Origin of the sequence: Arthrobacter sp. CAN_A214, from assembly GCF_015751955.1 — a bacterium.
GTDB lineage: Bacteria > Actinomycetota > Actinomycetes > Actinomycetales > Micrococcaceae > Arthrobacter_D.
In genome coordinates, this window is the sequence record NZ_JADOUU010000015.1 from 1 (window position 1) to 57671 (window position 57671).

The 57671-nt window shown below is 67.1% G+C and carries 48 protein-coding genes, 2 pseudogenes and 1 riboswitch (1 of these 51 running past the window's edge); of the genes and pseudogenes, 18 read left to right on the forward strand and 32 right to left on the reverse strand.

Annotated features, from left to right (window positions below; translation table 11 throughout):
- Positions 1–89: 89 nt before the first annotated feature.
- Positions 90–1229, reverse strand: coding sequence for a homoserine O-acetyltransferase MetX (metX, locus tag IWX65_RS12635; RefSeq protein WP_196883338.1), 1140 nt, complete (start codon positions 1227–1229; stop codon positions 90–92).
- 8 nt (positions 1230–1237) lie between these two features.
- Positions 1238–2554 carry a bifunctional o-acetylhomoserine/o-acetylserine sulfhydrylase gene (locus IWX65_RS12640; RefSeq protein ID WP_196883339.1) on the reverse strand — a complete coding sequence of 439 codons (1317 nt, stop codon included), beginning with the start codon at positions 2552–2554 and terminating at the stop codon, positions 1238–1240.
- Positions 2555–2615: 61 nt separating this feature from the next.
- A riboswitch (SAM riboswitch) is annotated at positions 2616–2731 on the reverse strand.
- Between the two features lie 119 nt (positions 2732–2850).
- Between IWX65_RS12640 and IWX65_RS12645 the strand changes: the two genes are divergently transcribed.
- Positions 2851–3492, forward strand: a complete 642-nt coding sequence (locus tag IWX65_RS12645; RefSeq protein WP_196883340.1) for a VOC family protein — start codon at positions 2851–2853, stop codon at positions 3490–3492.
- A gap of 88 nt (positions 3493–3580) precedes the next feature.
- Here IWX65_RS12645 and IWX65_RS12650 read toward each other — a convergent pair whose 3' ends face one another.
- From IWX65_RS12650 to IWX65_RS12680, 7 genes are all read right to left on the reverse strand, one after another.
- Positions 3581–3868, reverse strand: coding sequence for a DUF1540 domain-containing protein (locus IWX65_RS12650; protein ID WP_196883341.1), 288 nt, complete (start codon positions 3866–3868; stop codon positions 3581–3583).
- A gap of 115 nt (positions 3869–3983) precedes the next feature.
- Entirely contained in the window at positions 3984–4814 is an 831-nt protein-coding gene (locus IWX65_RS12655) for a CPBP family intramembrane glutamic endopeptidase (protein ID WP_196883342.1), read from the reverse strand.
- A gap of 4 nt (positions 4815–4818) precedes the next feature.
- Entirely contained in the window at positions 4819–6081 is a 1263-nt protein-coding gene (locus IWX65_RS12660; RefSeq protein WP_196883343.1) for an amidohydrolase family protein, read from the reverse strand.
- The gene (locus IWX65_RS12665; protein WP_196883344.1) at positions 6081–7550 is read right to left on the reverse strand and encodes a formimidoylglutamate deiminase; all 1470 of its coding nucleotides are present in this window, start codon (positions 7548–7550) and stop codon (positions 6081–6083) included. The genes IWX65_RS12660 and IWX65_RS12665 overlap by 1 nt, the downstream gene beginning before the upstream one ends.
- Positions 7547–8755, reverse strand: coding sequence for an allantoate amidohydrolase (locus IWX65_RS12670; protein ID WP_196883346.1), 1209 nt, complete (start codon positions 8753–8755; stop codon positions 7547–7549). Before IWX65_RS12670 ends, IWX65_RS12665 begins: the two co-directional genes overlap by 4 nt.
- A gap of 42 nt (positions 8756–8797) precedes the next feature.
- Positions 8798–10474 carry a urocanate hydratase gene (gene hutU, locus IWX65_RS12675; protein WP_196883347.1) on the reverse strand — a complete coding sequence of 559 codons (1677 nt, stop codon included), beginning with the start codon at positions 10472–10474 and terminating at the stop codon, positions 8798–8800.
- Complete coding sequence (locus IWX65_RS12680) at positions 10471–11217, reverse strand: IclR family transcriptional regulator (protein WP_196883348.1); 747 nt, start codon at positions 11215–11217, stop codon at positions 10471–10473. The genes hutU and IWX65_RS12680 overlap by 4 nt, the downstream gene beginning before the upstream one ends.
- A gap of 93 nt (positions 11218–11310) precedes the next feature.
- On the opposite strand from IWX65_RS12680, the gene hutH reads away from it, so the two are divergent.
- Positions 11311–12885: a histidine ammonia-lyase gene (hutH, locus tag IWX65_RS12685; protein ID WP_196883349.1), complete on the forward strand. Its 1575-nt coding sequence runs from the start codon at positions 11311–11313 to the stop codon at positions 12883–12885.
- Positions 12886–12961: 76 nt separating this feature from the next.
- Complete coding sequence (locus IWX65_RS12690; RefSeq protein WP_196883350.1) at positions 12962–13795, forward strand: siderophore-interacting protein; 834 nt, start codon at positions 12962–12964, stop codon at positions 13793–13795.
- 33 nt (positions 13796–13828) lie between these two features.
- Here IWX65_RS12690 and IWX65_RS12695 read toward each other — a convergent pair whose 3' ends face one another.
- From IWX65_RS12695 to ligA, 12 genes are all read right to left on the reverse strand, one after another.
- Positions 13829–15022: a cation:proton antiporter gene (locus IWX65_RS12695; protein WP_196883351.1), complete on the reverse strand. Its 1194-nt coding sequence runs from the start codon at positions 15020–15022 to the stop codon at positions 13829–13831.
- Positions 15023–15028: 6 nt separating this feature from the next.
- Positions 15029–15511: a cation:proton antiporter regulatory subunit gene (locus tag IWX65_RS12700; RefSeq protein WP_196883353.1), complete on the reverse strand. Its 483-nt coding sequence runs from the start codon at positions 15509–15511 to the stop codon at positions 15029–15031.
- A 138-nt stretch (positions 15512–15649) separates the two neighbouring features.
- Positions 15650–16762, reverse strand: a complete 1113-nt coding sequence (locus IWX65_RS12705) for an NAD(P)/FAD-dependent oxidoreductase (protein WP_196883355.1) — start codon at positions 16760–16762, stop codon at positions 15650–15652.
- Positions 16763–16797: 35 nt separating this feature from the next.
- Positions 16798–18006: a glycine C-acetyltransferase gene (locus tag IWX65_RS12710; protein ID WP_196883357.1), complete on the reverse strand. Its 1209-nt coding sequence runs from the start codon at positions 18004–18006 to the stop codon at positions 16798–16800.
- A gap of 49 nt (positions 18007–18055) precedes the next feature.
- Positions 18056–19099 carry an L-threonine 3-dehydrogenase gene (gene tdh / locus IWX65_RS12715; protein ID WP_196883437.1) on the reverse strand — a complete coding sequence of 348 codons (1044 nt, stop codon included), beginning with the start codon at positions 19097–19099 and terminating at the stop codon, positions 18056–18058.
- Positions 19100–19278: 179 nt separating this feature from the next.
- Complete coding sequence (locus IWX65_RS12720; RefSeq protein ID WP_196883359.1) at positions 19279–20178, reverse strand: aminoglycoside phosphotransferase family protein; 900 nt, start codon at positions 20176–20178, stop codon at positions 19279–19281.
- Positions 20179–20243: 65 nt separating this feature from the next.
- Positions 20244–21758, reverse strand: a complete 1515-nt coding sequence (gene gatB / locus IWX65_RS12725) for an Asp-tRNA(Asn)/Glu-tRNA(Gln) amidotransferase subunit GatB (RefSeq protein WP_196883361.1) — start codon at positions 21756–21758, stop codon at positions 20244–20246.
- Positions 21759–23264, reverse strand: a complete 1506-nt coding sequence (gatA, locus tag IWX65_RS12730) for an Asp-tRNA(Asn)/Glu-tRNA(Gln) amidotransferase subunit GatA (protein ID WP_196883363.1) — start codon at positions 23262–23264, stop codon at positions 21759–21761. It abuts the gene before it with no gap.
- Between the two features lie 3 nt (positions 23265–23267).
- Positions 23268–23564, reverse strand: coding sequence for an Asp-tRNA(Asn)/Glu-tRNA(Gln) amidotransferase subunit GatC (gene gatC / locus IWX65_RS12735; protein WP_196883365.1), 297 nt, complete (start codon positions 23562–23564; stop codon positions 23268–23270).
- A gap of 120 nt (positions 23565–23684) precedes the next feature.
- Positions 23685–24218, reverse strand: coding sequence for a GNAT family N-acetyltransferase (locus IWX65_RS12740; RefSeq protein WP_196883367.1), 534 nt, complete (start codon positions 24216–24218; stop codon positions 23685–23687).
- A gap of 78 nt (positions 24219–24296) precedes the next feature.
- Complete coding sequence (locus IWX65_RS12745; RefSeq protein ID WP_196883369.1) at positions 24297–24719, reverse strand: hypothetical protein; 423 nt, start codon at positions 24717–24719, stop codon at positions 24297–24299.
- 102 nt (positions 24720–24821) lie between these two features.
- Positions 24822–27038, reverse strand: a complete 2217-nt coding sequence (gene ligA, locus IWX65_RS12750) for an NAD-dependent DNA ligase LigA (protein ID WP_334683846.1) — start codon at positions 27036–27038, stop codon at positions 24822–24824.
- A gap of 695 nt (positions 27039–27733) precedes the next feature.
- On the opposite strand from ligA, the gene IWX65_RS12755 reads away from it, so the two are divergent.
- From IWX65_RS12755 to IWX65_RS12780, 6 genes are all read left to right on the forward strand, one after another.
- Entirely contained in the window at positions 27734–28030 is a 297-nt protein-coding gene (locus tag IWX65_RS12755) for a hypothetical protein (protein ID WP_196883371.1), read from the forward strand.
- The gene (locus tag IWX65_RS12760; RefSeq protein WP_196883373.1) at positions 28027–29364 is read left to right on the forward strand and encodes a glycosyltransferase family 2 protein; all 1338 of its coding nucleotides are present in this window, start codon (positions 28027–28029) and stop codon (positions 29362–29364) included. The genes IWX65_RS12755 and IWX65_RS12760 overlap by 4 nt, the downstream gene beginning before the upstream one ends.
- Positions 29361–30023 carry a calcium-binding protein gene (locus tag IWX65_RS12765; RefSeq protein ID WP_196883375.1) on the forward strand — a complete coding sequence of 221 codons (663 nt, stop codon included), beginning with the start codon at positions 29361–29363 and terminating at the stop codon, positions 30021–30023. The genes IWX65_RS12760 and IWX65_RS12765 overlap by 4 nt, the downstream gene beginning before the upstream one ends.
- A gap of 51 nt (positions 30024–30074) precedes the next feature.
- Positions 30075–31265 (forward strand): non-hydrolyzing UDP-N-acetylglucosamine 2-epimerase, encoded by a 1191-nt coding sequence (wecB, locus tag IWX65_RS12770; RefSeq protein ID WP_196883377.1) that lies wholly within the window; start codon positions 30075–30077, stop codon positions 31263–31265.
- A 65-nt stretch (positions 31266–31330) separates the two neighbouring features.
- Positions 31331–33115 carry a DUF2334 domain-containing protein gene (locus IWX65_RS12775; RefSeq protein WP_196883379.1) on the forward strand — a complete coding sequence of 595 codons (1785 nt, stop codon included), beginning with the start codon at positions 31331–31333 and terminating at the stop codon, positions 33113–33115.
- A 309-nt stretch (positions 33116–33424) separates the two neighbouring features.
- Positions 33425–33712 carry a hypothetical protein gene (locus IWX65_RS12780; protein WP_196883380.1) on the forward strand — a complete coding sequence of 96 codons (288 nt, stop codon included), beginning with the start codon at positions 33425–33427 and terminating at the stop codon, positions 33710–33712.
- Here the strand turns inward: IWX65_RS12780 and IWX65_RS12785 are convergent.
- Positions 33696–33900, reverse strand: a pseudogene (locus IWX65_RS12785) (DUF1365 family protein); the annotation flags it as partial. The gene IWX65_RS12780 and the pseudogene IWX65_RS12785 sit on opposite strands and share 17 nt — an antisense overlap.
- 934 nt (positions 33901–34834) lie before the next feature.
- Here IWX65_RS12785 and IWX65_RS17840 point away from each other — a divergent pair.
- A pseudogene (locus IWX65_RS17840) lies at positions 34835–35251 on the forward strand (polysaccharide deacetylase family protein).
- A gap of 27 nt (positions 35252–35278) precedes the next feature.
- The gene (locus IWX65_RS12800) at positions 35279–36751 is read left to right on the forward strand and encodes a bifunctional polysaccharide deacetylase/glycosyltransferase family 2 protein (RefSeq protein ID WP_196883383.1); all 1473 of its coding nucleotides are present in this window, start codon (positions 35279–35281) and stop codon (positions 36749–36751) included.
- A gap of 14 nt (positions 36752–36765) precedes the next feature.
- On the opposite strand, the gene IWX65_RS12805 is transcribed toward IWX65_RS12800, so the two are convergent.
- The 6 genes from IWX65_RS12805 to IWX65_RS12830 form a co-directional block, all read right to left on the reverse strand.
- Positions 36766–37842: a chitinase gene (locus tag IWX65_RS12805; protein ID WP_334683847.1), complete on the reverse strand. Its 1077-nt coding sequence runs from the start codon at positions 37840–37842 to the stop codon at positions 36766–36768.
- Between the two features lie 69 nt (positions 37843–37911).
- Complete coding sequence (locus tag IWX65_RS12810) at positions 37912–38796, reverse strand: PP2C family protein-serine/threonine phosphatase (protein ID WP_196883384.1); 885 nt, start codon at positions 38794–38796, stop codon at positions 37912–37914.
- Between the two features lie 113 nt (positions 38797–38909).
- Complete coding sequence (locus IWX65_RS12815) at positions 38910–40172, reverse strand: adenylate/guanylate cyclase domain-containing protein (RefSeq protein WP_334683848.1); 1263 nt, start codon at positions 40170–40172, stop codon at positions 38910–38912.
- Complete coding sequence (locus tag IWX65_RS12820; RefSeq protein WP_196883385.1) at positions 40169–40732, reverse strand: PH domain-containing protein; 564 nt, start codon at positions 40730–40732, stop codon at positions 40169–40171. Before IWX65_RS12820 ends, IWX65_RS12815 begins: the two co-directional genes overlap by 4 nt.
- 39 nt (positions 40733–40771) lie before the next feature.
- Positions 40772–41653: a biotin--[acetyl-CoA-carboxylase] ligase gene (locus IWX65_RS12825; RefSeq protein WP_196883387.1), complete on the reverse strand. Its 882-nt coding sequence runs from the start codon at positions 41651–41653 to the stop codon at positions 40772–40774.
- 37 nt (positions 41654–41690) lie between these two features.
- Positions 41691–42584 (reverse strand): SDR family oxidoreductase, encoded by an 894-nt coding sequence (locus IWX65_RS12830; RefSeq protein WP_196883389.1) that lies wholly within the window; start codon positions 42582–42584, stop codon positions 41691–41693.
- 142 nt (positions 42585–42726) lie between these two features.
- Between IWX65_RS12830 and IWX65_RS12835 the strand changes: the two genes are divergently transcribed.
- Both IWX65_RS12835 and IWX65_RS12840 read left to right on the forward strand, forming a co-directional pair.
- On the forward strand, positions 42727–44340 hold the full coding sequence (locus tag IWX65_RS12835) for an acyl-CoA carboxylase subunit beta (RefSeq protein WP_196883391.1): 1614 nt from the start codon (positions 42727–42729) through the stop codon (positions 44338–44340).
- The gene (locus IWX65_RS12840) at positions 44337–44594 is read left to right on the forward strand and encodes an acyl-CoA carboxylase subunit epsilon (RefSeq protein WP_334683849.1); all 258 of its coding nucleotides are present in this window, start codon (positions 44337–44339) and stop codon (positions 44592–44594) included. The genes IWX65_RS12835 and IWX65_RS12840 overlap by 4 nt, the downstream gene beginning before the upstream one ends.
- Before the next feature lie 36 nt (positions 44595–44630).
- Here IWX65_RS12840 and IWX65_RS12845 read toward each other — a convergent pair whose 3' ends face one another.
- Positions 44631–45902, reverse strand: a complete 1272-nt coding sequence (locus IWX65_RS12845) for a serpin family protein (RefSeq protein ID WP_196883393.1) — start codon at positions 45900–45902, stop codon at positions 44631–44633.
- Between the two features lie 140 nt (positions 45903–46042).
- On the opposite strand from IWX65_RS12845, the gene IWX65_RS12850 reads away from it, so the two are divergent.
- From IWX65_RS12850 to IWX65_RS12860, 3 genes are all read left to right on the forward strand, one after another.
- Positions 46043–47770 (forward strand): DUF885 domain-containing protein, encoded by a 1728-nt coding sequence (locus IWX65_RS12850; RefSeq protein WP_442859196.1) that lies wholly within the window; start codon positions 46043–46045, stop codon positions 47768–47770.
- A gap of 9 nt (positions 47771–47779) precedes the next feature.
- Positions 47780–48403: a Maf family protein gene (locus IWX65_RS12855; protein WP_196883395.1), complete on the forward strand. Its 624-nt coding sequence runs from the start codon at positions 47780–47782 to the stop codon at positions 48401–48403.
- Between the two features lie 119 nt (positions 48404–48522).
- Positions 48523–50358, forward strand: coding sequence for an acetyl/propionyl/methylcrotonyl-CoA carboxylase subunit alpha (locus IWX65_RS12860; RefSeq protein WP_196883397.1), 1836 nt, complete (start codon positions 48523–48525; stop codon positions 50356–50358).
- A 92-nt stretch (positions 50359–50450) separates the two neighbouring features.
- On the opposite strand, the gene IWX65_RS12865 is transcribed toward IWX65_RS12860, so the two are convergent.
- From IWX65_RS12865 to IWX65_RS12875, 3 genes are all read right to left on the reverse strand, one after another.
- Positions 50451–51188 (reverse strand): hypothetical protein, encoded by a 738-nt coding sequence (locus IWX65_RS12865; RefSeq protein ID WP_196883399.1) that lies wholly within the window; start codon positions 51186–51188, stop codon positions 50451–50453.
- The gene (locus IWX65_RS12870) at positions 51185–52492 is read right to left on the reverse strand and encodes a serine/threonine-protein kinase (RefSeq protein WP_196883401.1); all 1308 of its coding nucleotides are present in this window, start codon (positions 52490–52492) and stop codon (positions 51185–51187) included. The genes IWX65_RS12865 and IWX65_RS12870 overlap by 4 nt, the downstream gene beginning before the upstream one ends.
- Positions 52493–52710: 218 nt before the next feature.
- Positions 52711–54123, reverse strand: coding sequence for an MFS transporter (locus IWX65_RS12875; protein ID WP_196883404.1), 1413 nt, complete (start codon positions 54121–54123; stop codon positions 52711–52713).
- Positions 54124–54407: 284 nt separating this feature from the next.
- Here IWX65_RS12875 and IWX65_RS12880 point away from each other — a divergent pair, with 284 nt between their 5' ends.
- Entirely contained in the window at positions 54408–55850 is a 1443-nt protein-coding gene (locus IWX65_RS12880; protein ID WP_196883406.1) for an MFS transporter, read from the forward strand.
- A 2-nt stretch (positions 55851–55852) separates the two neighbouring features.
- Positions 55853–57671, forward strand: the 5' portion of a protein-coding gene (locus IWX65_RS12885; RefSeq protein ID WP_196883408.1) for a molybdopterin oxidoreductase family protein. It continues 485 nt past the right edge of the window; the window shows 1819 of its 2304 coding nt (coding positions 1–1819); the start codon lies at positions 55853–55855; its stop codon lies off the right edge, out of view.

Here is a 57671-nt window from a genome sequence, read left to right on the forward strand (position 1 = left end):
CTACGACAAATACGCCACCACATTCCTTGGCGGAGTGCTACTCACCGCAGTAGTCACATTCCACCGAGTACACAATTAACAGACACGACCTAGTCGGTGAAGAACGCCTCCGTCAGCTCCCGGTCCAGCTGATGGATCTGTGTCAGGAATGCGTCGTGCCCGATCGGGGACCGGATCATGTGCACCGGCACGTGTCCCGGAAGTGCTTCCGCCAGGACTGCCGACTGCCCGGGGAAATACAGGCGGTCGGTGTCCACCGCTGCGATGAAGAACCGTGCCGTGGCTCCGCTCAGCGCCTGTGCAAGGCTTCCACGGTCCCGCGCGGCATCGTGGCTCATGAGCGCCTCGGTGAGGATCACGTAGCTGTTGGCGTCGAAGCGGTGGACCAGCTTCTCCGCCTGGTGGTCGAGGTAGCTTTCCACCTGGTAGCGCCCGCGCTCCGCGGGGAGCACGCCGCCGAACGGCTGCTCCACGTCCTGGGCGGCCCTCCCGAAACGGTCACCGAGCTCCGCCTCGGACCGATAGGTGATATGGGCGATCCGCCGTGCGAGGCCCAGTCCGGCAACGGGAAGGTCCGCCCCGTAGTAGTCGCCTCCCGCGTACGCCGGATCGAGGCGGATCGCCTGGAGCTGCGCCTGGGCGAACGCGATCTGCTCGGCTGAGCTTGCTGCGGTGCAGGCGATGACTGCGCACCGTTCCACCCGGTCCGGGTACATCAGTGCCCATTCCAGGGCGCGCGCCCCGCCCATCGATCCTCCCAGGACCGAATGCCAGCGCGGGATCCCCAACCGGTCCATCAGCAGCGCCTCGGTGCGGACCGAATCCCGGATGGTGATGAAGGGGAACCGCGATCCCCACGGCGATCCCTGGGAGTCGAGGCTCGCTGGTCCCGTGGAGCCGTAGCAACCGCCGAGCATGTTGATGGACACGACGAAGTACCTGTCCGTGTCCACGGTGCGACCGGGGCCCACCAGTGAATCCCACCACCCGTCCTCCTCGGACGCCCCACGGGCGACATGGGAACTGCCGGTCAGCGCATGATGCACCAGCACCGCATTCGTTGCATCCTCGTTGAGGGTGCCCCATGTCTCGAAGGCCAACTGCACGTCGGGGAGTTCACCGCCGGCGTCGAGCACTACCGGACCCAGGAACGCAGTTCGAAGCAGGCCGTCGCTCCCCGGACCTGTTCGGGGCAGGCGGGACGACGGCGCAGGGAAATAGGTGGTCACCGGTTTGCCTACGCCCCCTTCGCCGCTCGAAAGCCTGCATCCAGGTCGGCGAGGATGTCCTGGAGGTTCTCGAGTCCCACCGACAGCCGCACGAGGCCGGGACGCACCCCGGCCGTCAGTTGCGCCTCCGCCCCCAGCTGGCTGTGGGTGGTCGACGCCGGGTGGATCACGAGCGAACGGACATCACCGACGTTCGCCACATGGGAGTGGAGCTCGAGACCATCGACGAACCGTTTGCCGGCCTCGATCCCCCCTTCGATGTCGAACGACACGATGGCACCGGTGCCGCGCGGTCCGTAGGTGCGGCCACGTTCGTACCAGGGGCTCGAGGGCAGCCCCGCGTAGGCGACCGATTCGACGTCGTCGTGCTGTTCAAGCCATTCAGCCACGGCCCGGGCGTTCTCGACGTGCCGCTCCATCCGCAGGCTGAGGGTCTCGATGCCCTGGGCGATCAGGAAGGCATTGAAGGGTGACACCGAGGAACCGAGGTCCCGCAACAGCTGGACGCGTGCCTTGAGGATGTAGGCGAGGTTGGCGCCGAGAGCGCTGCCGACCCCGAGGTCCCTGGCGTAGACCAGTCCGTGGTAGCTCTCGTCGGGCGTGTTGAAGCCGGGAAACTTCTCCGGATTCCTTGCGAAGTCGAACCTTCCGGAATCGACGATCACCCCCGCGATGGCGTTCCCGTGGCCGCCGAGGTACTTGGTGGCGGAGTGGACCACGATGTCGGCGCCCCACTCGATGGGGCGGATGAGGTAGGGCGTGGACAGCGTGTTGTCGACGATCAGGGGGATGCCGTGCTCGTGCGCAACGGCGCTGATGCCCTCGATGTCGAGGACGTCCTGGCGGGGATTCGAGACGACTTCACCGAAGAACAGTTTGGTGTTGGGGCGCACCGCCGCACGCCATTGCTCGAGGTTGTCCGGGTCCTCCACGAAGGTGCAGTCGATGCCGAACTTCTTCAGCGTGTGCCGGAAGAGGTTGAACGTGCCGCCGTAAAGGCTGGGACTCGCGACGATATGGTCTCCCACCTCCGCGACGTTCAGCACCGCGAACGTCTCAGCTGCCTGTCCCGACGCCAGCAGCAGGGCGCCGGCACCGCCCTCGAGGCTCGCGATGCGAATCTCGACGGCTTCCTGCGTCGGATTGCCGATCCGCGTATAGATCGGGGCAAGTTCAGTCAGCGCGAAACGGTCGGCAGCGCTCTGCGCGCTGGGGAAGACGAACGAGGATGTCTGGTAGATCGGCAGCGCACGCGCCCCCGTGGCGGAGTCGGGTGTCTGCCCGGCGTGGATCTGCCGTGTTTCGAATGACCAATCGTTGGACATGGTGTCCCCTCTCGATGGGGGCCCATCCGCCGTCGCCGGGGATGACCGGCCAGGGCTTGTCGGCCCGCGCTTGCGCAGCACCCGTGTGGGCTCCGCCTGGTCTTCACCCGGGGCACCCCACCGCGGTTGGAGGGTTGCCGGCCAGCGAGCCGGGGCTTTCCGCTGGCACTCATGACCTGCAGTCAATGAAAGCCCAAACCGGCGTTGCAGGCAACTCTGGGAGGCCCGAAATGACGCCCCGTGAAGTAAGGGCGGCCTAAGTCGAGACGCCCATCACAAAGTGCCAAAATGTAGCCATGCGCCTGGATCACGTCTCTTACGCCTGCGAACCCGATGGACTGGCTGCCACTGCCGAGCGGATTGCAACCGCCCTCGGCATGGAACCCGTGAAGGGCGGTGTGCACCCCCGCTTCGGCACACGGAACATGATTTTTCCCCTGGTCAACGGGCAGTACCTGGAAGTTGTCGAGGTACTTTCGCACCCCGCATCCGACAAGGCACCCTTCGGGCAAGCCGTGCGTGCGCGCTCCGAAGCCGGTGGAGGCTGGATGGGCTGGTGCGTCGCGGTCGAGAACCTCGAACCCTTCGAGGAGCGCCTCGGCCGCAGCGCGGTTCCCGGCAACCGGAAATTCCCGGATGGTCAGGAACTCTCGTGGCAGCAGATCGGCATCAAGGGACTGATCGCCGATCCGCAGGTCCCCTACCTCCTGCGGTGGGATGACGGGCTCGAAGCCCTGCATCCGTCACAGGCCCGCCCCGCCACGGTGAAACTCGACTGCCTCACGATCGCCGGATCCTCCGAGCGCGTCACCGAATGGCTCGGCACGCAGGTCGAGGAAACGCTCGACGGCGTCGACGTCCGCTGGGTGGCGCCCAACGGAACCCCCGGAATCATGTCGGTGACGTTCGAGACCGCGAACGGCCGCGTGGAGATCTAGCGCTACCGCCGCTCAAGATTTTCGCGCAGGGAGCAGGAGCCGGACTGGCACCAGTCGGGCTCCTGCTCTCTCTGGCCGACATGCCGCCCTAGGCGTGTGTATAGGTGAGGCAGTCGGCGTCCTCAGCACCGGGGCCGACCTTGACGGCGGATGCCGTACACATGAGGTCGTGGTTGTAGTTGCACTCCGCCCGCTGGCAGGCTCCCACCTGTGCGAGCATCTTCGGCAGACCACCACTGATCGAGGTGTCGATGAACGTGGCGCACGACGCGTGGTCGGTGCTCCCGGAGACGGTGATGGCGATGGCCGTACAGCCGTCGTGGTTGAACGAACAATTACCGACGCTGCATTCTGAGACGTTCGTGATGACTGTCATTGTTCCTCCTCGGCGGCCTGTGGATGAGCCGCGACTCCTTCAAATTAGCACCGAACTCGGCGGTAATTTAGTCACATTTTCGTGGCCCAAAGGAGTCGGGAGAACCCGGCCGCTCTCAGCCGCCGATGCCGATCGCCGGACCGATCAGCGCAAACCCGACGAACCCGGTGATGTCGATTGCTGCGTGGGCAATGACGAGTGGCATCACCCTGCGCCGTTTCGCGTAGAGGTAACCGAACAACAGCCCCATCAGAACGTTACCGATGAACGGCCCGAAGCCCTGGTACAGGTGATAGCTTCCCCGGATCAGTGCGCTGGTGACGATGATGACCGGCACCGACCACCGGAGCTCGCCGAACCGCTCGAACAGGTACCCCACCACGATGACCTCCTCGAGCACCGCGTGGCGGAGGGCCGAAAGAACCAGGACGGGCACGGTCCACCAGTACGCGTCGAGGGCAGCCGGGATGATCGCCGTCGTCAGTCCCAGTGCACGGCCGCCGGCGTAGACGCCCAGCGTGCCGACCCCGATGACGGCGGCGAGCCCCAGGCCCAGCCCGAAGTCGGTGCCGGGTTTCGCGAAGGTGAAACCAAGACGGCGGAACGCGGAGACGCCGGGTCCGCTCAGCAGGAACAGCACGAGCGCCACCGGTACGAGTGCGAAGAAGATGCTGAGCAGCTGATACGTGAGGTCGAAGTACTGACGGTCGTTGAGGACTGGGTTGAGGGTGGTGGTCTGACCGGACAGCGGGCCCCGGGTCAGTTTCTCCAGCAGGTTCACCGCCGCGTACACCCCGGACTGGCCGAGGGACAGGCCGAGCACGACGAGGATCTCGGCCTTGATGCGCCGCGCCGGCTGCGGAGATCCGCCGTCCTCCGCGGTGCTGGGAATGTCGCTGGGAATGTCGCTGGGGACGTCTCGGGGGGCGGGGAGCGGCGCGGGCATGCGGCTATCCTTCCAGTGGTTCCTGCGGATTCCCAACGGCCAGCCGGCGCACCGCCTGCCGGTCGACCCGGCGGCCGGCCATCCAGACTGCGCCGGAGAGCGGCATCCCCGGCCGGTAGGCAAGATGCGTGGCCGACGGCGAGTCGAGGAGCTGGACATCCGCGCGGTGCCCGACGGCGACCGAACCGACCGCGCGGGCGCCGTCGAGGTCCTGTCCGGACTCACGGCGGAGGGCTAACGCTCCCCCGTAGGTGGCTGCCCGCACCGCCTCATCGACGCTGAGCCCCATCTGGAGGACGGCGGTGGTGACGCAGAACGCCATGGAACTGGTGTAGGACGTGCCCGGATTACAGTTGCTGGCGAGCGCCACCGGCACCCCGGCGTCGAGCAGTGCCCGTGCCGGGGCGAGCGGCTGGCGGGTCGAGAGGTCGCATGCCGGCAGGCAGGTGGCGACGGTTCCCCGGCGGGTCCCGGATGCCGGTTCCCAGGCAGCCCAGGACCCGGCGAGCGCGTCGATGTCCGTGGGGACCAGGTGGTTCACGTGGTCCACGCTTGCCGCTCCGAACTCCACAGCGAGCGCTACGCCTTGCCCGGGGCCGAGCTGGTTGCCGTGGACCCTCAAACCCAGACCGGCATCCCGGCAGGCGGCGAGCACCGCACGGCTCTGCTCGGGAGTGAAGGCGCCCCGCTCGCAGAACACGTCGGCCCACCCGACGAAGGGTCGGACGGCGTCGAGCATGGGCCCGCAGACGAGCGCGGTGTAGTCGTCCGGGTCGACGCCGTGCGGAACGAGGTGCGCTCCGAGGAAAGTCACCTCGTCCACGACGGATGCGGCGATCCGTGCGCTGCGGGCCTCGTGCTCCACATCGAGGCCGTACCCGGTCTTCGTCTCCAGGTACGTTGTTCCGCCTGCGTGCGCCTCGGCAACCCGTCCGAGCAGCAACCGGGTGAGCTCGTAGTCGGTGGCCTCCCGGGTGGCGCCGGCGGTGACCGCGATCCCACCCGCCGTGTAGTCGGCTCCCGCCATCCGCGCTTCGAACTCAGCGGTGCGGTCGCCCGCGAAGACCAGGTGGGTATGGCTGTCCACCCATCCCGGCAGGGCGGCCCGGCCACCGGCGTCGTGCAGGAGATCCGCGGCCGGCGCCTTCGCCGCCTGCCCCACCCAACTGATGCGCTCGCCCTCGAGAACGACGGCGGCGGAGCGCAGGACGCGGTGTTCGGCGTCCTGGGTCATCAGTTCGCCGATGTTGGTGATGAGCAGTGACATCAGGAACGCTCCGCGGGGGGATACCGCCGGCCCGGCCCATTGCCGGGATCCGGGGTTCCGGCTGCGGTGGCGGTGGCATCGAAGGTGGCGGCGGCGGCATCGAGGCCGGCGGCTGCGGCGTCGAGGCCGGCGATGGCTGCACGGAGGGAATCGGCCGGGTTCCCGAGGGTCTCGTGGACCCCGTTCCGGGCCAACAGCTTCCCTCCGACGACGACGGCGGTCACGTCCTGGGCGGTGGCGGAAAAGGCGAGCTGCTCCCGGCGTGAGCCGGCCGTTCGGGTACTCAGCGGATCGACGGCCATGAGGTCGCAGACGGAGCCCTTCTCGATAGCGACGGCAGGCCTGCCCTGGGAGGAGGCCCCGCCCTCCGCTGCGATCGAGTGCAACGCCCCGGGGGAGAAGAAACCCCGGTGGCCGCTTCCCAGCCGTTCGCCGTATTCGAGCGCCCGCATCTCGAGCCAGGGGTCGATCACCGCATGCTGGTCCGTCCCGAGCGCGAGTACACAACCAGCGGCAACCAGCTCGCGCGCCGGTCCGATCCCGTCGGCGAGGTCCGCCTCCGTGGTGGGGCAGAGGACAGCCACCACCCGTGCGTTGCCGAGCAGGCGGATGTCCTCCGGCGTCAGGTGCGTCGCATGGACCACCGAGAGCCGTTCGGTCAGGAGGCCGTGGCGGGCCAGGAGCCCGGTGGGAGTGAGACCCGTCGCTTTCCTGCAGTCCTCGTTCTCGGCGGGTTGCTCGGAGAGGTGGATGTGCAGTGGAAGGTCGGCGGGCAGTTCGCGGGCGATGACGGCCAGTGCCTCGTCCGGCACCGCCCGCACTGAATGAATTGCAGCGCCGACGCTGACCTGGTCCGGATCGAACGTGGAGGCGACGGTGCGCCGCAGATCGGCGAGGCGCGCCAGCCAGGCCGAGGCGTCGTCGTCGGTGAAGCGGTGCTGGCCGGGGCCGGGCGGCTGTCCGAAACCCCCTGTGAGATAGCAGGTGTCCAGCAGGGTGAGCCGTATTCCCGCAAGGACGGCGGCCCTGCCCAGCGCGAGTTCCATGGCATGGCGATCCCCCTCATAGGGCGTGCCGTCCGGCTGGTGGTGGACGTCATGGAACTCGGCGACACTCGACCAGCCTGTCGTCACCATCTCGGCGTAGACGGCGGTGGCAAGCTCCTCGTAGCCGGCCGGCGTCAGTGCGCCCGCCGCGCGGTACATCTCCTCGCGCCACGACCAGAAGCTGCCGAGGCCGCCGTCGTGCGTGCGCCCCCGCAGAGCCCGGTGGAAGGCATGCGAGTGGGCGTTGGCAGCTGCAGGGAAGACGACGCCGCCGAGCAGTAGGTCACCGGGTTCCGCCGCGCTTCCCTGCTGTACAGAGGCGATCCTGCCGGAGCCGTCCACCCCGATGCGGACCGAATCCCGAACGCCTTCGGTGCCGAGCCAGGCGTACTCGCACCAGACGGTGACACCTGCAGGCGTCACAGGAGATCCTCCAGGACGTCGGCCAGGGCGGTTGCTCCCGCATCCGCGTCGTCGCGTTCCACGAACTCCTCCGGCGAGTGGCTGATGCCGGTGGGGTTCCGGATGAAGAGCATCGCCGTGGGCAGTACACCCGCCAGCACACCGGCGTCGTGCCCGGCACCGGTGGGCAGGATCGGCGCACCCTTCAGGGAATTACGGAGCGTGCGCTGAAGGGCAGGATCGAAGGAGATGGTGCCGCTCTGCGACTCCATCGTGAGGCTCACCGAACAGCCCTCGAAAGCCGCAGCCTTCTGGGCCTGACCGTGGATCCTCTCGACAAGGGCGGCGGTGACGGCGTCGTCCGCGTGACGAACATCGAGCCACAGGTCCACCCGCGAGGCGATCACGTTCGTGCCTCCCGGCACGGGCTGGAGCCTGCCCACCGTGGCGCGCGCGCCGTCCTCGGCCCGTGCGGCATTCCGGATGGCGAGCACGATCTGCGCGGCGGCGATCATCGGGTCCGCCCGGTCCGCCATGAGGGTGGTGCCGGCATGGTTGCCCTGCCCCGACACCGACAGCCGCCAGCGGCCGTGGCCGAGGATCGTCGATCCGACGGCGACGGCGGAATCGGAGTGGATCAGTCCGCGGCCCTGCTCCACGTGGAGCTCGACGAAATCGCCGATGGTCCGCAGGGTGTCGTCATCCCGGCCGAGGTGCGCCGGATCGATGCCCGCTGCACGGGAGGCCTCGGCGAAGGTGAGGCCGTCGGCGTCCGTCAGGTTGCGGGCGGCGTCGGCATCGATGGCACCGGTGAGGAGGCGCGAGCCGAGGCAGGGCACACCGAACCGTGAGCCCTCCTCCTCGGGAAAGACGGCGACGGCGAGGGCACGATCCGGCCGGATGCCACGCGCACGGAGGATGTCGACGGCGGCGAAGGCGGACGCGACGCCGAGCGGCCCGTCGTATGCTCCTCCCCCGAAAACGGAGTCGACGTGGCTCCCCGTGACCAGGGATCCCCTGCGTCCACCCTTGCCTGCGTCCCACCAGCCCCACAGGATTCCGTTGCGGTCCGTCTCGAAGGCCAGCCCCCGGCGTCCTGCCTCCTCCTCGAACCAGGTCCGCAGGGTCAGCTCGGCGCTGGTATACACCCCGCGGGAGTATCCGCCGCGGGTGGTATCACGCCCGACGTCGGCGATGGAGTCAAGCAGTGCTGAGACGGAATCCATGGATGCCTTTCGATGGTTGGACGGGAACACCGGGCGGGATCGTCACTGCTGCATCGGAATCCGGACACCGCGCTCCGCTGCGACATCGACAGCGCGCGGGTAGCCCGCGTCGACATGGCGGATGACGCCCATGCCGGGATCATTGGTCAGCAGCCTCTCGAGCTTCTGCGCCGCCAGGTCGGTGCCGTCAGCCACGGATACCTGACCCGCATGGATGGACCGGCCGATTCCGACGCCCCCACCGTGGTGGATGGAAACCCAGGTGGCACCCGAGGACGTATTCAACAGCGCATTGAGCAACGGCCAGTCCGCGACGGCGTCAGAGCCGTCCGCCATGGCCTCGGTTTCGCGGTAGGGCGAGGCCACCGATCCGGAGTCCAGGTGGTCGCGGCCGATGACGATCGGCGCCGACACTCTGCCCTCCGCGACGAGCCGGTTGAACAGAAGCCCCGCCTTCGCCCGGTCACCGTAGCCGAGCCAGCAGATCCGTGCGGGAAGCCCCTCGAATTCCACGTGCTCGGCAGCGGCGTCGAGCCAGCGGTGCAGATGTGCGTTGTCGGGGAACAGGTCCTTCAGGGCGGCGTCGGTGACGGCGATATCGGCAGGATCCCCGGACAGTGCCACCCACCGGAACGGGCCCAGCCCCTCACAGAACAGCGGGCGGATGTAGGCGGGGACGAAGCCCGGGAAGTCGAACGCCCGCGCGTAGCCGCCCTGGCGGGCCTCATCCCGGATGGAGTTCCCGTAGTCGAACACCTCGGCTCCCGCGTCCCGGAAGCCCACCATCGCCTCGACGTGCAGGGCCATCGAGGCCTGCGCCTTGCGGGTGAAGTCCTCCGGATCGGCTCTGGCCGCGCGGTCCCACTCGTCCAGGCCGATGTCGGCGGGCAGGTAGCTCAGCGGATCGTGCGCCGACGTCTGGTCGGTCACGATGTCGGCGTCGAGTCCCCGGCGGAGCAGTTCGGGGAGGACGACAGCCGCGTTACCCACGACTCCCACGGACAGTGCACGCTTTTCGTCCCGTGCCGCCAGCACCTGCGCCACGGCGTCGTCGAGGGATCCGGCGACGACGTCGAGGTACCGCTTGGCCACGCGGCGGCGCAGGCGGGCTCCGTCGACGTCGATGATCAGCACCGCACCCCCGTTGAGGGTCACGGCCAGGGGCTGCGCGCCGCCCATGCCGCCGCAACCCGCGGTGACGGTGAGGGTTCCGGCGAGGGTTCCACCGAACCGCTTCTCGGCGATCGCGGCGAAGGTCTCGAACGTGCCCTGGAGGATGCCCTGCGTCCCGATGTAGATCCATGATCCGGCCGTCATCTGGCCGTACATCATCAGGCCTTCGGCTTCGAGACGGCGGAACTCGGGCCAGGTGGCCCAGTCCCCCACGAGGTTGGAATTCGCGATCAGGACCCGCGGCGCCCAGGGGTTCGTGCGGAAGATCCCCACGGGTTTCCCCGACTGGATGAGGAGCGTCTCGTCGTCGTCGAGGGATTCCAGCGAACGCACGATGGCGTCGTAGGCCTCCCAGCTCCGGGCCGCGCGCCCCGTCCCGCCGTACACGACGAGGTCCTCGGGCCGCTCTGCGACCTCCGGGTCCAGGTTGTTCATGAGCATCCGCAGGGGCGCCTCCGTCTGCCAGCTCCTGGCGCGGAGTGTGGTGCCCCGCGCCGCCCGGATGGAACGCGACGGATCGGAGGTGGTGGGGATGGGAGCGCTCATACTGGTCTTCCTATGCTTCGTTGGAGGGGAACGGCAATCTCGGGTGGAGCGGCGGGGTCGGGGCCGGTCAGGTCCACGGGACCGGTGGCGGCGGTGGGAATGGTCGACGCACGGAGCAGGCCGGCGGCTTCGCGGGCCACGAGCGCGCCGACTTCCCGTGCCTCGGCCTCGCTGATGCGATAGCTCGGGACCACGACGCTGAGTGCGGCGACAATGCGTCCGCCGGGTGACACCGGGGCCGCGATCGCGGTGACGTCCGCTTCGACGCCGTTACGAACCACCACGAAGTTCTCCGGAGGTGCAGCCTGCGTCAGGACAGCTCCCACGGCCGTTCCCGTGAGCGGAATGCTGCGGCCCACCCAGCTGGCGTGGCGCACCGAGTGCGTCCCCTCGCGCATGGCGAGGTAGACGCTTGCGCCGTCGGAGGAGGGAACGCTGAGGTAGGCCGACTCCCCCGTGAGGCCCACGAGCCGCTCGAGGGATTCCTCCGCCAGCGAGACGAGGGATTCCGAGCTGAGGGCCAGCGCGCCGAGCTGGACCACGCGCAGCCCGGGGCGGAAGCTTCCGGCGGGGTCCCGGCGCACGAAGCCCGTCGCTTCCAGCGTGCGCAGCAGCCGCAGGGCGGTCGAGGCGGAAAGCCCGGCCTTCCGGGAGGCATCCGCCAGGGTGAGCGAACCGCCGTCGCACACAGCACCCAGCAGCACCAGTGCGCGTTCGACCGTACGGGTTGATGATTCGGCCACGCTACCCCTCCCCTTGCGTTGGAACACCTTTTGTATTTCACTTATTGAAACCGTATTTTCAGCCAATGGCAAGAGCAGACATTGAGGCACTCCATGACCTTTCCCCCGATTCCCCTGGGCACCGGACCCGTCAGCCCCGAGCAGGTGGTGGCCATCGCGCGCCACGGACACCGGGTCGAGCTCACTACCGATGCCCTCGAGGCGATGGCATCGTCCCGCCGAATCATCGACGCCCTGGTCGACGACCCCACCCCGCACTACGGCGTCTCCACCGGATTCGGCGCGTTGGCGACGAAATCCATCCCGCTCGACCAGCGCACCCAGCTGCAGCGGAGCCTGATCCGCAGCCACGCGGCATCCTCCGGCGCCGACGTCGACCGCGAAGTGGTGCGCGGCCTCATGCTCGGCCGGCTCTCCACGCTGGCCACCGGTCGCACCGGGGTCCGGCCCGTGGTCGCCGAGACGTATGCCGCAATGCTGAACGCGGGCATCACGCCGGTCATCGGCGAGTACGGCTCACTCGGCTGTTCCGGCGACCTCGCACCACTCTCCCACGTAGCGCTGGCACTGATGGGCGAGGGCTCCGTCCGAACCAGCGACGGTGAGCTCGTACCCGCCGCCGAGGCGCTGGAGCGGGCAGGTATCTCCCCCGTCGAACTGCGTGAGAAGGAGGGGCTTGCGCTCATCAACGGCACGGACGGAATGCTCGGCATGCTGGTCCTCGCCTCGGCCGACCTGCACCTGCTCCTGAAAACGGCGGACCTTGCAGCGGCCATGAGCGTGGAGGGGCTGCTCGGCACCGACGCCGTCTTCGCCGCCGACCTGCACGCGCTGCGCCCACACCCCGGACAGCAGGACTCGGCGGCGAATATTCGATTCCTCCTGCAGGACTCGCCGCTCATCGCTCAGGAACTGACGTCGGAGACCGGCCGCCACCGCTTCACGCGCGTCCAGGATGCGTATTCCCTCCGCTGTGCGCCGCAGGTGCACGGAGCCGCACGGGCCACCCTCGCACATGCGCGCAGCGTTGCAGACATCGAGCTCGGTTCGGCGATCGACAACCCGGTGGTCACCGTGGACGGCCGCATCGAATCCAACGGCAATTTCCATGGCGCCCCCGTGGGGTACGTCCTCGACTTCCTCGCCATCGCCGTGGCGGACGTCGCCTCGATGAGCGAACGGCGCACCGACCGCTTCCTCGACAAGGCACGGAACCACGGCCTCAACGCCTTTCTCGCCTCCGATCCGGGTGTGGACTCCGGCCACATGATCGCGCAGTACACGCAGGCCGGTATCGTCTCGGAACTCAAGCGCCTCGCCAATCCCGCCTCGGTTGACTCCATTCCCTCCTCGGCGATGCAGGAGGACCACGTCTCCATGGGCTGGGCGGCGGGGCTGAAGCTGCGGCGTGCCCTCGACGGCCTCACACGTGTCCTCGCCATCGAGATCCTCACGGCGGCGCGGGCCCTGGACATGCGTGACGGTGGGCTGGCCGCGTCCCGCAGTTCGGCCGCCATCCATGCGGCGCGGACCGGAGTGCGGGAAGTCGTCGAGGGGCCCGGCACCGACCGCTATCTGGCACCGGAGATCGAGGCGGCACGTGTCCTGGTGCACGACGGCACCCTGATCTCAGCCGTCGAGAAAGCGCTGGGAGTGCCACTCTGCTGAGTCTTGCTAGGGTGGCTGGGGCGTTGACCGGCCGATAGGACACCGTATTTCCTCGTGAAATGAGCTACGTATCCCCATGACCACCCCCTCTCCCCCGAAGCCCCGGCCGCAGGCCGTCCTGACCGTCCAGGAGACCTCCTGGCTCTCACCGCACCTGGTGCGGGTGGTGGCGGGCGGGCCGGGGTTCTCCGAGTTGAAGGACAACGACGCCGCCGACAAGTACGCCAAGCTGCTCTTCGCCCGCCCGGAACTCGGGCTCATCCCGCCCTATGACCTTGAGGCGCTGGCCGCGGAACGCGTCCCCGACGAGGTGCCGGTCAAGCGCACGTACACCATCCGCTGGATGGACCGTGACGCGCAGCGCCTGGCCATCGACTTCGTGGTGCACGGCGACGAGGGCGTCGCCGGTCCCTGGGCGGCGCAGGCACGCCCGGGCGACCCCCTGGTCCTGATGGGGCCCTCGGGCAAGTGGTCCCCCGACCCGACGGCCGACTGGCACCTCTTCGCAGGCGACGATTCAGCGCTTCCGGCCATCGGCGCGGGACTCGAGGCGCTCGACGCCACGGCCCGGGGTCTGGCCTTCATCGAGGTGGACACCGACGCCGACGTCCTGGACTTTGCCAAGCCGGAGGGCGTCCAGGTCATCTGGCTGCTGCGGGACGGGGCCGTCCCCGGGACCACGCGGCTCCTACCGGACGCCGTCGCGGCAGCGACGTGGCCGGCCGGTCGCGTGGACGCCTTCGTCCACGGCGAAAGGGGTGCGATGAAGGCACTGCGCGAGGTCCTGTTCACGCAACGCGGACTGGAACGCGGACAGGTCTCGCTGTCCGGCTACTGGGCCTACGGCCGGGCGGAGGACCGGTTCCAGGCCGAGAAGCGCGAGCCGATCGGGAAGATCCTCGAGGACTGAGTGCCGCTTCCGATGGAGTGATTCACGAGAAGGTTACGGTACGGGCACTGCGCGGGGATCCTCCCGCGGCCTGCGGGCAAGCAGCTCCATCGCCGGCTCGGCGAGCCGGGCCATCACCGGCCCCAACACGGCCATGAGCAGCACGTACGTGGTGGCGAGGGCTGCGAGCTCCCCGTCGACCGCCCCTGAGGCGACCGCCAGCCCTGCAATGACGATGGAGAACTCGCCCCGCGCCACCAGAGCAGTTCCTGCACGTGCCCGGCCCAGCCGCCCGATGCCCTGGCGGGACGCCGCCCACCACCCGGTGCCGATCTTCGTCGCGGAGGTGACGAGCGCGAGGACCAGCGCGACGCCCAGCACTGGTGGGATAGACGCCGGATCCGTGTTCAGCCCGAACACCACGAAGAAGATGGCCGCGAAAAGATCCCGCAGCGGTTCCAGCACTCGCGCGGCATTCTCCGCCGTCGCCCCCGAGATAGCGATGCCGAGCAGGAACGCGCCGACCGCGGCCGAGACCTGCAGCGCCGAGGCGAGCCCCGCAACCAGGAGCGCAGCGCCGATCAGCGTGAGCAGGAAGACCTCGCGGTCCTTGCTGTCGACGACGGCGGACACCACATTGCCCCACCGCAGGGCAACCACGAGGACGAGCGTGACGACAAGGAGCGAGACGCCGACGGTACCGAGGCCGCCAGCAAAACTCAGGCCCGCGAGCACAGCGGTGAGGATGGGCAGGTAGACCGCCATGGCGAGGTCCTCGAAGACGAGGATCGCCAGCACGGTGGGCGTCTCGCGGTTACCAAGGCGCCCGAGGTCACTCATGACCTTCGCCGCGATGCCCGACGACGAGATGTAGGTGACGCCGCCCATGGCGAGAGCCCCTACCGGCCCCCACCCGAGGATGAAGCCAACCAGGACGCCGGGCGAGAAGTTGAGTACGAAGTCGACGATGCCGGCCATCCAGGACTGCCGGAGACCGGTGACGAGCTCCTTCGCCGAGTACTCGAGGCCGAGCATCAGAAGCAGGAGCACCACGCCGATCTCACTTGCCACCTCGCTGAAGTTCACCACGCCCTCGAGCTCGAGCAAGCCGCCGGAACCGAAGAAGAGACCGCCGATCAGGTACAGGGGAATGGGCGAGAGCCCGATAAGGCCTGCGAGCCGACCGAGGATTCCGAGGAACAGGAGGACGCCGCCGAGCTCGATGAGGGTCAGAGCGGTGGTGTGCACGCCCGGCTAGCCGTGCTGCAGAATGTCTGCCGCGGCGTCGAGGCCCTCCGAGGTACCCACCACCACCAGCAGGTCACCGGCGGCGAGCTGGAAATCAGGCCCCGGGGACGCCTGCACCTGCCCTGAACGCAGCACGGCCACGAGGGAAGCACCCGACCGCGAGCGCATGCGGGTCGCGCCCAGGGAACGCCCGTCGAAGGGTGACCCGGGAGTGATCAGGAACTGCCGGGTACTGACACCCGGCAGGTCCCGGTGTTCGTCCCTCAGTTGTCCGACGAGTTGCGGCGAACCGAAGAGGTTGCCGATCGCAGCTGCTTCGTCCGTGGTGAGGCGGATGGAGGCGACGCACGCGTCGGGGTCGCTCGCCTTGGAGATGATGAGGTCGAGATCGCCGTCGCGCTGGGCGACGATACCCACCCTGCGGCCGGAATTGGTGATGATCTCGCGCCGCACCCCGATGCCCGGCAGGCGTGTTTCAATGACGTTCATGCCTCAATCCTAGGCCTGCCGTGGGGTCCCTCCTGCGGATCCGTCCGCACGGCCGCTGCTGTTCGCTGTGGGCGTCGCCGGGACGCCCACGGATGCCGTCGGTCTTTACGACCGCGATCCGAAATCTCCGGCCCTACTTCACAAAGCCTCCCGCGCCGCGTCCCCGGAACCTTCCGGGGCGGAGCGTGGTTTGAGCAGGCAGGCCGGCCCCGCGGGCTCCGCCCTCGCGTCCGTGAGCAACGCCGTGGCGAGTTCGGCGATGCCCGACGACGTCTGGAACCCGTAGCCGCCCTGTCCCGCCAGCCAGAAGAAACCGGGAAGCACCGGGTCGAACCCGACGACCGGCAGGCCGGCAGCAGTCTCGGTCCTCAGTCCGGTCCAGGACCTCGACGTCGAGGTGATACCGAACGTCGTGACCGTATTGAGCCGCTCGATGAGCGCCTCGATATCGCCGGGAATCGGCTGCGCGTCCTCGGCGGTGCCGGGAACACTCTCGCACGGCGAGATCAGGAGTCCCGAGCCGTCGGCGCGGAAGTAGAAGGAATCGTCCGCCGCTGCCACCATCGGCATGCCGGGATCGGGTGCCCGATCAACTGGAACGATCGCCGCGGTGCGCCGGAACGGGACGAGCCCCTGAGGGGCTACTCCGCACAGGCCGGCGAGGGTGTCCGCCCAGGCACCGGCCGCATTCACCACGACGTCGGCCCGGATGGTCCTGCCGCCCGCGCGGACGCACCAGGCGCCGTCGTCGTACCGGGCGTCCGTCACCCGGGACCGCGGTATCACCATCGCCCCGGCGTCCTCGGCGGTGCGCCGGTGGTATTCGAGCAGCAGGTCGGTGTTCATCCCCACGCAGGTGGTGTCGATCCCGGCCGCCTCGAAGGAATCCGGCTGCAACTGCGGGCACAGCTCGAGCGCCTCCGCGTGGCTGATCGGGTGCATCGAGCCGCTGGCCTTTCCGGCGACGTCGTGCTCCGTGCCGACGAGCAGAAAGGAGCGCGGGGTGGTCAGGGCCAGCCCGGTGTCAGCCTGCAGGTTCGCCAAGATTCCGAGCGTCCGGCGCGTGAGCTCCTGCACCGCGGGCGGTCCGTAGCTCGGAATGAGCTGCCGGGCCGAGCGCGATGACGTGTGGTAGCCGAGGGTCGGCTCGGCCTCGACCAGCACGATGCTCCGGTGCGGCGCGAGTTCCGAGGCAAGGGACAGCCCTGCTATCCCACCACCCACTATCAGTACGTCGCACTCGATGCTCATGCCGTCATCCTAGGCGCCGGGACACTGATCCCCTGCTATGGCAACTGCGTTCGGGCGACTTCTGCCCGGGCTGCGACAAACGCTCTCACGCAGGCCTCGATGTCTTCTCCCGTGTGGGCCGCGGAGAGCTGGACCCGGATGCGTGCAGCGCCCCGGGGAACCACCGGGAAGCTGAAAGCCGTCACGAAGACGCCGTGTTCCAGCAGGGCGTCGGCGGTCCTGCCCGCGAGGACGGCGTCGCCGAACATCACGGGGATGATGGCGTGCTCGCCCTCCAGCAGTTCGAAGCCCTCCTCGGTCATGCGGCGGCGGAAGGAGGCGGCATTGGCGGTCAGGGCGGCCCGGAGGTCCGCACTGTCCTGCACCAGGTCGAGGGCCTTCAGCGTCGCTGCGACGATCGACGGCGCCAGCGAGTTCGAGAAGAGGTAGGGACGGGCGCGCTGGCGCAGCATCGCGACGATCTCGCGGCGTGCGGCCACATAACCGCCGGAGGCTCCGCCCAGGGCCTTCCCGAACGTTCCGGTGAAGATGTCGACACGGCGCCCCACCCCCGCGTGCTCGGGGGTGCCTGCCCCGGTGGCACCCATGAACCCGACGGCGTGGCTGTCGTCGACCATCACCATTGCGTCGTACTTCTCGGCGAGGTCACAGATGGCCTCCAGTGGCGCGAGGTAACCGTCCATGGAGAAGACACCGTCGGTGACCACCAGGCGCCTCCGTGCCGAGGATGCCTCCTGCAGTCGGGCCTCGAGTTCGGCCATGTCCCGGTTGGCGTAGCGGAACCGCTGTGCCTTGCTGAGCCGGATGCCGTCGATGATGGAGGCGTGATTCAGGGCATCCGAGATGACAGCGTCCTCGGCGCCGAGCAGCGATTCGAAGACCCCTCCGTTGGCGTCGAAGCAGGAGGAGAACAGGATGGTGTCCTCCGTTCCGAGGAACTGCGAGACACGGCGCTCCAGTTCGACGTGCAGGTCCTGGGTACCGCAGATGAACCGCACGGAGGCCATGCCGAAACCGCGTTCGTCGAGGGCGTCCTTCGCCGCCGCGATGATGTCGGGATGGTCAGCCAGGCCGAGGTAGTTGTTGGCGCAGAAGTTGAGCACACTCGCGGATCCGCCGTCGGGCGTTCCGGCCAGGATCCGGCTTGACTGCGGGGAGGAAATGCGGCGCTCGTACTTGAACAGGCCCGCTTCGCGGATCTCTTCGAGTTCGCCTGCGAGCTGGTTCTGAACGGACGAGTACATGGTGCTCCTTCGATGTGCCGGAAATCCAGGAAAGATAGAAACAGGAAACTTAGAAAGCAGTCCAGTCGAGGACTACTTTGCCGCTCTTGCCGTCGCGCGCGGTGGTGAAGCCGCGCTGCCATTCGGCGGCGGGTAGACAGTCCGTGACCACGCTGGCCACGGCGCTTCGCAGCCCCGCATTCGATTGCAGCATGGCACTCATGGCGTACCAGGTCTCGAACATCTCGCGACCGTAGATGCCCTTGAGGGTGAGCATGTGCGTGACCACCTTGCCCCAGTCGATCGAGATGGGACCCGACGGCAGGCCGAGCATGGCGATCCGCCCGCCGTGGTTCATGTTGTCGATCATCTCGGGCAGGGCAGTCGCATGGCCGGACATCTCGAGGCCGATGTCGAAGCCCTCCTTCATGCCGAGTTCGTGCTGTGCATCCCGGATACGGGTCCGGCTGACGTCGACGGCGATGTCGGCACCCACGGCGCGTGCCAGTTCGAGGCGTGGAGCGGACACATCGGTGATCGCGATCTTCCGCGCGCCTGCATGGCGGGCGACGGCGATGGCCATCAGGCCGATCGGCCCGGCCCCCGTGATCAGGACGTCCTCGCCGACGAGAGGGAAGCTGAGGGCCGTGTGGACGGCGTTGCCGAACGGATCGAAGATGGCGCCGAGTTCGGGAGTGATCCCGGCCTGGTGTACCCAGGCGTTGGTCTCCGGGATCACGACGTATTCCGCGAAGGCACCGTCCCGCTGCACGCCGACGCTCGAGGTCCTGATGCACATCTGCCGGCGGCCCGCCCGGCAGTTGCGGCAGATCCCACAGACGATGTGCCCTTCACCCGACACGCGGTCGCCCACCCGCACGTCGCGGACGCCCTCCCCCAGCTCCACCACCTCGCCGTAGAACTCGTGGCCCGGGATCAGGGGGGCGTTGATCATGCCCTGGGCCCAGGGGTCCCAGGATTCGATATGGAGGTCTGTGCCGCAGATCCCGGTGGTCATCACGCGGATCTTGACTTCGCCGAGGCCGGCGGTCGGCTCGGGCCGGTCAACCAGTTCGAAGCCGGGGTGGGCCCCGGATTTGTACAGCGCCTTCACTGACAGTCCTTTCACCGGTGCGCGCAGCGGGAGTGTGCTGCTCATGATCGGCGTTCGTCTTGGGGGCAGGATGTGCCCCCTGCCACGATATCAGCGGCGTCCTTGCGGAACGCGAAGAGCCGGCCGCGGGAAACGTCCTGTGCGGCCGGCCGTTCCGCAGCGCAATGCCGAAGAAGCCCTCAGCCCTCGAGGACACCCCAAAGGCTTGCAATGCCCAGGGCACGGAATTCGGGATTGTCATCGGAGCCGGCCGCCATGGCACTGCCCATGCTCAAGGCCCAGCCGCGGGCACGCTGCCAGGTGGCCGCATCGGTGGGCCGGGCGCCCTCCAGGAGGTCCCGAAAGACGCGGCGCCCCGCGGCGTCGAACACCAGCCACGCCGCCGCGAGATCCGTCGCCGGATCACCGGAGCACAGGTCGCCGAAGTCGACGACGCCGCGCAGGTCACCGGCGGGACCCAGCACCAGGTTCCCCGCATGGAGGTCACCGTGCAGCCAGAGGGAGCGGCCCGACCACACAGGAACGCCGGCGAGCTCGCCCCACAGAGCGAGCATCTCGCCGGCGGGCGGCGCTGCCGCAGGGAGTCCGGCATCGAGCCGCGCCCGCACCACTGCATCGCGCGCGGCCAGTGGCCCACCACGTCCCCCCGGGGAGACCGGGGCATCCCCCGGCGCCGGCTGCTGGAAAGCCAGGAGGAATTCGGCCACCTGCCGCGCGGCCCCGTTCCTCCCCGCCGGCGTAACAGTGCACCCGACCCGCCCCTCGATCCACCGGGCGATGCTCCAGGGGCACGGGTACAACGACGACGGCACGCCCACCCGCACCGGGGACGAGGTTGCCACCGGCAGGTGTCCGCCCAGTTCCGGGAGCCAGCGCTGCTCGCTGCGGATGAGGTCGGCCCCCATACTGCGGCGCGGCAACCGGACCACCAGCTCGTCCCCGAGCCGGAACAGCACATTGTCCCACCCGCTGCCCGCGAACCGGAGGCCGAGCGAGGCGAGGTCCGGATGCTGCTCCTCGAGCAGCCCGCGCACCAGGGCGGCGGTCACGGTGTAGTCAGCCGCAGGCGTGGCCGGCATGCGCATCCCCTCGTTCGAGCCGCCGGGCCCGCCGGCAGCTACCCCGCCAGGCCCGGTCAGCGAACCTAACCCTCGACGCCCAAGCGCTGCAGGATGAGTTCGCGCACCCGGCCGGCGTCGGCCTGTCCGCGGGTAGCCTTCATGACCCCGCCCACGATCGCACCGACCGCCTGCACCTTGCCTCCGCGGATCTTCTCCGCGATGTCGGGCTGCGCCGCGAGGGCGCCGTCGATCGCTTCCAGCAGGGGTCCGTCGTCGGACACGACCGCGAGGCCGCGCTTTTCCACCACCTCGGTCGGCGTGCCCTCACCGGCGAGGACGCCGTCGAGCACGTCGCGTGAGAGTTTGTCGTTGATCTTGCCGGACTCGATGAGCGAGTTCAGCTCCACGATCAGCTCGGGGGTCACCCCCAGCTCGGCGGGTTCGACGTCGGCGATCTTGGCGCGGCGCGAGATCTCGCCCATCCACCATTTGCGCGCGACGGCGGCGCTCACCCCGGCGGCGATCGTGTCCTCGACCGAGGACATCACACCGGCGTTGACGACGTCACGGAATTCGGCATCGGAGTAGCCCCAGTCGGCCTGCAGTCGCTTACGGCGCTCCGCGGGAGGTTCGGGCAGTTCGGAGCGCAGCTTCTCGATCCATGCGTCGTTCGTGACCACGGGGACGAGGTCGGGCTCAGGGAAGTAACGGTAGTCGTCGGCGTCGGACTTGGGACGGCCCGACGTCGTCGACCGCGTGTCCTCGTGCCAGTGGCGCGTCTCCTGGACGATCGGCGTGCCCGAGTCGAGGACGGCGGCGTGCCGCTGGATCTCGTACCGGACTGCGTGCTCGACGGCACGCAGCGAGTTGACGTTCTTGGTCTCGGTGCGCGTCCCGAACTTCTCCTGGCCGTACGGGCGCAGTGACACGTTGGCGTCGCAGCGCACGTTGCCGCGCTCCATCCGCGCGTCCGAGACTCCGAGGTTCTTCACGATCTCCCGGATCGCCGCGACATAGGCCTTGGCGAGCTCGGGGGCGCGGGATCCGACACCCTCGATGGGCTTCGTGACGATCTCGATGAGGGGAACACCCGCCCGGTTGTAGTCCACCAGCGAGAATTCCGCGCCCTGGATGCGGCCCGTCGAGCCGCCCATGTGGGTCAGCTTTCCCGCGTCCTCCTCCATGTGGGCGCGCTCGATCGCCACGGTGAACACCGTGCCGTCCTCGAGTTCGATGTCGATGGACCCGTCGTAGGCGATGGGATCCTCGTACTGGGAGGTCTGGAAATTCTTCGGGGTGTCCGGGTAGAAGTAGTTCTTCCGCGCGAAGTAGCACTTCTCGGCGATCTTGCAGCCGAGTGCGAGCCCGATCTTGATGGCGGACTCCACAGCTACCCGGTTCACGACCGGGAGGACACCGGGAAGGCCGAGGTCCACCGGCGTGACGTTGGTGTTCGGCACGTCACCGAACGCGTTGGGCGCCGACGAGAACATCTTCGTCCGGGTGTTCAGCTCGACGTGCACTTCGAAACCGAGCACCGGGTCGTACCTCGCCATGGCGTCCTCGAAGGAGAGGATCTCTTCTGTTCCAGCAGTCATTTACTTTCCTCCGGCAAGCGCGGGAGCCTGAGCCAGGAGGGGCCCGCCCCACATCGTTTCGAGCAGTGATTCGAGCACCGCGCCCACCCGGTACAGCCGTGCGTCCTGGCGCGCAGGCGCGAGGAGCTGGATGCCCACGGGCAGTCCGTCCTCGTCGGCAAGGCCGCCGGGAAGCGTCAGCCCGGGAATTCCGGCCAGGTTCGCGGGAATGGTGGCGACGTCGTTGAGGTACATGGCCAGCGGGTCGTCGAGTTTCTCACCCAACCGGAACGCGGTGGTGGGCGAGGTGGGCGAGATCAGGACGTCGGCCTGCTCGAACGCCGCGGTGAAGTCGCGCTGGATGAGCGTGCGCACCTTCTGCGCCGAACCGTAGTAGGCGTCGTAGTAGCCGGCACTCAGCGCATAGGTGCCGAGGATGATGCGGCGCTTGACCTCATCACCGAATCCGGCCTCCCGGGTGGCTCCCATGACGCGTTCGATGGTCGGGGTTCCCTCGGGCACCACGCGCAGGCCGAACCGCACGCCGTCGTACTTGGCGAGGTTGCTCGAAGCCTCCGACGGCATGATCAGGTAGTAGGCGCCGAGCGCGTACCGGAAGTTGGGGCAGGAAACCTCGACGATCTCGGCGCCCGCACCGCGCAGGAGCTCGAGCGATTCGGAGAAGCGCGTCAGGACGCCGGCCTGGTAGCCCTCCCCCGACAGTTCCCGGATGACGCCGATCCGCATGCCCTCGACCTGACCCAGGCGGGCGGCCTCGACGAGCGCGCCCACGGGGTCGGTGAGCGACGTCGAATCGCGCGGATCGTGTCCGCCGATCACCTCGTGCAGCAGCGCCGAGTCCAGGACTGTGCGTGAGACGGGCCCGATCTGGTCGAGCGATGACGCCATGGCGATCGCGCCGTAGCGCGAGACGCCGCCGTAGGTGGGCTTCATGCCGACGGTGCCCGTGACGGCTCCGGGCTGGCGGATCGAGCCGCCCGTGTCGGTGCCGAGGGCCAGCGGGGCCTCGAAGGCGGCGACTGCTGCCGCCGAACCGCCACCGGAACCGCCGGGGATGCGGTCGAGGTCCCAGGGATTGCGCGTGGGGCCGTAGGCGGAGTGCTCGGTCGACGAGCCCATCGCGAACTCGTCCAGGTTGGTCTTCCCGAGGATCGGCATGCGCGCCGCACGGAGCTTCTGGACCACGGTGGCGTCGTACGGGCTCTGCCAGCCCTCGAGGATCTTCGAGCCCGCGGTGGTGGGCTGGCCCTTGGTCACGATGAGGTCCTTGACCGCGATGGGGACACCCGCGAGCGGGTGCAGGACGTCGCCGTCGGCCCGGGCCTTGTCCACCTCCGCGGCAACGAGCAGCGCCTCCTCGGTATTGACGTGCAGGAAGGCATTGATGCTGCCGTCGACGGCGGCGATGCGGTCCAGGTGCGCCTGTGTCACTTCGACGGCGGATACCTCGCTGGAGCGCAGCTTGCGGGACAGCGCGTCGGCGCTGAGATGGATGAGATCCGTCATGGGTTATTCTCCGTCCAGGATTGCCGGGACCTTGAAACGGCCGTCGGCGTTGTCGGGCGCACCCAGCAGGGCTTCCTCGTTGGTCAGGGTGTCCCCTACGACATCGTCGCGGAACACGTTGCTCAGCGGGATGGGGTGGCTCGTCGCCGGAACGTCGCTGCCGGCGACCTCGCTGACGGACTTGATGGAATCGACAATCACGGCCAGCTCACCGGCCATGCGGTCGAGTTCGTCGTCGGTCATGTCGATGTGGGCAAGACGTGCGAGGTGCGCGACGTCGTCCCGGTTGATCTCGGCCATGGATCTCCCCTGGAAGTGGTGGTGGGTAGCTGTCCCCAGTCTACGGGCGTGGGCTCACGGGCGCGCACTGCAGGGCCGCATCGGCAGCCTCCGGGCAATGCCCGAACCCCTTTCCACGAACTACAGCTGCAGGCGGAAAACCCAGAGGAGGATGTCCTCGTTCGGGACCCACCAGTCCCGCTCGGGGACCCGGGCGAAACCCATCGACTCGTAGAGACGATGCGCCCGGACCATGTCCGAGCCGCTCGTAAGGCTCACCGCCTCGATGCCGGGCAGGGTGCGGGCATGCTCGATGATCCGCTCCACCATCCGGCGCCCGATTCCCGCACGCTGCACGACGGGATCCACGGCAAGCATCCGGAACTCGAGCTCACCCGCGACGGCGATGTCGGTGTAGCGCTGGCCCTCGAAGGTGAGCGCGACCGACCCCACCACCTCGCGGTTGCGCTCGGCGACCCACACCTCGGCGTGCGCCACGCGGTGCTCGACGTCGGAAAGGATCGCCATGTAGGGGTGGGCCTCGTCGTCGAAGTATCCCGCCTCGAGGTAGGCCCCGCGGGTGATGCGCCGGACGTCGTCGTAGTCCTCGGGCCGGACAGGACGGATGGTCAGCTCGCCGGGGTCAGCCGGATCGAGCGGGGTGGGGTTGTTCACTGCTGCCGTTTCTCCTGGGTTCCGCAGAATGTGCCGGTATCATTTTACGGCGTGGCGGGGGACGATCGGACGGACCCGTCAGCGTCCGAGGTCCCTGCGTGCGGCAGTCAGCACCTGCTCGGGATTCGCCATCCTGTCCACCGGCCGCGCCCCGCCGAGGTGCACGTTCGCCAGGCAGAACCAGTGGAGCAGTGCGCGATCCCTCCAGCCGCCCTTGAGCCCTATCGACGCGACCTGGCTTATCAGTGGGAGAACCTGCCCCGTGTCCCCGTGGAACTGGAAGCCTGGATACAGCACCCTGCCTGCCCTGGTCACCACGCCGAGGATCTGGCGCTTCGCTGCGAGGCAGCCTGCGGGAGGACTTCTCACCCCCACACGCCGGTCCACTTCGTCGCTGGTCAACATCCCGAACTCCGCGGCGATGCCGGCCCAGTGGGCGCGGGCGATTCTCCGAGCAGTGAGGGTAGCCGGAGAATCGATGCGGGCCGGGCCGCTTTCCATGCGCCCAAACTACGCCCGATCATCCCTGGAATGACAGCGATGTAAGCATCGAAATCGAACCGAGACATTCGGGGGAAACATTGCCGCATATTGGCTGTTCCGTCACGTATCCGGGATAGTGTCTTCGCCCTGTGGTCCCTGCTCGAGCAGGCGGATGAAACCGTCCTCGTCGAGTACTGGTATGCCCAAGGTCTCGGCCTTCTCCCGCTTGGTGCCGGCGTTCTCCCCGGCCACCACGAAGCTGGTTTTCTTTGACACGGATCCTGCAGCCTTGCCCCCGCGTGAAATGATCGCTTCCTTCGCCTCGTCGCGGTTGTAGGCCTGGAGGGAACCGGTCACCACCACCGTGAGCCCTTCGAGCGTGCGCGGCACCGACTCGTCGACGTCGTCCTCCATGCGCACCCCGGCCGCGGACCACGCGTCGATGATGTCACGGTGCCAGTCCTCGGCGAACCATTCCCGGAGTGCCGCCGCAATGGTCTGACCCACGCCGTCCACGCCGGCGAGCTCCTCCTCGCTCGCTCCTCGGATGCGTTCCATGGACCCGAAGGCCGTGGCGAGCGCCCGTGACGCCGTCGGGCCGACATGGCGGATGGACAGAGCCACCAGCACGCGCCACAGGGGCTGCGCTTTGGCCTTCTCGAGCTCCGTGAACAGTTTCCGGGTATTGGCATTCGGCTCGGAGGGTTTCTTCGCCGTCCCTTTCGAGTAGAAGTACGGCACGAGTTCGCGCCCGGTCACCACGCCCTTGACCTTCTTGTCGCGTTCGATCCGGACGTCGGCCAACATCTCCGGCGTCAGGTCGAAGATCTGCGCCTCGGTGGTAATCTGCGGCACCTCGGGCTCCACGGGCTGGGTCAGCGCGATCGCGGCCTCCCAGCCGAGGGCCTCGATGTCGAAGGCTCCCCTGCCGGCGAGGTGGAAGATCCGCTCCCGGAGCTGCGAGGGACACGACTTCGCGTTGGGGCAGCGGATGTCGACGTCGCCCTCCTTCGCGGGCTGCAGCGGGGTACCGCAGGACGGGCATTCCGTGGGCATCACGAACTCGCGAACCTTTCCGGGGTCCCGCAGGGCCACGACGGGCCCGACGATCTCGGGGATGACGTCCCCGGCCTTGCGCAGCACCACGACGTCACCGATCAGAACTCCCTTCGCCTTGACCACCGCCTGGTTGTGGAGGGTGGCCATGCTGACCGTCGAACCCGATACCTTGACGGGTTCCATCAGGCCGAAGGGTGTGACGCGGCCGGTGCGTCCCACGTTGACCAGGATGTCGAGGAGCCTGGTGTTGACTTCCTCGGGCGGGTACTTGTAGGCCACTGACCAGCGGGGCACCCGCGAGGTGTGGCCGAGCGCCCGCTGCAGTGCGAAGCTGTCCACCTTCACCACGATGCCGTCGATCTCGTGCAGCAGGTCGTGGCGGTGGTCCCCGTGATGCGCGATGAAGTCGACCACCTCGTCCTGGCTGTGGAGCACCCGGTAGTACGGCGACATCGGCAGGCCCCACCCCTTCAGCAGCTCATAGGTCTCCGACTGCGTCTGGGCCGACAGCCCCGTCCGGGCGCCGATGCCGTGCACGTACATGTCCAGCGGTCGCTCCGCGGTCATGGCCGGGTCCTTCTGGCGGAGGGATCCCGCCGCGGCGTTGCGCGGGTTGGCGAAGGGCGCCTTGCCGGCGGCCACCATGCGCTCGTTGAGCTGACCGAACTCCTTCGTGGGGAAGAACACCTCGCCGCGGATCTCCACCTCCTCCGGGTGGTCGGAGCCCGCGAGGTGCCGCGGGATCGAGGCGATCGTGAGGACGTTGTGGGTGATGTCCTCTCCCGTCACGCCGTCACCCCGGGTAGCCGCCCGCACCAGTTCCCCGTTGCGGTAGAGCAGGTTGACCGCGAGTCCGTCGATCTTCAGTTCCGTCAGCCAGGCAATGGGCGCGCCGGGGCTGCGCTGCTCCACGCCTGCCCGCGCGCGGTCCAGCCAGACCGCCAGTTCGTCCAGCGAAAAGACATCCTCGAGGCTGTACATGCGGGCCAGGTGGTCGACGGGGGCGAATGCGGCGGACACCTCGCCGCCCACTTCCTGCGTCGGCGAATCGTTCGCGACGAGCTCCGGGTGGAGCGCCTCGAGCTCCTCGAGGCGACGGAACAGGGCGTCGAACTCGGCGTCGGAGATCGTAGGGGCCGCGTCCTGGTAGTACGCAACGCGGTGCGCCCGGATGCTGTCGGCGAGCTGCGCGTACTCCTCGCGCAACTCCTGGCTGGGGGGTCCGCCCTGCTCGGCCGGGCCGGCGTCTACCGATGCACTCTCAGGTCCTGGGGTCACTTTCCTTATCTTGCCCTATGGCCCTGACACCGGGCATGCACGCGGGCCCGACGAGCGCCACAGGCAGTCAAGCCGACCGATGCCCATCGGGTAGGAACCAGCCGTGAAACGAGTAGCGCTTCCCGATAAACGGGTGACAACGCGTAAAGCGAAATGCGGATTACCTATTCACCAATGCGATTTTGGAGTGCTGCTTACTCGGGCCACGAACGAGCCCGCTTCCTATCATTTACAGGGTGAGTTCCTGCGCTTGAAAAGGCGGGTTCGCCCGGATTCACAGTAATCCCGTCCACCATCCGGAGGGCAATGAAGCATTTCAAAGTTGATGAATTTACGGGGTCTCATGTATAAGTTACGGCGCAAAGGCTCGACATCCTGGCGGAAAGGCCCATCCGTCACACCACCGGGTCGCCCTCTGTTCCCGTTTTCTTCGACCCAACCGGAAAGCGCTGTGCCGCGGCTCCGGAGCTGAGCTGTATAAACCTCAAGCCGTTTGTGATTCGGAGGCAGACCGTGTTCCTTTTTCTTTTTTGCCGAGGGCCATCCGTGGCAGTCATGCTCGCCGTCCCCGCTCGAGAAGCAGTGGCGGAGGTGTGAACCGCATGCTGACTGGAAATCCGTTGGTCCGTTCGGCGGGACGGGCCCACCGATCCGTGGGGGGGACGGATCGACTTCGGGTCCGAGGAGCACTTCACATGCCGTACCTTGTCATGCCCATGGGCATTCTCACGTCGACGGAGGCCGCACAGTCGGCGCTCCATCTATCGGGACGAGTCCTGCTCATGGTCTCCATGACGTTGTTCCTCTCCTACCTGCTCTTCATGCTCGGTGCCGTCGTGGTGTCAGGCCTTCTGAGCACGGCTCGCTCCGTCAGCAAGCGTCTCGCGCACGACGTACCAGCCGCATCGGGCGGTCCGCAGTCCGCGGCACTGTTGTGGCACGTCGACTCCGCGGCCGCCATGGAGCACGGGCTTAAGGAACCAAGACCATGATGATTCTGTATGGTCAGCGCATCGACTTCGTCCTGATCTTGGCCGTGAGCCTGGTGCTCCTGTCGGTTCTGTACAGCGTGCTGATGCTCGTGCTGTCCCGGTTCGAACCGGCGTACGCGCGACGTCGAGCGATGACTTTCCCCGCGACCGCGGCCGAAAAAGCCGTCATCTTCGTGGTGCCCTGTCTCAACGAGGAGCGGGTCCTCGCCGCAAGTCTCGATCGGCTCGTGGAGATGGACCACCCGCGGATGCAGGTCCTGGTGATCGATGACGGTTCGGACGATGGCACAGCGGCCATCGTGCGAGCCCACCCCGATCCCCGGGTGAGCCTGCTGCAACGCGCCCTGCCGACCGCTCGGCAGGGCAAGGGCGAAGCGCTGAACGCGGCGATCCGGCACATCCGTTCCGGGGCGCTCGGCGCCTACACCGACGCCTCGGACGTCGTCGTCTGCGTCGTGGACGCCGACGGGAGGATGGAGCCGCAGGCCCTGGACGAGGTGATGCCGCTCTTCGCCGATCCCCGGCTGGGCGCCGTCCAGATCGGTGTCCGGATCAACAACCGCCACCAGAACCTGCTGGCCCGGATGCAGGACATCGAGTTCGTGCTCTACACCGAGGTCTTCCAACGCGGTCGCCGACACCTGGGGAGCGTGGGGCTGGGTGGCAACGGGCAGTTCGTGCGGCTCTCGGCCCTCATCAGCCTCGGCCCCGCACCTTGGTCCAGGAGCCTCTCCGAGGACCTCGACCTCGGCGTGCGACTGCTGATCAGGGGGTGGAACATGGAATTCTGCTCCACCTCGGCCGTGCACCAGCAAGGCCTCGTGGACGCCCGGCGCTGGGTCAAACAACGGACCAGGTGGTTCCAGGGGCACCTGCAGTCCTGGACGCTGGTCCCCTGGGTGCTGCGGGACCTGACCGGCGCGCGCCGCGTGGACCTGCTCTACCACCTGACCAGCCCTTACCTCCTCCTGCTCGCCTCCTTCCTCAGCGCCGCCTTCCTGCTGTGGATCGTCAGCATCAGCATCGGTGTCTTCACGGGGTCCTTGGATTTCTCGTGGTGGTGGGTCTCGGCCTACGCCGTGGCGTTCGGGCCCGCGCTGATGTTTGGAGCCGTCTACTGGCGCCACGAACGCGAACACGGCTTCGGGCCGCTGACCGCCCTCGTGGTCCTGCACGTCTACGTCGGCTACGCCGTCCTCTGGTACGTCGCCGGCTGGACAGCTGCTTTCCGCTCCCTCGCGGGCCGGAACTCCTGGACAAAGACGGACCGGACCACGGACGACCAGGACTCGGCCGCACAGGAGCTGGATCATCCGCTGGCGGCAGCGGCATGAGGGCAGCACCATTCCTGGGCGCCGCCATCCTGCTCGTAGGTTCCATCCTCGTAGGTTGTTCCATCGCAGTCGGCTTGAGCCAGCGCCACACCGGCCCCTGGTCGGACGGGGAGGTCCACGGACGATGGACCGTGATGTACGCCGGCTACGGCGAGGCCTCGGGACACGACGAGGAAGTGGTGCTCGAGCCCAAGTCGGCCGTCTCCGGGGACATCACCCACGGCGGTCTCGTGCACACCACCCGCTCCTACACGGATCCTGACTTCGAGGTGACGGTGCACACCGAGGCCCAGGTGCGGGACGGTCCGCCGAACGACTGGGAAGTGGGCTGGGTGCTGTGGAATCTCCGCGACGACGAGCACTTCTACGCGGTGGCACTCAAACCCAGCGGGTGGGAAATCTCCAAGCAGGACCCCGCCTATCCTGGCAATCAGCGCTTCATCACCACTGGTGTGGAACCGCAGTTCCCCATCGGCCAGGACTACCGCGTGCGAGTGGAGCACGACTGGCCCCGTATGACGGTGAGCGTCGACGGGCGTGAGCTCGCGACCATCACCGACGACGAAAGACCGTACCGCGGCGGAACCATCGGCCTGTACACCGAGGACGCGAGAGTCCGCTTCACCGCCCTGGACATCCTCGACGCCGCCTCCGACTGACCAGGGCCTTCGGGCCCTCAACCGAACACCCATCGCACCAGGAGCAATCCTATGTCTCACTCATTCCCCAGGACTCCCATCTCCGTCATGGCGATCTACGGCACACGGCCCGAGGCCATCAAGATGGCACCTCTCGTGATCGCACTGCGCGACGATCCGCGCTTCGAGGTCCGCGTGGTCGTCACTGGCCAGCACCGCGAGATGCTGGACCAGGTCAATCAGTCCTTTGGCATCGTCCCGGACCGGGACCTGAACATCCATGCCGCCGGTCAGACGCTGACCGAGATCACGACGCGGACGCTGCAGGGATTGGCTCAGGTCTTCGACGACGACCGACCGGATGCGGTTCTGGTGCAGGGCGACACGACGACCACCTTCGCCGCGTCCCTGGCGGCCTTCTACGCCGGCGTCACGGTGGTGCACACCGAGGCGGGACTGCGAACGGGCAACAAATACTCGCCCTACCCAGAGGAAATAAACCGTCGCCTCACCGGCCAGATGGCGTCCCTCCATTTGGCTCCAACGTGGGCCGCGCGGGACAACCTGCTGCACGAGAACGTCCCTTCCGACTCGATCGTGGTGACGGGCAACTCGGTCATCGACGCCCTGTTCATCACTGTCGCCTCCCGGCCGAGGATCGAGGACCCCGCACTGGGCGCGCGGTTGGCGACGGGGCGTCCGGTGGTGCTCGTGACGGCACACCGCCGTGAATCGTGGGGAGAACCGCTGCGTCAGGTCGGCCGGGCAATCGCCCGGCTCGCTGCAGCGCACCCGGACCACGACTTCGTCTTTCCGGCGCACCGTAATCCCCTGGTGCGCGAGGCGATCCTGCCTGCTGTACAGCATTGCCCCAACGTCCTGGTTACGGAACCCCTGCCCTACGCACAGTTCTGTGCACTGATGGAGCGCTCCTCCATCATCCTCACCGACAGCGGCGGAGTGCAGGAGGAGGGGCCCTCGCTGGGCAAGCCGGTGCTGGTCATGCGGGATACGACCGAACGGCCGGAGGCCGTGGCCGTGGGCGCCGTGGAACTGGTCGGCACGGACGAGGAGACGATCGTGGACGCGGTGTCCAGCCTCATCAAGGACGAACGGGCCTACCGGCGCATGGCGAGGGCACTCAATCCCTACGGCGACGGTCACGCCGCCGAGCGGACCGTCCGGGCCCTGGCCCGCCACTACGGACACGACGACACCGTGCAGGAGTTCCAGGACTGGGCGGCAGCCGTACCCGTCTCCTGAAAGTCGCCGCACGCGGAATCCACGTCGGCCAGCGGAGCCGTCACCCACACCCTCGAGGGGGATCCATGGAGAAGCAGTACCAGTTGTCCAGAAGAGGGCGTATGGGGTGGGTATTCGCCCTGGTGCCCCTGCCCCTGGTCGCCGCGGGCGTGGTCTTCGGCCTCACCGACGACAGCCTGGTCGAAGGAGAAAACTCCCTACTCGCTCAGCATTACACCACGGTGACGAACTCCGATGCCGACGCATCGGCGGTGAAGACGGCCACGTTCTCGCCACGCTTCGGCCGACCGGACGGGGCGCGCACCCTCGTGCTCTACGACGGCACCGGTACCGCCTCGGTGGACGCCGAACTCTACGGCATTGCCGCTGCGAATCTGGCCACGCACTTCGGGGAGGCCGAGGTCGCAGTCGTGGGCGACTACACCGCGGACACGATGGAGGACTTCGACGCCGTCGTCTACCTCGGGAAGGACTTCGAGGCCACACCGCCAAAGGCCTTCCTCACCGACGTCCGTGAGGGTACCGTGCCCGTGCTCTGGGTGGAGCAGAACATCGATGACCTCGTCGGATACGAGCCGGACTCGATCGCGGAGTTCGTGTCCCGGTACGGCTGGAATCCCACCGCCCCTCTGGAGGTGAGCAACGACCAAGTGAAATCCGTGTCGTACAAGGACCGTTCCGTGCGCCGCAACACGCTTAACTCCGACACCGTCTACAGTCCGCGCATTGTGGAGCCCGGAAAGGCCCGGACCCTTGCGACCATCGTGTGCGGTGACCCGGAGAGCCCCCATGCTTGTGACGTCGTCGGTGAACCACCGATGACCGGACTGGCCTGGGCCGTAAGCTCAGGCCACCTCATCTACTTGACCGAGGTGCCTCTCAATGACATCGATCAGAATGACCTCTACCTGATCTTCTCGGATCTGTACTACGACCTGCTCGCGCCAGGGACGGAACCGGTGCGGCAAGCTGCTCTACGCCTGGAGGACGTGGGCCCCGAATCCGATTCCGGCGACCTCCGGAAGGTCGCCGATTACCTGCACGATGCCGGAGTACCTTTCCAAGTGGCTGTCATGCCCGTCCACGTGGCCCGCACCCCCGACGAGGACGGCTGGTACGGACTGAGCCTGCTCGACGCACCGAAGGTGGTCGAGGCGCTGAAGTACATGCAAGCGCGTGGTGGAACACTCATCCAGCACGGAACCAGCCACCAGTACGGCACGCTCGACAACCCGTACAGCGGCAGAACGGGTGAGGACTACGAGTTCTACCAGTACGGCTGCACGGTCACAGAACGGCCACCCTACGAATTCGGGGAGTGCGAGGCCGACTCCTACATCACCAAGATCGGCCCGGTCGCGGAGGACAGTGTCGAGCAGCACGTCGCCCGGATCGAACACGGCCGGCAGGTGATGATCGACGCCGGCCTGGGCGAACCCACGATCTTTGAGACTCCTCACTACACCGCATCCGTCAATGCCCATGCCGCGATCGCCGCGGTGTACGAGGCACGGTACGAACACTCCGACTACTACGCCGGGATGGTGTCGGGCAAGAAGATCACCCCCACGTCCTACTACAGTCAATACTTCCCGTACACCGTTCACGACATCTACGGCACCACGGTGTATCCCGAAAACCTCGGCAATATCACCGAGACGGAGCAGAACAACCACGCCATCCGGGATCCGGAGTACATCATCGACCGGGCCGAAGCGAACCTGGTCGTCCGGGAATCCACGGCCAGCTTCTTCTTCCATCCCTACCTGGGCCTCGACTTGCTTGAGCAGACGGTCACCGGCATCAAGAAGCTCGGCTACACGTTCGTCCCGGTCGGTGACCTAAGATGAGGAAAGGGCGGCCTCGTGACTCGTTGAGCCGTCCATGACGGGTATCTCTCGCACCTCTCAGCACATCCGGTTCGAGCACGCGGCCGTCGCACTGCTCCGGACTTCCCTCAACCGAACCATCGCGGGACTGTCCCTCCTTCGGGGAAGGGCGCAAGGAAGAGCCTCAGATCGAAAAGTGACACGTATCATGCCGGAACGCCTACACGAGCGCAAGGGCATCAAGTGACGGCGGCCGCCGGCGTTTGCTGCACCCACACTTGAAGGGACAGGCGCAGGAGAGCTCCGTCCCCCATCGTGCGGGCATTCGCGATGATTGAGAACCGGGCCAACGAGCTGATGCTGGACCACCTGTCGGGTGTCACCGGGCTGCTGGAGCTGGTCCTGGTGGACCGCGGGGTCACTGCGGCTGCTGCCCGTACCTTGGGCCGGGACCACGGGCTCGAGTGCGGCCGTGTCGGGTGGGACGACAAGCAGCCGGTGTTCCGTCCCATCCGGCACGCCTGGCGCGTCGCGGTCGCCCAGGCGAAGTCGTTCGAGAACCCCACGACCTCAGCTACCGGCTGGCTCCAGGTCGCGTGCAGACGTAGAACGCCTTGAGGACGCTGGCCCGGCCGGCGTCGTCCGCTTCGGAGGAGATCGCGGTGCCGTTCGCCGTAAGTGTTGTGGACCTCGGCGAGGACGCAGTGCAGCTCCCCAGCAGCGTCGTGGCACCCGAACAGGCTCAGCGAATTGAACGCGTGCCCGAACACCCGGGCGCCGGCGAGCATGGTGATTCGGCCGCCGTCGTGTCGGAGCGACCCGCCCGGACTACTGGCACGTCAAATGCAACAGAGACCCAGCTCACCAGCCGCAGCTCCTGCGCAGTACATATTGCGCGTACTCCTGGCTGGGGGGTCCGCCCTGCTCGGCCGGGCCGGCGTCTACCGATGCACTCTCAGGTCCTGGGGTCACTTTCCTTATCTTGCCCTATGGCCCTGACACCGGGCATGCACGCGGGCCCGACGAGCGCCACAGGCAGTCAAGCCGACCGATGCCCATCGGGTAGGAACCAGCCGTGAAACGAGTAGCGCTTCCCGATAAACGGGTGACAACGCGTAAAGCGAAATGCGGATTACCTATTCACCAATGCGATTTTGGAGTGCTGCTTACTCGGGCCACGAACGAGCCCGCTTCCTATCATTTACAGGGTGAGTTCCTGCGCTTGAAAAGGCGGGTTCGCCCGGATTCACAGTAATCCCGTCCACCATCCGGAGGGCAATGAAGCATTTCAAAGTTGATGAATTTACGGGGTCTCATGTATAAGTTACGGCGCAAAGGCTCGACATCCTGGCGGAAAGGCCCATCCGTCACACCACCGGGTCGCCCTCTGTTCCCGTTTTCTTCGACCCAACCGGAAAGCGCTGGACGAAGCTGGTCACCGGACTCATCCTGTTCGTCGTCATGTTCACCGGCGTAATCGCGGGGGTAGCACCCCAGGCCCTGTCATCGACCTGGCTCGCCTCCACCAATTAGGACCCCGATTACCCCGAAGAACTCCTTGCAACAGGGGACGCAGAAAAAATTCCCCTCCTCGGCATCGAGGAAGGATTCGGCCTGGTACGGATCGCACTCGTGGAGCGCGAGAACGGCAAGGTCTACCTCGCCGATCCCTTCAGCGACGAACGGTTCCGTGACGCCACCCCCGAGGAGATCGAACTGATCAGGGACAGCCCCTACGTCATGGAACGATTCAGCGCACCGCAGGACAAGCAACTGATGCTCACTTTCGATGACAGGCCGACTGCGGAATACACCACGGAGATTCTCGATATCCTTTCCCGGGAGAATGTCCCGGCGACATTCTTCAGCGTCGGGCAGAATGTGGTGCGCAACCCCGATACCTTCTGAAGGATCATTCGGGAGGGCCACGTAGCAGCAAATCACACTATGACGCACGCGGACTTCTACCAACACGACGCGATTCGGAACAGTGAGGAACTGATTGCCACGGATCGGATCATGAGGTCGACCGCCGGCTATGCAACCCGCCTGTTCCGGATTCCGGAGGGTGACCCGGACAACAAGCCACTGACACTGCTCCAGGCCCAGCAGTTAGGGTATCTGCAGATCGACATGAACGTGGATACCCTCGACTGAAGCTACGAACCCGGCGAGGAGATCTCGGTGCCGGAACTCGATGGCAGCGGGGCCATTATCCTGATGCATGACGGCGGTGGCGACCGCACAGCGACCATCGAGATGCTGGAAGGCCTTATCGCCCAGGCGAAGGAGAAGGGATACACCTTCTCCACCGTCGCGCCGCTGCTTCCGGACGACATGCAGGAGATGCAGTCGCTCAAGACCGTCGAGGCCGGCCTGGCCGACCATGCCACGCTGACGACGTCGATGATGTTCCTGGTGGTCCCGATCACGATCATGACCTGGTTGTTCTGGTTCGGCATCATCGCCCTCAGCGTCATGTCGATCCTGTATGTGGTCCTGGCCATCATCGGGAACCGTCACCAGCAGAAGACGCAGTGGGCGGCCATTGACGCTGAAACGTGCCCGCTCGTCAGCATCGTCCTGCCGGTGTTCAACGAACAACCCGTCATCCTCCGGACGCTCGAGGCGCTGAAGGCCAGCGATTATCCTGCGCTTGACGTGATCGCCGTCGACGACGGCTCCACGGATGCCACCCTGGAGATCCTGAGGAGCTTCGCCCGCGGCTGGCCGCAGCTCCGGGTACTCACCCAACCCAATGGCGGCAAGTCAGTGGCAAGCAACCTCGGTATCAAGGCTGCCCGGGGCGACATCATTGTGACCCTTGATGGGGACACCATCTTCGAGCCGCAGACCGTACGGATGCTTGCACGGCACTTCACCGGCACGCCAAGCGGCCGGAAAGTGGGCGCCGTCGCCGGCCATGTGAAAGTGGGAAACCGGCGGAACATCCTGACCGCCTGGCAGAGTCTCGAATACATTTCCGGCATCTGCGTCACGCGGATGGCGGAGGGGCTCGTCGGTGCCATCTCCATCGTGCCCGGGGCGTGCGCAGCATGGCGGACCGAGGTGATACGCGAGGCCGGTGGCTACTCCCACGACACCCTGGCGGAAGACGCTGATCTCACCTTGACCATCCAGCGCCTAGGGTACGACATCGTGCAGGAGAACCGCGCCGTGGCGTGGACCGAGGCACCGATGACAGTCAAGGGGCTGGCAAAGCAGCGTCTCCGGTGGACTTTCGGTAATATTCAGGCCCTGTATAAGCACCGGTCGATGATTCTCCGGCCGAAGTATGGGGTACTGGAAATGATCGCCCTTCCCCACGCACTGCTGGCCACGCTTATTCCGCTGCTCTTCATGCCCATCACCGTTGTTGCTGCCGGCCTCAGCATGGCCTCCGGCAACTGGGAAAGCATCGCGGCTTTTGCTGCCTTTGTCGCCCTCACACACTTCGTCATCTCACTGGTGGCACTGACCATGGTCGAGGAAAGCTACTGGCACCTTGCAATGGTCCCGATCTACCGGCTGATTTACGAGCCCCTCCGGGCGTATCTCCTGTACGCATCACTCCTCCAGGCACTGCGTGGCCGCGCGGTCGGCTGGTACAAACCGGAGCGGACGAACAGCGTGAGGACCCAGCCTGTTCCCGGATGACACAGGCTGGGTCCTCAGTTGATACTGCCCGAGAACCCGGCGCCCAGCGTGCCGGAAAAGTCCCCGGGGGCCTGGTTCATTCCGCTGCAGGTATTCGAGGGCCGCGCGGCGTCCGATTCAGCCGGCCCGCACGCGCGGTCCCGGTTGAGGGACCACAGGGAGATTCTTCCTATTCCCCGGCTTGCGGCGAACTCGTTCAGTGCCTGTGCGGCCGCGAGGTCGAATACTTCACCGGGAACGTCATTGACGCCGATCATGGGAGTGAGGCCCACCCTGTTCCACACCTGCTCAGCATCCAGGGCGTCGCCATGCCTGCCGTAGATGTCGGAGAGCTGCCGGTGCGTTCCCTCGGCTGCCTGCACCGAGGCCTCGAACATCGTCTGGCCCGCCTTGCGGCTCGAGCTGTAGTTCATCGTCATGATGTTGACCCCGGCGAGCTCCACGTCCGCATCGAGCATTTGCGTGACAGCCACCCTGCCCCGTTCGGTCAGTCCATCGGGTGTTGCCGGCAACGTCACCCAGACCTGGAGGGGGTCTCCGCTGTCGCGTTCCCGCTGCAGCCGCGCGATCACTTCAGCCCGCCGCTCTCCGGCGGACGAGTCATCCAGGTCGTCTCCCTCGATATCGAGGTCGATCGTCCCCACCCTGTAGCGCTCCAGAACGCTTCGATACGCTCCGGCCAGCTCCTCCGGGTCCGTGCAGGTGGTCGCGAGTTCGTCTCCCCGTTGTCCGCCGAAGGAGACGACCGCCTCTCCCCCGCGATTCCTCAGCCGGGCCAGGCGGTCGTCCAGCTGAAAAGCGGTTCCAGCCCTGTCGAAGCTGTACGTGCCGCCCCACGAGGGCTCGCAGGCATCTTCCTCACTGGCAACGATGAAGGAGAGGACGGCTTTCGCTGCTTCCGGCGTGGGTGGTCTGTCCACCTCGTAGGTGGAGGGCACGGTGACGTCGACGTAACCGGCGAACCACGGAGCGTCCGCCACCTCCTGCGCGCTGCTGTGCCCGGCACAGCCGACAAGTGCGAGCGAAACCGCAAGCATCCCTCCGCCCGCGCCCAGCACAGGGGAGCCGGGGTGGGCCGCTCGGCGGTGCATTGCCATGCCTCAATATAAGCCGCACGTCGGGATTACACGGCGAACACCGGAATTCCGGTGCCTCCCCTGTCAGGCGGGCGGCCTGTCGGCCTCGATCATGATGCGGCGAGGTGTTCCGGGTAACGGGAGGAAGCTCGGATCGACAACCGTAGCACCGCCCCGACCAGCGCTGACATCGCCGGCAGGGTCAGCGGGCTCGTCGATGACAGCATCAAGGACGATGACCGTGACGTTGTCCCGCGCACCCGATCGGAGGGTTGCCTCGATGAGCGCCTCGGTTGCCACCTGCGGATCAGGGACGGTGCTGAGCACGTCGTAGATGCCGTCGTCGCTCACTTCCCCGGTCAAGCCGTCGGAGCAGATGAGGATGCGGTCGCCCGTCCGGACCGGCATGAGCCAGTAATCGGCCTCGGCGTCGTCGCCCGTTCCCAGGGCGCGCGTCACCACATGCCGGCGTGGGTGGGTCTGGGCCTCGGCCGCCGTGATCTCGCCGAGCTCCACGAGTTCCTGCACCTCGGAGTGGTCAACCGAGATCTGCCCGAACCGGTTGCCGTTCAGGCGGTACGTCCGGGAGTCTCCAACGTTGAAGAACAACCAGGAGGGCCCACCGGCATCCTGCACGACCACGACACCGGAGAGCGTGGTGCCGGCTTTGCCACCGGTTTCGGAGCGTATCTGCGCGTCCGCTTCCTGGATCAACTGTTCGAGGTCCTCCGCCGAGAATTCGGACGTCCGGGTGCCGCGCATGCTGCGTTCGAGCGTCCGGATGCAGACCCCGCTGGCGATCTCGCCCGCTTCATGACCGCCCATCCCGTCGGCGACGGCGAAGATGGGCTCGGAGGCGAGAAGTGAATCCTCGTTGAGTTCACGGCGCAGGCCGCGGTCGGTAGCACAGCCATAGCTCAGTCTCAGCGTTCCCGACACTGCACGGCCGGAATCGGGGGTGTCGGTCACGGCGCCACCACCGCGGAGAGGATCAGCTGGTCAGTCATGCCCCTATTCTGCCCTGACTGTGCAGGTCCGACGCACGTCGGGCGCACCGGGCACGTCAGTCGCAGCCGCCGCACTCAGTCGAGGACGAGACCTGTCCCTGTTCCCCGTGCGAGCGTGACCGGGTGGACCTCGCCGAACCCACGCACCGTCCGTGCCTGGTGCGGCATCAGCACGAACTTCTCGTTGTTGCTCAGGGTTGCGGCGGTGGAGGCGTCGATGAGCACGGTGCCCGGTTCCGCGAGCGAGGTCAGGCGAGAGGCCAGGTTCACTGTAGGCCCGTAGATGTCCCCGAGCCGTGAGAGGACACGTCCCCACACCATGGAGCACCGGGCGGACGGCAGGAGTTCGTCCTCGGTGAAGGCCTTGGCGAGTGCGAGGGAGATTTCGGCGCCCGCTTCCGGGGACTCGGCGATGTACAGCACCTCATCGCCGATGGTCTTGACGAGCCTCCCGCCGCCCACCGAGATGATTTCCGCGCACTTGTTCTCGAAGCGCTGCACCAGCTGCGCGAGCGTCCGTTCGTTCATCTGTCGGGAGAGGCTGGTGTAGGACACGAGGTCGGCGAACCCGACTGCGCGCGCCAGGGGCAGCGGTGCGTCCTGTTCATCGCCGTCGCGCCCTGTCTCACTTGCCCGCAGGCCGGACTCCGCCCTCAGTGCGAGTCGCTGAACCGCGGCGTTCATCTGGCGTCGCCACGCATACACGAGGGTCTTCTCGAGCGGTTCGATCAGCTCCGGCAGTTCGGCCACCAGAGTTTTCCGGGCGGTGGCGTCGGAGATGCCGCGCTGCACCACCATCTCCTCGACCAGTGCCTCGATCTGCCAGACCACCATGCGGTCCGTCATCTGGCCCACGGCACGCGTGATGGAGATCGCGGCGTCCTCGGTCAGCTGTTCCTGGCGGACCAGCTCGATGATCGTGGTCAGCGCATTCTGGTCCTTCTCCGTGAAGGCGATGTCGTCGTCGCCGATGTTCGGAAAGCCCATCGCGCGCCACAGCTTCCGAGCCGAGAGAAGCGAGACACCGGCCCCTGCGGCGACGTCGCGGCGCCGCAGGGTGCGCTCGGCACCCAGCAGTTCGATCTCGAGGTTACGGATGGTCTCCCGGTTCAGGTGGACGACGGGTTCCGGCCCGGCGTCGGGATTCCGCTCGACTGCAGCTGCCGGGTCCCCGGGGCGGACGGCGGGTATGGGGCGGGTGGCCGGCCGGCTCTCGGCGTCGCTCTGCAGGCGCCACACGGCCCGTGCAGCGGGATGCGATCCTGAGGCGCGGGGCGCATCCGGGTATGCGCGTGGATCGGGCAGCGCATCGTGTCCCGCACCGGACTCCGCCGTCATCTCCCGCCGCCCCTCCGCTCCTGGTTGGCCCCCGGATCTTCCCGCTGGGCATAAGTCGAATCAATCTCCATGTCTACACCATCGAACATGAGGGTCAGTGGGAGCTCGCTTACCGCATCGACCACATAATCCTTGAAGACGTGGATCCGGGGGACGTTGCGGTAGGTCACCACGCGATCGCGCCCCAGATCCACCAGCAGTGTTCCGCTGCCCACGAACCGCTGGAAAAGGCTTTGGGAGATGTCCAGCTGATAGACCGCCGAGAGCGGGATCTGGTGCTCACTTCTTCGTGCCGCGCCCCGCCGGTGGATGAGGCGCATGCTGGTGAGTACATAGCGGTTGTTGAGCCACCGCACGAAAGGGCGCACGAAGAACCGCGCCAGCAGCACCAGGATCAGGACTGCGGCGAGAAGGACCAGCACGGGACGCCAGGTTTGGAGCTCACCCGGAAGGAGCGCTGTACTCAGCCTGCCAAGGGCGAAACCTCCGAGTCCGAGCAGGACCACCGATGCCGCGACCGGCCACGCCAACCGCGCCGGGTCTGCCCGGGTGCGAACCACGACGCGTTCCCCCGGTGAGAGCCGGATGCGCATTCCGCCCTAACCCAGCGGGCGCAGATGCACCACGTCGCCCGCTGTCACAGTGTGCCGCTCGCCGTCGTCGTCGCGTACCACAAGGGCCCCGTGGGCATCGAGTGCCAGCGCACGTCCGGTCAGCGCTCCGTTCCCCGGCAGTTCCACCCGCACGTCCTGCCCGAGAGTCGCCATTCTCTCCGAGACCCGGTTGACGAGGGACAACCCCTCGGACCAGGGGGCCATCGCGTTCCCGTCCACCACGCAGAATGCACGGTAGTGCGCCGCGAACGTGCGGAGGAATGACTTCAGCAGGATATTGCGGTCCGTGGTTCCGGCGTACTCGAGCAGCAGGCTCGTGGCCGTGGGCACCGGAAGCTCATCCCCCGTGAGGCTGACATTCAACCCGATACCCACGACGACGGCGGGAGCGCCGCCTCGCGTGTCGGGCACGAACTGCGCGAGGATGCCGGCGAGCTTCCGCCCGTCCACGGTCACGTCGTTGGGCCACTTGAGCTGCGGGCTGACCTCCGTGCGGTCCTCGACACTTTCGGCGAGCGCGAGCGCGGCCAGGAGTGAGAACCACGGGTAGCTCTGCGTCGGAAGCGGCCTGCCGGCGTCGTTGACCGGCCGCAGCAGCACGCTCACGAGGAGTGAGGACCGCTCCGGGGCCACCCAGGAACGGTCGAGGCGGCCGCGCCCGGCGCTCTGCGCTTCAGCGGTGAGGACGCTCAGGTCCGGCCAGTCGCCACCCGCCGAACCTGCCTGCTCCGCGAGGTCCGCGTTCGTCGATCCGGTCCGCTGCACCAGTTCGAGGCGCGCGTAGGGGCCGACCGGCGTGCAGAGAGCGGCGCGGAGCGCTCCCTGGTCCAGCCCGGGGCGCTCTAGGTTGGAATAGCGGGAGGTCATGACCCGATCTTACCCAGCCGTTTCCTCCCGGCTGGGATCAGAGGAAGATGTCGGGAACCAGCCGGTCTTCCGGAGCGCCAAGACTGTAGCCGGCGAAATCGGTTTCCCCTTCCTGCCGGAGAACCTCCTCGTCGGTGAAGAAGTTTCCCGTGCAGTCCCTCGAGTCCCTCGTCAGGACGGCGTGTGCCGCATCGGCCACGATCTCAGGGCGTCGCGCGGCCTGCACCATCGTGCCGCCACCGGGCATGTTGCGGATGGCCGCCGTATCGATGAGCGTGGCCGGCCACAGCGAGTTGACTCCGATGCCGTCGGCCCGGAACTCCTCGGCAAGGCCGAGTGTCGTGAGGCTCATGCCGTACTTCGCCAGGGTGTACGCAAGGTGCTTTCCGGCCCACCGTGGGTCGAGGTTCAACGGCGGCGAGAGCGTGAGGATATGGGGGTTGTCAGAGCGCCGGAGCGCGTCGATCGAGAGCTTGCTCAGCAGGAAGGTGCCGCGGACATTGATGTCGGCCATGAGGTCGTACCGCTTCATGTCGATGTCCGGTGTCGTCGACAGATCGATGGCCGACGCATTGTTCACCACGACGTCGATTCCTCCGAACCGCTCGACGGCGGCGGCGACGGCGCCGGCCACGTCGTCATCATTCCTCACGTCTCCCACGAGCGGCAGGGCGGCGCCCCCCGCGTCCTCGATCTGCTGCGCTGCGGTGTGAACCGTGCCGTCGAGTTTGGGGTGCGGCTCCCCCGTCTTGGCCATCAGCACCACATTGGCACCGTCCCTGGCGGCTCGGAGTGCGATGGCGAGCCCGATTCCGCGACTGCCGCCCGACATCAGTATGGTGCGCCCCCTAAGGGTGGCATTCCCCTGCGGAGCCTGTTCTGTCGTCTCATTGCCTGCGGTCTCATCGCCTGCGGCATTGCTTGCGGTCATCCACTCAGAATAGGCCGCAGTGCAGGAAGCTGTAGATGTCCTACAAGCCGAGTAGTGCCGTAGCTCACTAGACTGGAAAAAACGCCCCGCTTTTTGGAGGATTCCTCCTTAAGGCGTTCACCACCTGCCTATCGGAGACTTCATGCCCGAGGACCTGACCCTCGATCTACCTACCACCGCTGATCTTTCGACGACTGCGGGGAAGCTCGCCGACTTCCGGCGACGACAGGATCTCGCAGCAGTTCCGTCGGGGCCCGAGGCTGTTGTGAAGCAGCACGCCCGGGGCAAGCACACGGCGCGTGAGCGGATCGACCTGCTGGTGGATCCGGAGTCCTTCGTTGAGTTCGATGCGCTCGCCGTGCATCGGTCCACGGCGTTCGGCATGGCGAAGAAGAAGCCGCTGGGCGACGGCGTCGTCTCCGGCTATGCGACGGTGGACGGCCGTCCCATCGCCGTCTACAGCCAGGATTTCAGCGTCTACGGCGGGTCGTTGAGCCAGGTCAACGGGGAGAAGATCGTCAAGGTGCAGGAGTTCGCGCTGCGCAACGGCTGCCCCGTGGTGGGCATCAACGACGGCGGCGGCGCGCGCATCCAGGAGGGCGTGGCATCGCTTGCGATGTTCGCGGACATCTTCCGCAACAATGTCCATGCCTCCGGAGTCGTCCCGCAGATCTCGCTCATCATGGGCCCGTGTGCCGGCGGCGCGGCATACTCCCCCGCCCTGACCGATTTCGTGGTGATGGTCGACAAGACCTCGCACATGTTCATCACCGGTCCCGACGTCATCAAGACCGTGACCGGCGAGGACGTCGACATGGAGACACTCGGCGGCGCACGCCAGCACAACACGACCACCGGAACGTCCACCTACCTGGCCACCGACGAGCAGGACGCCATCGGGTTCGTGCGGGAACTCCTCGATTTCCTGCCATCGAACAATCTCGCCGAAGCGCCGCTGGCACCGTTCGCCGAGATGCTCGAACCGACGGACGAGGACTTCGCCCTCGATATGCTCATCCCCGATTCGGCCAACCAGCCCTACGACATCCACGCTGTCATCTCGGCCATCGTGGATGACGGCCATTTCCTCGAGATGCAGGCCCTCTACGCCCCCAACGTGGTCACCGGCTATGCGCGAGTGGAGGGCCACACCATCGGTATCGTCGCGAACCAGCCCCTGCAGTTCGCCGGCACCCTCGACATCAACGCTTCCGAGAAGGCCGCGCGTTTCGTCCGGCACTGCGATGCGTTCAACATCCCGATCCTCACCCTCGTCGATGTTCCGGGTTTCCTCCCCGGCAAGGACCAGGAGTTCAACGGGATCATCCGCCGCGGTGCCAAGCTGCTGTACGCCTACGCCGAGGCCACGGTGCCGAAGCTCACGGTCATCACACGCAAGGCCTACGGTGGCGCCTATATCGTCATGGGATCGAAGAAGCTCGGCGCCGACATCAACCTCGCCTGGCCCACCGCGCAGATCGGGGTGATGGGAGCGCAGGGTGCCGTCAATATCCTCTACCGCAGCCAGCTCAAGGCGGTGGCCGACGCCGGTGGGGACCTCGAGGCGGCCCGCGCCGACGTCGTCGCGCAGTACGAGGAAGAGCTGCTGAACCCCTACCAGGCGGCCGAGCTCGGCTACGTGGACGCCGTCATCGCACCGTCGGAGACCCGGGTGCAGATCGTCCGTGGCCTGCGGGCACTGCGGGACAAGCGGGCCTCGATGCCGGCCAAGAAGCACGGGAACATTCCGCTGTGAGCGGGATCGAGCCGGGGCGTGGCACTGATCCCACGCCCGCCGGGACATCCGAAACGGCGAACGAGCCCGTGCTGTCGGTGGTCTCGGGCAACCCCACCGATGAGGAGCTGGCGGCCCTGACCGCCGTCGTCGTCGCCCTGCAGGGAGAGACGGGCGGCCCGGCCGAGGGCTCCAGCCGGTCCTGGTTGCGGCGGACCATGCTGCGGCTGAAGCCGCTCCCAGGCCCGGGCTCGTGGAAGCGCAGCGCACGGTAGGAGCTGCGCATGTGGCCGCATGGTCGGCGGGCTCCGTCAGCGCGGGTCCAGCACCGTTCCGAGGAAGACCGGCAGCCCGGTGTCGTCGTGGATGATCTGGTACAGGAACGGACGGGTGAACTCGAGGGTTAGCTCGGGAGGCATCGGCGCGGACGATACCCGGAAACCTAGCTGGGTCACAGCCGCTGCCACCGTCCCCTTTTCCGCCACCGTGATGTTCGCACTCTGCGCGGCGCCCGAAACGAGGATGTCCTTCTGGATGGCGTCGAAATTGGGGGTGAGACCAAGGGTCTCCTCGAGGCCCAGGGCCTTCAGCGGACCCAGCAGATCCTGCGTGTGGTCGTGGTCCCACTTCGGCAGCACCAGCCCGGCCCTGATCTCGTCCACGGAAGCCATCTTGTCCCAGACTTCCAGCAGCTCCTCCTCGGTGCGGACCGGGGAGACCGCGGGATCGTCGGCGAGGACCAGCCGCATGCTGAATCCTTCCCCATAGGGAATGTCGACGCCCTGCCAGTCACCGCCCCGCGCGTACCGGACGGGCATCTCACCGTACATCAGCTCCACCTGCTCCCCGGATCCGCCCGGCAGGGCGAAGGAACCCGGAGCAGTGCCTTCCGCGTCGAAGGGTGAGGCCCAGGCGGCAGCGAAGTACACGGTACTGAGCAGCGACAGCGTGGTGTCCGGATCGTATTCGAGAGGTGCCTTCTCGATCCGGGCGCCGGTGTTGGCACTGGTCCAGCGGTCGAGGATTCCCTCTGTATCCGGGTTCGGGAAGTCCACGGGATACACACCGGCTCCGTACTGGCGGGCGAGGGTTGTGAGGAACGCCTCGCCCGTTGGGGTTCCGTCGTTGACGAACACTCCATTGGCGAGGTGGAGCAGCGGTCCGGCGGGCGGCTCGTCCTCGTCGACCGCGCCGGGATCGCCGTCGTACTCCTGCACCTCGGCGAGCAGCGCGTTCATTGCCTCGTCGCGGTGCTGTAGCGGCAGCCCGAGAACGCCGTCCATTTCGGCGGCGGTCGTGGTACCGGCTCCCGCACGGAGCATGGCGAGCGCGTAGAGCGCGCTCAGCGGACTCGTCACCTGGTTTCCGTCCGGGTTCTCTGCCGTCATCGCAGCCCCGAGCCGGAATGACGCCTGAACCAACGCGTCCTCAGCGTCGGGGAAGGTCTCCAGGGCCACCGTGACGCGTTCCACGCCCTCTGCAGCCCGCGGCTCGGGAACGGCCGTGCCGCACCCCGACATCAGAAGCGCTGCAGCGGTTCCCGCCGCCAGTACCTGACGATGCTGAACTTCTCCTGCTGCCATGGTTCCTCCTTCTGGACCTGCCCATCACACCGTAGGCGCGTGCCCGCACCTACGGCCACAACACCCGGGCACGATTGGGTTGCGAAAGTTACGGACCGGGGTCGTGGCCTTCAGCAACCAGGTGCGGTTAGGCTCTGCGTGTGACTTCTGAACCCACCTCCGCCCTGTCGTCCCACCAGTCCCCCGGTGCAGCGCCCGCGCGCGCAGCCACGGCGATCGACGCAGTTGCCGATTCCTACACGCAGACCCTTATCCGACTGGACCCCAGTTTCGCGACAACCCTCGGCGTTCCCGGACACGAGACGGAATATCAGGACTACTCCCCGGCAGGGCTCGAAGCTTTCGCCGAGGCAGCCCGCGAGACCCTGGAGCGTTTGTCCGATCTCCAGCCCGTCGACGACGTCGATGCCGTTACGCTCGACGCGATGCGTGAACGCCTCGGACTCGAGATGGAAATCTCCGACACCGGCCTCAACCTGTCCGACCTCAACAACATCGCCTCGCCGGCGCAGGAAATCCGTGCCATCCTCGACCTCATGCCGACCGCCACGGCCGAGCAGTGGGGCCATATCGCGGGGCGCCTGCACAACATCCCCGATGCCCTGTCGGGGTACACCTCGTCGCTGCAGGAGGGCCGGAAGCGCGGCCTCGTGGCGTCGAGCCGCCAGGTCCGCGTCGTCATCGAGCAGTCCGGGAAGTACGCGGAGGACGGCGGATTCTTCGACGTCTTCGCCTCCACCGCGAAAGCCGACGACGGCAACCTGCCCGAGTCGCTCCGCACCGAACTGGTGAGCGGAGCCGACGCCGCCCGCCGGGCCTACAGCAGCTTCGCGGCCTTCCTCCGGGAGGACCTCCTGCCCTCGGCCCCGGACAAGGACGCAGTGGGCCGGGAGCACTACGCGCTGATGTCGAGGCGCTTCCTCGGCGCGGCAGTGGACCTCGAGGAGACCTACGCCTGGGGGGTCGGGGAGCTGGACCGCATCATCGCCGAGCAGGAAGCGGTGGCCGACGAGATCAGGGAGGGCGCCACGATCGAGGAAGCCATGCGGATCCTGGACGGGGACCCGGCCCGGCAACTGCAGGGCACCGACGCGCTGCAGGCCTGGATGCAGCAGTTGTCCGATAGCGCGGTGGAAGCCCTCGCCGGAACCCATTTCGACATCCCGGACATCATGCGCACCATCGAGTGCCGGATCGCCCCCACCAACGAGGGCGGCATCTACTACACGGAACCCAGCGATGATTTCTCCCGTCCGGGCCGCATGTGGTGGTCCGTCCCCGAAGGCGAGGATTCCTTCGCCACCTGGAAGGAAACCACCACCGTCTACCACGAGGGGGTTCCCGGCCACCATCTCCAGATCGCCACTGCCATCTATCAGCGCCAGCTCCTCAACTCCTGGCGGCGCAACGCCATCTGGGTATCCGGCCAGGGAGAGGGCTGGGCGCTGTACGCTGAACGGCTCATGGAGGACCTCGGCTTCCTGAGCGATCCCGGGGACCGCCTCGGTATGCTCGACGCCCAGCGCATGAGGGCTGCGCGTGTGGTCTTCGACATCGGGGTCCACCTCGAACTCCAGATGCCCGCGCGCTGGGGGACGGGTACCTGGACCCCGGAGAAGGGCTACGGCTTCCTCAAGGCGAATATCGCGATCAGCGAGGGTCAACTGGACTTCGAATTCAACCGTTACCTCGGGTGGCCGGGGCAGGCGCCGTCGTACAAGATCGGTCAGCGGTTGTGGGAGCAGATCCGGGATGAGGTGAGGGCCGGTGAGGGCGACCGGTTCGACCTCCGCGCCTTCCACACGCGCGCGCTCAATCTGGGCTCGGTCGGTCTGGACACGCTGCGGCGGGCGTTGCTTCCTGCGTAGGCTGGGGGCATGACTCCGCGCCTCGTCCTCGCCTCCGCATCCCCTGCCCGTACCAAGCTCCTGACCGCGGCGGGCATTCGGCACGACGTCCTGGCCTCCGACGTCGACGAGGCGGCGGCCGCAGCCCGGTACGGTGACCTCGACCCCTTGGACACCTCGCTCCTGCTTGCCCGCGTGAAGGCCGAGGCAGTCTCCTCGCTCGACGACGCCTACGACGCCCTCGTGATCGGCTGCGACTCCATCTTCGAGTTCGAAGGCGAAGCGCACGGCAAGCCGTACGAGCCCGATACGGCCCGGGACCGCATCCGGCGCATGCAGGGATCCTCGGGCGTCCTTCATACGGGTCACTGGCTGGTGGACAACCGGAACGACGGCTCGGGTGCGACCATCGGAGGGGTCAGCTCGGCAACGGTCCACTTCACCGCCATGTCCGACGGCGAGGTGGACCGCTACGTGGCCACCGGCGAACCGCTGCAGTGCGCCGGCTCGTTCACGCTCGACGGCCTGGGCGGCGCCTTCATCGAGCGCGTGGAGGGCGACCCCCACGCCGTTGTCGGGATCAGTATTTCGACGCTGCGGCAACTACTCGCCTCTACCGGCGTGAGCATCACCGAATTCTGGGAGCGAAACTGAAGCCTTGTAGAATTCCTACAGAAAAAGCGACTCCAACACTCCATAACGGCACGATCCATAGGCGATAGCTCCAAATAACGGTTAGGCTCCGAAACAAATACGAAGGAGCGACATCCCCTATGAGCGAGCCCATATCCGGCGCTGCCCAGTCTGCCGCAGACGACCGTGCAGCCGGCCTCCGGGGCCATTCCGGCCCTGTCACGAAAGTACTGATCGCGAACCGTGGTGAGATTGCGGTCCGGGTGATCCGTGCGGCAAGGGACGAGGGGATCGCCTCGGTAGCCGTCTACGCCGACCCGGACCGCGACGCCCTCCATGTCCGCCTCGCCAATGAGGCCTTCGCGCTGGGCGGAGAAACCGCCGCGGAGTCCTATCTCCTTATGGACCGCATCCTCGAGGCAGCCGGACGCAGCGGGGCCGACGCCATCCACCCCGGTTACGGCTTCCTCTCCGAGAACGCGGAATTCGCACAGCGCGTGATCGACGCCGGCATCACCTGGGTGGGCCCCTCGCCCTCCTCGATCACCCAGCTCGGCGACAAGGTGCAGGCGCGCCATATTGCGGAGCGGGTCGGAGCGCCCCTGGTACCCGGGACGAAGGACCCCGTGGCATCAGTGGAGGAGGTGCTCCGATTCGCCGACGAGTTCGGCCTGCCCCTGGCCATCAAGGCCGCCTTCGGCGGCGGCGGGCGGGGAATCAAGGTAGTCCGCGACAAGGACGAGATTCCCGAGGCCTACGAGTCGGCGGTCCGTGAAGCGACGGCGGCATTCGGCCGCGGCGAGTGCTTCGTCGAGCGCTTCCTCGATGCCCCCCGGCACGTGGAGACCCAGTGCCTCGCCGACGCATACGGTGACGTCGTCGTGGTGTCGACCCGGGACTGCTCCCTGCAGCGCCGGAACCAGAAACTCGTGGAGGAGGCACCCGCACCGTTCCTCAGCGCAGAGCAGAACGACCGCCTGTATGCGGCATCGAAGGCGATCCTCAAGGAGGCCGGGTACCAGGGAGCCGGCACCTGCGAGTTCCTCGTCGGCCAGGACGGCACCATCTCCTTCCTCGAAGTCAACACCCGCCTGCAGGTGGAGCACCCGGTGTCGGAGGAAGTCACCGGGCTCGACCTTGTCCGCGAGCAGTTCCGGCTCGCGCGCGGCGAGGCGCTCGGCTACGGCGACCCGGAGGTGCGCGGGCATTCGTTCGAGTTCCGCATCAACGGTGAAGACGCCGGCCGCGGCTTCCTGCCGTCCCCCGGATCGGTGCAGACACTGAAACTTCCCACAGGTCCGGGCGTCCGGGTGGATTCAGGAGTGGAAGCGGGCGAGGTAGTCGGCGGCAACTTCGATTCGATGCTTGCGAAGCTGATCGTCACCGGCGCATCCCGTGCGCAGGCGTTGCAGCGCGCCCGGCGGGCCCTTGCTGAGATGCGAATCGAGGGGATGCCGACGGTTCTTCCCTTCCACGCGGCAGTCGTCTCCGACCCTGCCTTCGCTCCGGCGGAGGGAGCCTTCACCGTGCACACCCGTTGGATCGAAACCGAGTTCGACAACCGGATCGAGCCGTGGCGTCCCGACAGCGGGGAGGCCGGTCCGGAAGAGGACCAGCGCCAGCGCGTGACCGTCGAGGTCGGCGGGCGCAGGCTCGAGGTAGTTCTTCCCGCAGGTCTCGGAGCGGGCAATGCCAAGGCTTCCCCCGCCGGCAAACCCAAGAAGTCCCTGCGCCCGCGCGCGGGCACGGCGGCATCGAACGGCGACGAGCTCACTTCGCCCATGCAGGGAACGATCGTGAAGGTGGCCGTGACCGACGGCGCAGAAGTGACGGAGGGAGACCTGATCGTAGTACTCGAGGCAATGAAGATGGAACAGCCGCTCACCGCACACAAGTCCGGAAAACTATCCGGGCTGGTCGCGGTGCCGGGTGATACGGTGTCGGCCGGATCGGTGATCGCCAGGATCCACGACTAGCTTCTCCCGGCTGACCACCGATGTTGGGCGCCTGACCGGACGGCGGCCGGCCGCGTAGTCGCCGGCCGGGTCGGCTGAAGTGCGGAACTCCCCTAGTTGCCGTTGCCGTTGCCGTTACCTTTACCGTTGCCGTTGCCGTTGCCGTTGCCGTTGCCGCCGTTGTTCCCTTGATTGTCCTCCGGCTGGTTTCCCCGCGCGTCCTGTGCGTCCTCCGCTGCATCATCCTGTGCGTCCTCCGCCGCATCCTGCGCCTCCCCGCCGACTTCCGGGACGTTCCCGGGCGCAACCGGTTGATCGGGCCGCTCCGGAGCGGGCGCAGGAACCGGCACCGGCTCGGGCGCAGGGACAGGAGCGGGATCAGGAGCGGGATCAGGGACAGGAGCGGGATCAGGGACAGGAGCGGGATCGGGATCCTGCTCGGCCGGGGCAACGGTCGGATCGTCCGGAGGAACCTCGTCGGCCGGAACGGGGCCGGTTTCGTGCTCGGCCACCTGCGCGGATTTTTCCTCGAGCGCTGCGATCACGGCGTCGATGCGCAGCGAAATCAGGTTCTGGCGTTCTTTCGTCAGCTCCCCCGCGGCCCCCGCTGACGCCAGATCCACCCGGAGTTCGCCTGCCCGCGCTATGGCGGAGGCGTTGTCGCCCGAGCCCGCAAGCTGCGCGATGGCTCGCACCTCGGATTGGAAACGCTCGCTTGCGGCGGAGTCGATCGACGCGCCGTCGCACCCGGTGAGAAAGAGCACGCAGGCAAAGGCGCCCACGGCTAGGGTCTTCCGCGGAGGCTTCCGCCGTACGGAAGGCCCTCCGTTCACGGCTGCGGAGGTGCTCATGGCTGCACGCTTTCGTAGAGTTCCTCGAGCTTCTCAAGTCTTTCGCCCGTGAGTCCAGGAACCACCGGCAGCGGGTCGGGGCTGGTGCCGGAGCCGGACCCCATCAGGCCGACCAAGAGGATGCCCCCGAGTACCACGAGGGAGACCAGCACCACCATTGCGGCCACCATGACGCCGCGGTGATGCTTCCGGCGCGGTGTCGAAGCCGCGGAATCGGCACCCGACTGGTCCGCCCCTGCTGATGACGGGAAGGTTTCGGTGGCTGCCTCGGCACGCGAGGGCAGCCACTCGGCAGCAGGGTTTGCAGTCACCACCGCTGTCGGCCCGGCGGCGTCGTTCTCGGCGATCTGCGTGACCGCGGTGTCCAAGGCAGGGTGCCCGGCAGCAGCCGCAACAGTATGCGCGACGGCGGGGTGTCCGACAGCGGCGTGCTTTTCCGCGGTATCTTCACCAGCGGCACGAGGTGGCGAGGCGCCGGCCGGAGCCATGTTGCCTGTATTTCCGCTCAATGCCCTGACCACTGCGCGGGCGGTCGGACGGGCGGCGGGATCATCGAGGGTCATCGCGGCGAGCAGGTGCGTGAGCTCGGTCCCGGCGGAGCGCGGAATCGACGGACTTCGGTGCAGTCGTGCGAGCGCACTTTCCACGCCTGTTCCGGGAAAGGCCCGCTTCCCCGAGAGCGCCTCGATCAGCACGAGTCCCAGGGAGTAGATGTCGGTGGGGAAACCCACGTCGTCGCCCCGCGCCTGTTCCGGGCTGAAGTAGGCGGCGCTGCCGATCACCTGGTTGGTTGCCGTCATACGGCCCCCGTCGAAGAACCGGGCGATACCGAAATCCGTCAGCAGGTAGGTGAACAGGCCGCTGTCCTGCTCGACATCGCGGGTCAGGATGTTCGAGGGCTTGAGGTCCCGGTGCATCACTCTCCGCCCGTGGATGTAGGCAAGGGTCCTGGCCAGGTCCAGCGCCAGGCGCCGGACCTCCTCCCGGTCCAGCGCGCCACCCCGCAGCTGGTGACTGAGATCGGGGCCCGGCACGTACTCCATGACGAGGTAGGCGCCGTCTCCCGAGGAATGTCCCGTGTCCATATCGAGGACACGCACCAGGCCCGGATGGTCGAGGCCTGCGAGGAGCCGGGCTTCAGCCGAACCACGCTCAAGGCCGTCGGCCGTTCCTGGACGGAACACCTTGACCGCGACGTTGCGTTCAAGCCGGGTGTCCCTCGCGACGAAGACCTCGGCCATTCCTCCGGCACCGATCCGTTCCCGGAGGTCATAACGTCCGCCCGCAAGAGTCTGCACGCTCATCCTGCCCTTTCCGTCCGCCCCCGTCTGCATGAATTGATAAGCACGCTTCCTTTGTCCCAGTCTACGGGCATTCTCGGGCTGCGCGCACTGGATCCGACGGGTCGAAGGCAACGCCGAAAGGACGACGGCGCGGCCCCTGGCCTGTTCCAGCCGGAGGTGCCGCGCCGTCGTTAGTCGGTGCCGTATCGGTGCCGGGCAAGTCCGACTGGTTGCCTGTACTAGGCGATGTTGTTCTCGTAGTCGTTGTCGCGGGTCTCGCGGGACAGCCAGAGCGCCACGAAGGTCAGGGCGGCGGCCACGGACAGGTACAGCCCCACGAGGACCGTGCTGCCGTCGGCCAGCTGCCAGAGGGCCACGGCCACGAACGACGCCGGGGCTGCTCCGATCATGCTCGACACGTTGTACGCGACGGCGGATCCCGTGTAGCGGACGTTGGCCGGGAAGAGCTCGGGGAGCACTGCGGCCATCGGGCCGAAAGTGAGCCCCATGAGCGTGAAGCCGACGATCAGCAGCACCATGGCGCCGACGGTACCCGCCCCGAACAGCGGAGCCCACAGCAGGCCGAAGACGGCGATGCCCACGGTGGTGCCGAGGAGCATCTTGCGCCGGCCGAAGCGCTCGGCAAGCGGCCCTGACACGAGGGTGAAGATGCCGAAGAACACCACGCCGATGATGAGCATCCACAGGAAATCGGTGCGTGCCATGCCGAGGCCGGGCACGAAGGCCGCAACCTGCGCATCGGTGAACTCCCTGCCTGCAGCCTCCGCCCGGGCCTGCGCCTGCTCGACGCTCGACGGTGCGGTTCCGTAGGTGAGGGTGAAGGCTGTCATGAAGTAGAACAGCACGTAGGTGGCGAACATGATGAAGGTGCCGAGGATCAGCGCGCGCCAGTGGAGGCGGAACGTGGTGCCGAGCGGAAGCTTGACCACCTTGCCCTCGGTCTGGACCTTCTGGAAAGACGCGCTCTCAATGAGCTTGAGCCGCACGTAGAGGCCGATGATCACCATGACGGCACTCAGCAGGAACGGCACGCGCCAGCCCCATGCGAGGAACTCTTCCGGGCTCAGGGTGGTGCTCAACAGGACGAACAGCAGATTGGCCAGGATGAAGCCGATGGGCGCTCCGAGTTGAGGGAAGGTGCCGTAGATGGCGCGCTTCCCCTCGGGAGCGTTTTCCGTGGCCAGCAGGGCCGCACCGCTCCATTCGCCTCCCAGCGCAAGGCCCTGGAGGAAGCGCAGCACAACGAGCAGCAGCGGCGCGAGGAAGACCCACCCCGGATTGGTCGCCGCGGGCAGCAGGCCGATCAGGAAGGTCGCGATTCCCATGGTCAGCAGCGAGGCCACGAGGGTGGCCTTGCGGCCGATCTTGTCCCCGAAGTGGCCGAAGACGATCGAGCCGAGCGGACGCGCGACGAAAGCGACGCCGAACACTGCGAACGAGCTCAGCAGCTGGTTCGCTGAGGTCTGGTTCGGGAAGAACAGGGCGGGGAACACGAGCACCGCCGCGGTGGCATAGATGTAGAAGTCGTAGAACTCGATGGTGGTGCCGATGAGGCTCGCGAACACCACCTTGCCCCGTGAATTCAGAGGCTTCGTGGTCCCACTGGACACAGCGGGTTTGGAGGATGACATGGCTACGGCTTTCTCGCGCGCGGCACGCGGTCCGATGCAGCTGCCTCGACCGGCGTGCGGAAACTTCAGTTGAACCCAAGTATTCGATCACTTGTGTCCATCAGGTGGATAAGCATGTCCAAATAATGGACAGAGGGAACGGATCGATCATACCGCCTCACCACTCCCCTCCAGCGTGGAGAGGAAAATGTCACAGGCCGTTCACGGAGGCCGACCTGCCTTGAAATGCGCCGCCCGTAGCTTCGGAGAAATGCACTGCTGAGTATGCGTTCCGAAGGGATCCCATGAGCGTCGATCGAACCACTGCCCCAACCCGCGAAGCTGCCCCCGGCGGGCAGCCGTTCGAGACGGCGAAGGGCCGCTGGATAACCTCCTGGAATCCCGAGGACCCCCACCAATGGAACGGCGGCGGCAGTGCCATCGCCAGGAGAAACCTCCAATGGTCCATTGCGTGCGAGTTCCTGGGCTTCGTGGTCTGGCAGCTCTGGTCGATCGTCGTCGTCTATCTCCCTGCAGCCGGCTTCACATTCACCACCTCGCAGCTCTTCTGGCTCATCTCGATGCCGTCCCTGGTCGGCGCAACCCTCCGCATCCCCTACACCTTCATGGTCCCCCGGTTCGGTGGCCGGAACTGGACCGTCGTCTCCGCACTACTGCTCCTCATCCCCTCCGTCGGGCTTGCGGTCTGCGTGTCCAACCCGGAGACGCCGTTCGGCGTCCTGCTCACCGTCGCCGCCCTGGCAGGCTTCGGCGGCGGGAACTTCGCCAGCTCGATGGCCAACATCACGTTCTTCTACCCGGCGCGCGAGAAGGGCTGGGCGCTGGGGCTCAATGCCGCCGGCGGGAACATCGGTGCGGCAGTGGCGCAGCTCGTAGTGCCGGTGGTCATCGCGCTGGGTGCCGTCGGAACACTGAACCTTCCCCTGGCCGGTGTGATCTGGATCCCCCTGATCCTCCTGGCTGCGTTCGGCGCCTGGAAGTACATGGACAACCTGACCAGTGCCAAATCCGACGTCGCCGGTTCCCTTGCCGCCCTGCGGGAACCGCACCTGTGGATCATGGCGGTCCTCTACATCGGAACGTTCGGCTCCTTCATCGGGTTCGCTGGAGTGTTTCCCAAGCTGATCGTGGACGTCTTTCCCGACTTCTCAACCTTCGCTCTCGGGCCGGCAACGCTGTCCCTTGCCTTCCTCGGTCCGCTCGTCGGATCCCTCGCCCGGCCCTATGGAGGACGCCTGGCCGATCGCTTCGGCGGTGCGGTCATCACCGTCTGCGCCTTCGCTGTCATGGCTGCGGCCGCACTGGCCGTGGTCTGGACCCTTCCCGCCTCGAATTTCTGGCTCTTCCTCGCGCTCTTCCTGGTGCTGTTCGCGGCCGCCGGTGCAGGCAACGGCGCGACGTTCCGGATGATTCCGGTCATCTTCGCCCGGCGAGGGCTGCTCGAAACCCTGCGCGGCCGGCCGCGAGGCGAAACCCCAGGAAAAGGTACCGGGACGGCGGTTACCGAGACCGTCAGCACAGCCAGAAAAGCGGCTGCCGCCCTGGGACTCATCTCGGCCATCGGTGCCTACGGAGGCTTCGTGGTTCCCCAGGTGCTGAATGCCTCACGCGGGGCAACCGGCGCATACGACGCCGCGTTCTATGGCTTCGTCGCCGCCTACGCCGGCATGCTCTGCCTCACCTGGTTCTTCTACCTGCGCCCCTCGAGCACCATGGGGAAGGTCTAGCCATGGGAGCAGTCGTCGCCACCCACTGCCCGTACTGCGCCCTGCAGTGCGCGATGACGGTGTCGTCTCCGGAAGGCCGGGAAACGACGGCGGGCAACGGGCACACCGGGGGGACGCCTTCCATCACCGGACGGAACTTCCCCACCAACCGCGGGGGGCTGTGCCGGAAGGGCTGGACGGCGGCCGACCTCCTGTCCCACCCCGACCGGCTTGTGGAACCGCTGCTGCGGGATGCCGGGGGCGTCCACCGACCGATCGGTTGGGACGCCGCCCTGGCCTTGATCGCGGACCGCGTCCGATCCAGCCAGGCCCGCTACGGCAGGGACTCGGTCGGGGTTTTCGGGGGCGGTGGGCTCACCAATGAAAAGGCCTACCAACTGGGCAAGTTCGCCCGCGTAGCCCTCGGCACGTCGCGAATCGACTACAACGGACGGTTCTGCATGTCATCGGCAGCAGCCGCGGGCAATCGCGCTTTCGGCGTGGACCGCGGCCTGCCTTTCCCGCTGGAGGACCTCGGGAGCGCGGGGGTGGTGCTGATGCTCGGCTCCAACACGGCGGACACCATGCCGCCTTTCGTGCAGCATCTGGCAGGTGCGCGTGCCGCCGGGGGGCTCCTCGTGGTGGACCCCCGCCGGTCGGCAACGGCACGGCTCACCGAACAGGGCCAGGGCCTTCACCTGCAGCCCACGCCCGGGTCGGACCTTGCGCTCCTCCTCGGCCTTGCGCACGTCGTGGTCACCGAGAAACTCTGGGACCGGGCGTTCCTGGACTCCCGCACCGACGGGCTCGACGATGTGGTGCGGTCGGTTGCCGCCTGGTGGCCCGAACGCGTTCAGTCGGTGACCGGTGTCCCCGCTACCCTGATCCGGGCCGCGGCCCGACGGCTCGCAGCCGCCGCCCGGTCAGGGCGCGAGGGCGGGCCCGGCGCCTATGTATTGACCGGCCGCGGGGTCGAGCAGCACGTCGACGGCACCGATACGACGACGGCCGCCATCAACCTGGCACTGCTGCTGGGCCTGCCCGGCACCGCGCACAGCGGTTACGGGACGCTGACCGGCCAGGGCAACGGCCAGGGCGGCCGGGAGCACGGGCAGAAGGCCGATCAGCTGCCGGGATACCGCAAGATCACGGATCCCGCAGCACGGGCGCATGTCGCGTCCGTCTGGGGGATTCCCGAGGCTGCGATCCCCGGACCGGGCCTGCCCGCCATCGAACTGCTCGCTGCCCTGGGTCGGCCCGGCGGCGTCCGGTGCCTCTTCGTGCACGGCGCGAACGTCGCAGTGTCCGCGCCGGATGCCACACGCGTGCTTGAGGGCCTGCAGCGACTCGATTTCCTCGTGGTCTCGGACTTCTTCCTGTCCGAGACAGCCGTCGAGGCCGACCTGGTGCTGCCGGTCCTGCAGTGGTCGGAGGAAGAGGGAACCATGACGAACCTCGAGGGACGGATCCTGCGCCGGCGCGCCGCCACGGTGCCGCCGCCCGGCGCGCGCAGCGAGCTGTGGATTTTGCAGCAGCTGGCGGCGCTGCTGGATGCGCCATCGACCTTCAGTGCCGATCCCGAGACGGTATTCACCGAACTGGCGCTGGCCAGCAGCGGCGGACCGGCCGACTACTCCGGGATCAGCTACCCACTCCTCGACGCCGACGCGGCCGCGTACTGGCCGTTTCCGGCGGGTGGCAGCAGTACGCCGCGGCTCTTTTTGGACGCCTTCTTCCACCCCGGCGGCAAGGCGCGGTTGACGCCCGTTGCTCCGACGGCGCACGTCAATCGCCCGGTCGGAACCGACGCGACCATCAACACCAACGCCACCTCCACCGCCA

Coding starts and splice junctions, on each gene's coding strand:
- IWX65_RS12880 (WP_196883406.1), top strand. CDS start 54,408: ATGAGCGTCGATCGAACCACTGCCCCAACCCGCGAAGCTGCCCCCGGC.
- gatA (WP_196883363.1), bottom strand. CDS start 23,264: ATGACGGATCTCATCCATCTCAGCGCCGACGCGCTGTCCCGCAAGCTG.
- IWX65_RS12755 (WP_196883371.1), top strand. CDS start 27,734: ATGCCGTACCTTGTCATGCCCATGGGCATTCTCACGTCGACGGAGGCC.
- IWX65_RS12700 (WP_196883353.1), bottom strand. CDS start 15,511: ATGAACGTCATTGAAACACGCCTGCCGGGCATCGGGGTGCGGCGCGAG.
- IWX65_RS12645 (WP_196883340.1), top strand. CDS start 2,851: ATGCGCCTGGATCACGTCTCTTACGCCTGCGAACCCGATGGACTGGCT.
- gatB (WP_196883361.1), bottom strand. CDS start 21,758: ATGACTGCTGGAACAGAAGAGATCCTCTCCTTCGAGGACGCCATGGCG.
- IWX65_RS12875 (WP_196883404.1), bottom strand. CDS start 54,123: ATGTCATCCTCCAAACCCGCTGTGTCCAGTGGGACCACGAAGCCTCTG.
- IWX65_RS12845 (WP_196883393.1), bottom strand. CDS start 45,902: ATGGCAGCAGGAGAAGTTCAGCATCGTCAGGTACTGGCGGCGGGAACC.
- IWX65_RS12660 (WP_196883343.1), bottom strand. CDS start 6,081: ATGTCACTGCTCATCACCAACATCGGCGAACTGATGACCCAGGACGCC.
- IWX65_RS12640 (WP_196883339.1), bottom strand. CDS start 2,554: ATGTCCAACGATTGGTCATTCGAAACACGGCAGATCCACGCCGGGCAG.
- IWX65_RS12830 (WP_196883389.1), bottom strand. CDS start 42,584: ATGACCGCAAGCAATGCCGCAGGCGATGAGACCGCAGGCAATGAGACG.
- IWX65_RS12650 (WP_196883341.1), bottom strand. CDS start 3,868: ATGACAGTCATCACGAACGTCTCAGAATGCAGCGTCGGTAATTGTTCG.
- IWX65_RS12745 (WP_196883369.1), bottom strand. CDS start 24,719: ATGGAAAGCGGCCCGGCCCGCATCGATTCTCCGGCTACCCTCACTGCT.
- IWX65_RS12815 (WP_334683848.1), bottom strand. CDS start 40,172: ATGACGGCGGAGTCCGGTGCGGGACACGATGCGCTGCCCGATCCACGC.
- IWX65_RS12705 (WP_196883355.1), bottom strand. CDS start 16,762: ATGAGCATCGAGTGCGACGTACTGATAGTGGGTGGTGGGATAGCAGGG.
- wecB (WP_196883377.1), top strand. CDS start 30,075: ATGTCTCACTCATTCCCCAGGACTCCCATCTCCGTCATGGCGATCTAC.
- IWX65_RS12825 (WP_196883387.1), bottom strand. CDS start 41,653: ATGACCTCCCGCTATTCCAACCTAGAGCGCCCCGGGCTGGACCAGGGA.
- IWX65_RS12870 (WP_196883401.1), bottom strand. CDS start 52,492: ATGAGCGTGCAGACTCTTGCGGGCGGACGTTATGACCTCCGGGAACGG.
- IWX65_RS12710 (WP_196883357.1), bottom strand. CDS start 18,006: ATGTACTCGTCCGTTCAGAACCAGCTCGCAGGCGAACTCGAAGAGATC.
- IWX65_RS12775 (WP_196883379.1), top strand. CDS start 31,331: ATGGAGAAGCAGTACCAGTTGTCCAGAAGAGGGCGTATGGGGTGGGTA.
- gatC (WP_196883365.1), bottom strand. CDS start 23,564: ATGGCCGAGATCAACCGGGACGACGTCGCGCACCTCGCACGTCTTGCC.
- IWX65_RS12655 (WP_196883342.1), bottom strand. CDS start 4,814: ATGCCCGCGCCGCTCCCCGCCCCCCGAGACGTCCCCAGCGACATTCCC.
- IWX65_RS12760 (WP_196883373.1), top strand. CDS start 28,027: ATGATGATTCTGTATGGTCAGCGCATCGACTTCGTCCTGATCTTGGCC.
- IWX65_RS12805 (WP_334683847.1), bottom strand. CDS start 37,842: ATGCACCGCCGAGCGGCCCACCCCGGCTCCCCTGTGCTGGGCGCGGGC.
- IWX65_RS12860 (WP_196883397.1), top strand. CDS start 48,523: ATGAGCGAGCCCATATCCGGCGCTGCCCAGTCTGCCGCAGACGACCGT.
- IWX65_RS12780 (WP_196883380.1), top strand. CDS start 33,425: ATGATTGAGAACCGGGCCAACGAGCTGATGCTGGACCACCTGTCGGGT.
- IWX65_RS12690 (WP_196883350.1), top strand. CDS start 12,962: ATGACCACCCCCTCTCCCCCGAAGCCCCGGCCGCAGGCCGTCCTGACC.
- hutU (WP_196883347.1), bottom strand. CDS start 10,474: ATGAGCGCTCCCATCCCCACCACCTCCGATCCGTCGCGTTCCATCCGG.
- IWX65_RS12835 (WP_196883391.1), top strand. CDS start 42,727: ATGCCCGAGGACCTGACCCTCGATCTACCTACCACCGCTGATCTTTCG.
- IWX65_RS12720 (WP_196883359.1), bottom strand. CDS start 20,178: ATGCCGGCCACGCCTGCGGCTGACTACACCGTGACCGCCGCCCTGGTG.
- hutH (WP_196883349.1), top strand. CDS start 11,311: ATGACCTTTCCCCCGATTCCCCTGGGCACCGGACCCGTCAGCCCCGAG.
- IWX65_RS12765 (WP_196883375.1), top strand. CDS start 29,361: ATGAGGGCAGCACCATTCCTGGGCGCCGCCATCCTGCTCGTAGGTTCC.
- IWX65_RS12855 (WP_196883395.1), top strand. CDS start 47,780: ATGACTCCGCGCCTCGTCCTCGCCTCCGCATCCCCTGCCCGTACCAAG.
- IWX65_RS12865 (WP_196883399.1), bottom strand. CDS start 51,188: ATGAGCACCTCCGCAGCCGTGAACGGAGGGCCTTCCGTACGGCGGAAG.
- IWX65_RS12670 (WP_196883346.1), bottom strand. CDS start 8,755: ATGGATTCCGTCTCAGCACTGCTTGACTCCATCGCCGACGTCGGGCGT.